This is a genomic window from Cyanobium sp. Cruz-8D1 (assembly GCF_024345975.1).
GTDB lineage: Bacteria > Cyanobacteriota > Cyanobacteriia > PCC-6307 > Cyanobiaceae > Cyanobium.
On sequence record NZ_JAGQCD010000015.1, the window covers coordinates 1 to 56,323 of the forward strand.

At 68.0% G+C, this 56,323-nt stretch carries 49 protein-coding genes, 1 tRNA gene and 2 pseudogenes (1 of these 52 cut by a window edge); 31 read left to right on the forward strand and 21 right to left on the reverse strand.

Annotated elements, in window-relative coordinates:
* The first annotated feature begins 246 nt into the window (after positions 1-246).
* The gene (locus KBZ33_RS10600; protein ID WP_254952950.1) at positions 247-735 is read left to right on the forward strand and encodes a Crp/Fnr family transcriptional regulator; all 489 of its coding nucleotides are present in this window, start codon (positions 247-249) and stop codon (positions 733-735) included.
* A gap of 176 nt (positions 736-911) precedes the next feature.
* On the opposite strand, the gene KBZ33_RS10605 is transcribed toward KBZ33_RS10600, so the two are convergent.
* Positions 912-1,310: a DUF2207 domain-containing protein gene (locus tag KBZ33_RS10605; protein ID WP_254952951.1), complete on the reverse strand. Its 399-nt coding sequence runs from the start codon at positions 1,308-1,310 to the stop codon at positions 912-914.
* Positions 1,311-1,413: 103 nt separating this feature from the next.
* On the opposite strand from KBZ33_RS10605, the gene mtnA reads away from it, so the two are divergent.
* Positions 1,414-2,514 (forward strand): S-methyl-5-thioribose-1-phosphate isomerase, encoded by a 1,101-nt coding sequence (mtnA, locus tag KBZ33_RS10610; RefSeq protein WP_254952952.1) that lies wholly within the window; start codon positions 1,414-1,416, stop codon positions 2,512-2,514.
* Between the two features lie 188 nt (positions 2,515-2,702).
* Here mtnA and KBZ33_RS10615 read toward each other — a convergent pair whose 3' ends face one another.
* Complete coding sequence (locus KBZ33_RS10615; protein WP_254952953.1) at positions 2,703-10,430, reverse strand: ELWxxDGT repeat protein; 7,728 nt, start codon at positions 10,428-10,430, stop codon at positions 2,703-2,705.
* A gap of 315 nt (positions 10,431-10,745) precedes the next feature.
* Between KBZ33_RS10615 and KBZ33_RS10620 the strand changes: the two genes are divergently transcribed.
* From KBZ33_RS10620 to KBZ33_RS10630, 3 genes are all read left to right on the forward strand, one after another.
* A complete protein-coding gene (locus KBZ33_RS10620) occupies positions 10,746-10,901 on the forward strand; it encodes a DUF6444 domain-containing protein (protein ID WP_254952954.1) in 156 nt (51 codons plus the stop codon).
* A gap of 439 nt (positions 10,902-11,340) precedes the next feature.
* A complete protein-coding gene (locus KBZ33_RS10625) occupies positions 11,341-11,610 on the forward strand; it encodes a hypothetical protein (RefSeq protein ID WP_254952956.1) in 270 nt (89 codons plus the stop codon).
* The gene (locus KBZ33_RS10630; protein ID WP_315859189.1) at positions 11,607-12,056 is read left to right on the forward strand and encodes a TA system VapC family ribonuclease toxin; all 450 of its coding nucleotides are present in this window, start codon (positions 11,607-11,609) and stop codon (positions 12,054-12,056) included. Before KBZ33_RS10625 ends, KBZ33_RS10630 begins: the two co-directional genes overlap by 4 nt.
* Before the next feature lie 4 nt (positions 12,057-12,060).
* Here the strand turns inward: KBZ33_RS10630 and KBZ33_RS10635 are convergent, their stop codons facing one another.
* Positions 12,061-12,270 carry a hypothetical protein gene (locus KBZ33_RS10635; RefSeq protein ID WP_254952958.1) on the reverse strand — a complete coding sequence of 70 codons (210 nt, stop codon included), beginning with the start codon at positions 12,268-12,270 and terminating at the stop codon, positions 12,061-12,063.
* Positions 12,271-12,396: 126 nt separating this feature from the next.
* Here KBZ33_RS10635 and KBZ33_RS10640 point away from each other — a divergent pair, with 126 nt between their 5' ends.
* The 7 genes and pseudogenes from KBZ33_RS10640 to KBZ33_RS10665 all read left to right on the forward strand — a co-directional run bounded on the left by KBZ33_RS10640 (position 12,397) and on the right by KBZ33_RS10665 (position 16,717).
* Positions 12,397-13,443 (forward strand): sulfurtransferase, encoded by a 1,047-nt coding sequence (locus tag KBZ33_RS10640; protein WP_254952959.1) that lies wholly within the window; start codon positions 12,397-12,399, stop codon positions 13,441-13,443.
* Between the two features lie 28 nt (positions 13,444-13,471).
* A complete protein-coding gene (locus KBZ33_RS10645; protein WP_254952960.1) occupies positions 13,472-13,609 on the forward strand; it encodes a hypothetical protein in 138 nt (45 codons plus the stop codon).
* A gap of 50 nt (positions 13,610-13,659) precedes the next feature.
* Positions 13,660-14,334: pseudogene (locus tag KBZ33_RS10650) on the forward strand (YeeE/YedE thiosulfate transporter family protein); the annotation flags it as partial.
* Positions 14,335-14,362: 28 nt separating this feature from the next.
* Positions 14,363-14,638 (forward strand): YeeE/YedE thiosulfate transporter family protein, encoded by a 276-nt coding sequence (locus tag KBZ33_RS21830; protein WP_396108365.1) that lies wholly within the window; start codon positions 14,363-14,365, stop codon positions 14,636-14,638.
* A 154-nt stretch (positions 14,639-14,792) separates the two neighbouring features.
* Entirely contained in the window at positions 14,793-15,143 is a 351-nt protein-coding gene (locus KBZ33_RS10655) for a hypothetical protein (RefSeq protein WP_254952962.1), read from the forward strand.
* Complete coding sequence (locus tag KBZ33_RS10660; RefSeq protein ID WP_254952963.1) at positions 15,136-15,687, forward strand: hypothetical protein; 552 nt, start codon at positions 15,136-15,138, stop codon at positions 15,685-15,687. The genes KBZ33_RS10655 and KBZ33_RS10660 overlap by 8 nt, the downstream gene beginning before the upstream one ends.
* Before the next feature lie 96 nt (positions 15,688-15,783).
* A pseudogene (locus KBZ33_RS10665) lies at positions 15,784-16,717 on the forward strand (class I SAM-dependent methyltransferase).
* Between the two features lie 32 nt (positions 16,718-16,749).
* Here the strand turns inward: KBZ33_RS10665 and KBZ33_RS10670 are convergent.
* Together KBZ33_RS10670 and KBZ33_RS10675 are read right to left on the reverse strand one after the other, a co-directional pair.
* Positions 16,750-17,751, reverse strand: coding sequence for a zinc-binding alcohol dehydrogenase family protein (locus KBZ33_RS10670; RefSeq protein ID WP_254952964.1), 1,002 nt, complete (start codon positions 17,749-17,751; stop codon positions 16,750-16,752).
* A gap of 10 nt (positions 17,752-17,761) precedes the next feature.
* Entirely contained in the window at positions 17,762-18,037 is a 276-nt protein-coding gene (locus tag KBZ33_RS10675; protein ID WP_254952965.1) for a hypothetical protein, read from the reverse strand.
* Positions 18,038-18,094: 57 nt separating this feature from the next.
* On the opposite strand from KBZ33_RS10675, the gene KBZ33_RS10680 reads away from it, so the two are divergent.
* On the forward strand, positions 18,095-20,206 hold the full coding sequence (locus tag KBZ33_RS10680; protein ID WP_254952966.1) for a bifunctional aldolase/short-chain dehydrogenase: 2,112 nt from the start codon (positions 18,095-18,097) through the stop codon (positions 20,204-20,206).
* Between the two features lie 41 nt (positions 20,207-20,247).
* On the opposite strand, the gene KBZ33_RS10685 is transcribed toward KBZ33_RS10680, so the two are convergent.
* From KBZ33_RS10685 to KBZ33_RS10695, 3 genes are all read right to left on the reverse strand, one after another.
* Positions 20,248-22,335, reverse strand: coding sequence for an acyltransferase family protein (locus KBZ33_RS10685; RefSeq protein ID WP_254952967.1), 2,088 nt, complete (start codon positions 22,333-22,335; stop codon positions 20,248-20,250).
* 76 nt (positions 22,336-22,411) lie between these two features.
* Positions 22,412-23,836: a sodium/glutamate symporter gene (locus KBZ33_RS10690; RefSeq protein WP_254952968.1), complete on the reverse strand. Its 1,425-nt coding sequence runs from the start codon at positions 23,834-23,836 to the stop codon at positions 22,412-22,414.
* Positions 23,833-25,728: a prolyl oligopeptidase family serine peptidase gene (locus KBZ33_RS10695; RefSeq protein ID WP_254952969.1), complete on the reverse strand. Its 1,896-nt coding sequence runs from the start codon at positions 25,726-25,728 to the stop codon at positions 23,833-23,835. The genes KBZ33_RS10690 and KBZ33_RS10695 overlap by 4 nt, the downstream gene beginning before the upstream one ends.
* Before the next feature lie 53 nt (positions 25,729-25,781).
* Between KBZ33_RS10695 and def the strand changes: the two genes are divergently transcribed.
* The 5 genes from def (at position 25,782) to KBZ33_RS10720 (ending at position 27,893) form a co-directional block, all read left to right on the forward strand.
* Positions 25,782-26,387, forward strand: a complete 606-nt coding sequence (gene def, locus KBZ33_RS10700) for a peptide deformylase (protein WP_254952970.1) — start codon at positions 25,782-25,784, stop codon at positions 26,385-26,387.
* 5 nt (positions 26,388-26,392) lie between these two features.
* On the forward strand, positions 26,393-26,590 hold the full coding sequence (locus KBZ33_RS10705) for a hypothetical protein (protein ID WP_254952971.1): 198 nt from the start codon (positions 26,393-26,395) through the stop codon (positions 26,588-26,590).
* A gap of 100 nt (positions 26,591-26,690) precedes the next feature.
* Positions 26,691-27,383, forward strand: a complete 693-nt coding sequence (locus tag KBZ33_RS10710; RefSeq protein WP_254952972.1) for a DUF3747 domain-containing protein — start codon at positions 26,691-26,693, stop codon at positions 27,381-27,383.
* Positions 27,384-27,441: 58 nt separating this feature from the next.
* Positions 27,442-27,612, forward strand: coding sequence for a 30S ribosomal protein S21 (gene rpsU, locus KBZ33_RS10715; protein WP_006172073.1), 171 nt, complete (start codon positions 27,442-27,444; stop codon positions 27,610-27,612).
* Positions 27,613-27,704: 92 nt separating this feature from the next.
* A complete protein-coding gene (locus KBZ33_RS10720) occupies positions 27,705-27,893 on the forward strand; it encodes a hypothetical protein (RefSeq protein WP_254952973.1) in 189 nt (62 codons plus the stop codon).
* Between the two features lie 38 nt (positions 27,894-27,931).
* Here the strand turns inward: KBZ33_RS10720 and KBZ33_RS10725 are convergent, their stop codons facing one another.
* Positions 27,932-29,473: a YifB family Mg chelatase-like AAA ATPase gene (locus KBZ33_RS10725; protein ID WP_254952974.1), complete on the reverse strand. Its 1,542-nt coding sequence runs from the start codon at positions 29,471-29,473 to the stop codon at positions 27,932-27,934.
* Positions 29,474-29,529: 56 nt separating this feature from the next.
* Here KBZ33_RS10725 and KBZ33_RS10730 point away from each other — a divergent pair, with 56 nt between their 5' ends.
* From KBZ33_RS10730 to KBZ33_RS10740, 3 genes are all read left to right on the forward strand, one after another.
* The gene (locus tag KBZ33_RS10730) at positions 29,530-29,874 is read left to right on the forward strand and encodes a histidine triad nucleotide-binding protein (RefSeq protein WP_254952975.1); all 345 of its coding nucleotides are present in this window, start codon (positions 29,530-29,532) and stop codon (positions 29,872-29,874) included.
* Positions 29,875-29,944: 70 nt separating this feature from the next.
* On the forward strand, positions 29,945-31,966 hold the full coding sequence (locus KBZ33_RS10735; protein ID WP_254952977.1) for an ABC transporter ATP-binding protein/permease: 2,022 nt from the start codon (positions 29,945-29,947) through the stop codon (positions 31,964-31,966).
* Positions 31,967-31,970: 4 nt separating this feature from the next.
* Positions 31,971-32,171, forward strand: coding sequence for a chlorophyll a/b-binding protein (locus KBZ33_RS10740; protein WP_254952978.1), 201 nt, complete (start codon positions 31,971-31,973; stop codon positions 32,169-32,171).
* On the opposite strand, the gene KBZ33_RS10745 is transcribed toward KBZ33_RS10740, so the two are convergent.
* From KBZ33_RS10745 to psbX, 4 genes are all read right to left on the reverse strand, one after another.
* Entirely contained in the window at positions 32,172-32,684 is a 513-nt protein-coding gene (locus KBZ33_RS10745) for a hypothetical protein (protein WP_254952979.1), read from the reverse strand. It abuts the gene before it with no gap.
* On the reverse strand, positions 32,681-33,196 hold the full coding sequence (locus tag KBZ33_RS10750; RefSeq protein WP_254952980.1) for a Tol biopolymer transporter periplasmic protein: 516 nt from the start codon (positions 33,194-33,196) through the stop codon (positions 32,681-32,683). The genes KBZ33_RS10745 and KBZ33_RS10750 overlap by 4 nt, the downstream gene beginning before the upstream one ends.
* Before the next feature lie 61 nt (positions 33,197-33,257).
* On the reverse strand, positions 33,258-34,229 hold the full coding sequence (locus KBZ33_RS10755; protein WP_254952981.1) for a Ycf66 family protein: 972 nt from the start codon (positions 34,227-34,229) through the stop codon (positions 33,258-33,260).
* Positions 34,230-34,290: 61 nt separating this feature from the next.
* On the reverse strand, positions 34,291-34,413 hold the full coding sequence (gene psbX, locus KBZ33_RS10760) for a photosystem II reaction center X protein (protein WP_216909263.1): 123 nt from the start codon (positions 34,411-34,413) through the stop codon (positions 34,291-34,293).
* Positions 34,414-34,498: 85 nt separating this feature from the next.
* On the opposite strand from psbX, the gene KBZ33_RS10765 reads away from it, so the two are divergent.
* A complete protein-coding gene (locus tag KBZ33_RS10765; protein ID WP_254952982.1) occupies positions 34,499-34,813 on the forward strand; it encodes a YggT family protein in 315 nt (104 codons plus the stop codon).
* 19 nt (positions 34,814-34,832) lie between these two features.
* On the opposite strand, the gene accC is transcribed toward KBZ33_RS10765, so the two are convergent.
* Positions 34,833-36,182 (reverse strand): acetyl-CoA carboxylase biotin carboxylase subunit, encoded by a 1,350-nt coding sequence (accC, locus tag KBZ33_RS10770; protein WP_254952984.1) that lies wholly within the window; start codon positions 36,180-36,182, stop codon positions 34,833-34,835.
* Between the two features lie 161 nt (positions 36,183-36,343).
* Between accC and KBZ33_RS10775 the strand changes: the two genes are divergently transcribed.
* From KBZ33_RS10775 to msrB, 3 genes are all read left to right on the forward strand, one after another.
* Positions 36,344-36,425: transfer RNA gene (locus KBZ33_RS10775), tRNA-Leu, on the forward strand.
* 90 nt (positions 36,426-36,515) lie between these two features.
* Positions 36,516-37,766 carry a glycosyl transferase gene (locus tag KBZ33_RS10780; RefSeq protein WP_396108352.1) on the forward strand — a complete coding sequence of 417 codons (1,251 nt, stop codon included), beginning with the start codon at positions 36,516-36,518 and terminating at the stop codon, positions 37,764-37,766.
* Between the two features lie 39 nt (positions 37,767-37,805).
* Positions 37,806-38,216 carry a peptide-methionine (R)-S-oxide reductase MsrB gene (gene msrB / locus KBZ33_RS10785; protein WP_254952986.1) on the forward strand — a complete coding sequence of 137 codons (411 nt, stop codon included), beginning with the start codon at positions 37,806-37,808 and terminating at the stop codon, positions 38,214-38,216.
* An 18-nt stretch (positions 38,217-38,234) separates the two neighbouring features.
* Here msrB and KBZ33_RS10790 read toward each other — a convergent pair whose 3' ends face one another.
* Together KBZ33_RS10790 and smc are read right to left on the reverse strand one after the other, a co-directional pair.
* Positions 38,235-39,389, reverse strand: coding sequence for a PRC-barrel domain-containing protein (locus KBZ33_RS10790; RefSeq protein ID WP_254952987.1), 1,155 nt, complete (start codon positions 39,387-39,389; stop codon positions 38,235-38,237).
* A gap of 92 nt (positions 39,390-39,481) precedes the next feature.
* Entirely contained in the window at positions 39,482-43,102 is a 3,621-nt protein-coding gene (gene smc / locus KBZ33_RS10795; RefSeq protein WP_254953032.1) for a chromosome segregation protein SMC, read from the reverse strand.
* A 100-nt stretch (positions 43,103-43,202) separates the two neighbouring features.
* On the opposite strand from smc, the gene KBZ33_RS10800 reads away from it, so the two are divergent.
* Both KBZ33_RS10800 and KBZ33_RS10805 read left to right on the forward strand, forming a co-directional pair.
* Positions 43,203-43,679 carry a glycine zipper domain-containing protein gene (locus KBZ33_RS10800; RefSeq protein WP_254952989.1) on the forward strand — a complete coding sequence of 159 codons (477 nt, stop codon included), beginning with the start codon at positions 43,203-43,205 and terminating at the stop codon, positions 43,677-43,679.
* A complete protein-coding gene (locus KBZ33_RS10805; protein ID WP_254952990.1) occupies positions 43,676-44,041 on the forward strand; it encodes a phage holin family protein in 366 nt (121 codons plus the stop codon). The genes KBZ33_RS10800 and KBZ33_RS10805 overlap by 4 nt, the downstream gene beginning before the upstream one ends.
* 12 nt (positions 44,042-44,053) lie before the next feature.
* Here KBZ33_RS10805 and KBZ33_RS10810 read toward each other — a convergent pair whose 3' ends face one another.
* Complete coding sequence (locus tag KBZ33_RS10810; RefSeq protein WP_254952991.1) at positions 44,054-46,042, reverse strand: S8 family serine peptidase; 1,989 nt, start codon at positions 46,040-46,042, stop codon at positions 44,054-44,056.
* 346 nt (positions 46,043-46,388) lie between these two features.
* Here KBZ33_RS10810 and KBZ33_RS10815 point away from each other — a divergent pair, with 346 nt between their 5' ends.
* The 3 genes from KBZ33_RS10815 to KBZ33_RS10825 all read left to right on the forward strand — a co-directional run bounded on the left by KBZ33_RS10815 (position 46,389) and on the right by KBZ33_RS10825 (position 50,475).
* A complete protein-coding gene (locus tag KBZ33_RS10815) occupies positions 46,389-46,880 on the forward strand; it encodes a hypothetical protein (protein ID WP_255011755.1) in 492 nt (163 codons plus the stop codon).
* Positions 46,881-47,050: 170 nt separating this feature from the next.
* Complete coding sequence (locus KBZ33_RS10820; protein WP_254952993.1) at positions 47,051-49,711, forward strand: DEAD/DEAH box helicase; 2,661 nt, start codon at positions 47,051-47,053, stop codon at positions 49,709-49,711.
* On the forward strand, positions 49,708-50,475 hold the full coding sequence (locus KBZ33_RS10825) for an SWIM zinc finger family protein (protein WP_254952994.1): 768 nt from the start codon (positions 49,708-49,710) through the stop codon (positions 50,473-50,475). Before KBZ33_RS10820 ends, KBZ33_RS10825 begins: the two co-directional genes overlap by 4 nt.
* A gap of 11 nt (positions 50,476-50,486) precedes the next feature.
* On the opposite strand, the gene KBZ33_RS10830 is transcribed toward KBZ33_RS10825, so the two are convergent.
* The 4 genes from KBZ33_RS10830 to KBZ33_RS10845 all read right to left on the reverse strand — a co-directional run bounded on the left by KBZ33_RS10830 (position 50,487) and on the right by KBZ33_RS10845 (position 55,780).
* Complete coding sequence (locus KBZ33_RS10830) at positions 50,487-52,133, reverse strand: alpha-amylase (RefSeq protein WP_254952995.1); 1,647 nt, start codon at positions 52,131-52,133, stop codon at positions 50,487-50,489.
* A gap of 68 nt (positions 52,134-52,201) precedes the next feature.
* On the reverse strand, positions 52,202-53,377 hold the full coding sequence (locus KBZ33_RS10835) for a class I SAM-dependent RNA methyltransferase (protein WP_254952996.1): 1,176 nt from the start codon (positions 53,375-53,377) through the stop codon (positions 52,202-52,204).
* A 61-nt stretch (positions 53,378-53,438) separates the two neighbouring features.
* A complete protein-coding gene (locus KBZ33_RS10840; protein ID WP_255011757.1) occupies positions 53,439-54,437 on the reverse strand; it encodes a hypothetical protein in 999 nt (332 codons plus the stop codon).
* Complete coding sequence (locus KBZ33_RS10845) at positions 54,437-55,780, reverse strand: hypothetical protein (RefSeq protein ID WP_254952998.1); 1,344 nt, start codon at positions 55,778-55,780, stop codon at positions 54,437-54,439. The genes KBZ33_RS10840 and KBZ33_RS10845 overlap by 1 nt, the downstream gene beginning before the upstream one ends.
* 321 nt (positions 55,781-56,101) lie before the next feature.
* Here KBZ33_RS10845 and KBZ33_RS10850 point away from each other — a divergent pair, with 321 nt between their 5' ends.
* On the forward strand, positions 56,102-56,323 hold the beginning of the coding sequence (locus KBZ33_RS10850) for an SDR family oxidoreductase (protein WP_254952999.1). 573 nt of this gene lie beyond the right edge of the window; the window shows 222 of its 795 coding nt (coding positions 1-222); its start codon is at positions 56,102-56,104; its stop codon lies beyond the right edge, outside the window.

The following is a 56,323-nucleotide window of genomic DNA, read 5'->3' on the forward strand; positions in this document are numbered from 1 at the left end:
GGTGCGCGTGCGAGAGATCAACCCAGCGCCAGCTTGAATCCATCAACACGCGCAAGCAAATAAGCCGTAGTGAGTAGCACCTGCAGACAATGATGGCCCGTTCGCAACCAGAACTGGCCTGCTGGGCTGTCTGCGTGCCTAAACTGGAGAGTGCAACAGCTCAACCGGTTCGTGCTGCCGTCTGTAGGACATTTCACCTAGGGCAGAAGCCAAAGAAAACCTGAAAAATGGCCTGATTCTTCTGCAGTGGGCCCAGGGCCTCAACGTTGCAGGCTTGTTCAACTGCGGATAAGATCGTGGCTGCGCACGATCTATCCATATTCGTTCCTGGCCACCAGCGATTTCTTCCGCCGCAGCGACGCCGACACCCTCGATGCCCTCGCCACCCAGGCCGACGTGCGCACGTTTGCCAAGGGCGACCTGATCACCGAGACGGGCGACACCTGCCGCGAACTGCTGCTGCTGATCGAGGGCCGGGCTCGGGTTCTGCATCGGGACGGCGAGCGCACCTGGGAGGAGGATCTCCAGCCCGGTCGGGTGCTTGATGAGCTGCAGGTGCTCACCCACAGTGCCTCGGAGAGCACGATCGTGGCCGAGGCCGACGGCACCCGCCTGCTGGCTGTGCCGGTGGATTCCTTCGATGCGGTTCTGGAGCGGGATCCCGACTTCGCCCGCCGGGTGCTGGAGCTGGAGAGTGGCCAGCTGCAGCGGCTGATGCGCGCCGGCAACGTCTGAAACCGGCCGGGGGAGCCTGGCTTAGGTTCCCGGCACCGCCATGCCATCACCCTGGAGGTGGCCTTGGGGTTCACCGCTCCAGCCTCCCAGCTTCGCTTCGACTCCCCTGAACGGCGGCCCTACTCCAAGGGGCGACTGTTCCGCTGGGAAGGCCGGGCGGGCGCGCACCTCGGACCTCACTGGTGCGCGTTCTCGATCGCCTTGTCGCGCTGCTCCTGGGCGGCATTGATCTGATCAACAGCCTGCCTGGCCTTGTTCATTGGAGCCAGCAGCGGTGATTCCGCCGGGGCAGGCGCCACGACCTTCGCTGGTGGAGCGGACCCGCAGGCGCTCAGCAGGCCGACCAGAACATTGATGCCAGCAAGGGCAGGCCGTGAAGTCACCTCGGACGGCCAAGGGTGTGGGGAAAGAAAATCTATCCCCCTTGACTGGGCCCATGCCCGGCGTAGGAACTCCTGGAAGCCGAGGGTCTGGCGCAGCACCTCCACTCCCCTGGGCGTCCGGTTGGGCATGATCCAGACGAAAACGGCAAGCAGCACGAGGGTGGCGAGCAGGACCTGCAGCAGCAGGGCCATCGCTCCTTCGGTGGGTTTGGATGGAGCCCAGGAACGGGCTTCTGGAGTCTTGATCCCTGCCGCCAGGGATGATCGGAGCCTCTCTCCCCTTCCTTCCACCGCCATGAACATCGACGGCAGGCCCTGGCGCACCATCTGGCTGGAGGAGGGCGGCCGCTCGGTCGGCGTGATCGACCAGACCCTGCTGCCGCATCGGTTCGTGACCCGCTCGCTCACCAGCGTCGAGGAGGCGGCCGAGGCGATCGTCACCATGGTGGTGCGGGGGGCTCCCCTGATCGGCGTCACCGGGGCCTACGGCCTGATGCTGGCCCTGCAGGCCGACCCCTCCGACGCCTCCCTGGCCGCGGCCTTCGAGCGCCTCGATGCCACCCGGCCCACCGCCATCAACCTGCGCTGGGCCCTGGAGCGGGTGCGGGCCGCCGTGCTGCCCCTGGCAGCGGAGCAGCGCGCCGAGGCGGCGAAGGCCGAGGCGGCCGCCATCGCCGAGGAGGACGTGGCCATGTGCGAGGCGATCGGCGACCACGGCCTGCGCCTCTTCCAGGAGATCGCCGCCCGGCGCCCCGAGGAGCGCCGCGGCCAGCCCCTGAACGTGCTCACCCACTGCAATGCCGGCTGGCTGGCGACGGTGGACTGGGGCACGGCCCTGGCGCCGATCTACAAGGCGCACCGCTCCGGCCTGCCGATCCACGTGTGGGTCGACGAGACCCGCCCCTGCAACCAGGGGGCCAGCCTGACGGCCTTCGAGCTGGGGCGGGAGGGGGTGCCCCACACCGTGATCGTCGACAACGCCGGCGGGCACCTGATGCAGCACGGCCAGGTGGATGCGGTGATCGTCGGCACCGACCGCACCACCCGCACGGGCGATGTCTGCAACAAGATCGGCACCTACCTCAAGGCCCTGGCCGCCCACGACAACGGCGTGCCCTTCTACGTGGCCCTGCCCGCCTCCACCATTGATTGGTCGATCGGCGACGGGGTGAGGGAGATCCCGATCGAGGCCCGCTCCCCCCTGGAGGTGACCCGCATCGCCGGCAAGCCCGCGGCCGGGGAGCCCACCAGCGTGCAGCTGGTGCCCGACGGCAGCGACGGCTTCAACCCCGCCTTCGATGTCACCCCCGCCCGGCTGGTGACGGCCCTGATCACCGAGCGGGGGGTGGCGCCGGCCAGCGAGGAAGGACTGAAGGGGCTATACGCGGCGTCCTGAAACAATGCCGCTCCCGTGGTGACGCCGGTGCCTACCCTGATCAGCCTCGCCGTTCTTCTGACGCTGCCGATCACTCTGGCATTCGCATCGCCGATATCGTATGACAATACAGGCGCCTAACCAGAAGGGCTCAGGCAGCTGATTTGACATGCCAAGCTCTAACAGGCAGGCAGGACACAGGCGAAAGACTACAAGATGGTTACAGGATTGAGGGCTCCTATCGTGTAGCCAGAAAGATGCAGAATTGCATCGGTCGTGCTACGGAAGCCAGCAGTGGCGTTGTTCAAGGCAATGAAGGTGCCGCTTTGGCCGGTCACGGTAAAGGCTCTGGCAGAATCGGCTGGGAAAGCAGCGGAGGTAAGCACCGCAGCGATGGCAGAATTGCTCAGGCTTGTGGCATTGCCGCTGGAATTGGTGAGTGTTGCCGCAATCGCTCCAGGAGCATCGATCAGATCCGCGCTGGAATAGTCTGTGATCACATCAAAGGCAGTCAGCAATGAGTGACCAAGAGAGTTAAGTGCGAACGTATCAGCCCCAGCGTTTCCGGTGAGGATGTCCTTGCGGGCAGAGGCTGTGAAGCGATTAGCCTCACTGTTCCCAGTCAGGACACCGGCTCCTGCAAAACCGGAGAGATTCACATCCTCAAACCCCGTGAAAATCGGAGTGGTGGAAAATGCAGGTCCATTGGTCAGGCTGACAAACTGATTGGCTTGGTTAAGGTCGATTGTCAGGGTCTGAGTTGACGATCCACCAGATAAGGTCAGTTGGTCAACATCGGCACCACCATCAAAGCTGTCGCCGCTGTTGAGGGCGCCAGTAGCCACAAAGAATCCATCGTTGCCACCTAGCCCCTGAAGGGTATCCACCGACGTGGTAGCGGTAAAGAAGTCAGTGCCGCTGGTGGGGGCTTCATTGACATTGCTCACTGAGATCGTAAACACCTTGGCGAAGGTGCGGTTGCCCTGATCGCGGGTCTGCACCCGGATGCTGTAGGAGGACTTGAGCTCGAAATCAGGGGAGTTGCGCAGCCGCAGCTCATTTTCCTGAATCTCGAAGGCGGCGTTATCGGTGGAGCCGGTGCCGGCGACCAAGCGGTAGCTGAAACTCTGGGGTGTGAGCGGGGCATCGGGATCGGTGCTGCTGAGGGTGCCCACCAAGGTGCCGGCCGCCACGTTTTCGGCGACGCTGCTGGCACTGAGGCTGATGTTGGTGGGCGACTCATTGACATTGAGAATCGAGATCGGCAGCACTTTCTCCACAAAGGCACCGCTTTGGTCGGTGCTGCGCACCCGGATGCTGTAGCTGCTCTTGGCCTCGAAATTGGGACTAGCGGTGATGCGCAGCTGATTGTTCAGGATGTTGAAGGCGCCGTTGTCGGTGGCGCCAGTGCCGGCCACCAGGCTGTAGGTGAAGGTGTTGCCAGCATCCTGGTCAGTGCTGCTGAAGCTGCCGATCACGCTGTTGGCCGCCACGTTCTCATTGACGCTGCTGGCACTCAAGCCCAGATCGGTGGGGGCATCGTTGAGGTTGTTGACGGCAATCGTGAGCACTTTTTCGGTGAACAGCCCGCCCTGATCGGTGCTGCGCAGGCGCAGGCTGTAGCTGCCCTTGGTCTCGAAGTCGGCGGGGGCGTTGAGCAGCAGCTGGTTGCCGACCACCGAGAAGGCAGCGTTGTCGGTATCGCCCGTGCCGCTCACCAGGCTGTAGCTGAAGCTCTGGGCTGTGGTGGGGCTGTCGGGATCGATGCTGCTGAGGCTGCCGAGCACCAGGGCCGGGCCAGCGTTTTCGTTCACTGTGCCGCTGCCGCTCAGGGCGAGATCGGTGGGCGCCTCGTTGACATTGTTCACCGTGACCGTAAGGGCCTTCTCGAAGCTCAAACCGCCTTGGTCGGTGCTGCGCACCCGGATGCTGTAGCTGCTCTTAGTTTCGAAATCGGGGCTGGCGTTGATCTGCAGCTGGTTGCCGACGATCGTGAAGGCGCTGTTGTCGGTGGCTCCGCTGCCGGCCACCAGGCTGTAGGTGAAGGTATTACCTGCGTCCTGGTCGGTGCTGCTCAAGCTCCCCACCACGGTGCCAGCGGCCACGTTTTCATTCAGACTGCTGGCGCTGAGATTGAGATCGGTGGGGGCCTCGGCCTGGTTGGTCACCGTGATCGTGAACACCTTGGCAAAGGTGCGGTTGCCCTGATCGCGGGTCTGCACACGGATGCTGTAGGACGACTTGAGCTCAAAATCGGGAACGGAGCGCAGGCGCAGCTCGTTTTCCTGGATCTCGAAGGCGGCGTTGTCGGTGGCACCGGTGCCGGCGACGAGGCGATAGCTGAAGCTTTGGGGTGTAAGGGGATGGTCGGGATCGGTGCTGCCAAGAGTGCCCACCAGGCTGCCGGCAGCCACATTTTCAATCACGCTGCTGGCACTGAGGCTGATGTTGGTGGGCGTTTCATTGACGTTGAGAATGGAGATCGGCAGCACCTTCTCCACAAAGGCACCGCTTTGATCGGTGCTGCGCACCCGGATGCTGTAGCTGCTCTTGGCCTCGAAATTGGGACTAGCGGTGATGCGCAGCTGAGTGCCCAGGATGTTGAAGGCGCCGTTGTCGGTAGCGCCGGTTCCGGCCACCAGGCTGTAGGTGAAGGTGTTGCCGGCATCCTGGTCAGTGCTGCTGAAGCTGCCGATCACGCTGTTGGCAGCCACGTTCTCATTGACGCTGCTGGCACTCAAGCCCAGATCAGTGGGGGCGTCGTTGAGGTTGTTGACGGCAATCGTGAGCACCTTCTCGGTGAACAAACCGCCCTGATCGGTGCTGCGCAGGCGCAGGCTATAGCTGCTCTTGGTTTCGAAATCAGCGGAGGCCTTGAGCACCAGCTGGTTGCCGATCACCGAGAAGGCGGTGTTGTCGCCGTCACCGCTGCCGCTCACCAGGCTGTAGGCGAAGCTCTGGGGAGTGGTGGGGCTGTCGGGATCGATCGTGCTCAGGCTGCCGAGCACCTGGGCGGGGGCGGCGTTTTCATTCACCGTGCCGCTGCCGCCGAAAACCAGATCGGTGGGGGCCTCATTGACGTTGTTCACCGTGACCGTAAGGGCCTTCTCGAAGCTCAACCCGCCCTGATCAGTGGTGCGAACGCGAATGTTGTAGCTGTTCTTGGTTTCAAAATCGGGGCTGGCGTTGATCTGCAGCTGGTTGCCCACGATCGTGAAGGCGCTGTTGTCGGTGGCGCCGCTGCCAGCCACCAGGCTGTAGGTGAAGGTGTTGCCGGCATCCTGGTCGGTGCTGGAGAAGGTGCCGACTACGGAGTTTGCCGCGACGTTTTCATCGATACTGCTGGCGCTGAGGGCCAGATCGGTGGGTGCCTCAGGCTGGTTGGTCACCGAGATCGTGAACACCTTGGCGAAGGTGCGGTTGCCCTGGTCGCGGGTCTGCACCCGGATGCTGTAAGAGGACTTGAGCTCGAAATCAGGGGAGTTGCGCAGGCGCAACTCGTTTTCCTGAATCTCGAAGGCGGCGTTATCGGTGGAGCCGGTGCCTGTGATCAAGCGGTAACTGAAGCTCTGCGGTGTGAGCGGGGCATCGGGATCAGTGCTGCTGAGGGTGCCCACCAAGGTGCCGGCCGCCACGTTTTCGGCGACGCTGCTGGCACTGAGGCTGATGTTGGTGGGCGATTCATTGACATTGAGAATGGAGATCGGCAGCACTTTCTCCACAAAGGCACCGCTTTGGTCGGTGCTGCGCACCCGGATGCTGTAGCTGTTCTTGGCCTCGAAGTTAGGGCTGGCGGTGATGCGCAGCTGATTGCCGAGGATGTTGAAGGCGCCGTTGTTGGTGCTGCCGGTGCCCGCCACCAGGCTGTAGGTGAAGGTGTCGCCGGCATCCTGATCAACGCTGTTGAAGCTGCCGACCACGGTGTTGGCAGCCACGTTTTCGTTGATGCTGCTGGCGCTCAAGCCCAGATCGGTGGGGGCGTCATTGACGTTGTTGACGGCGATGGTGAGCACCTTGTCGGTGAACAGACCGCCCTGATCGGTGCTGCGCAGGCGCAGGCTGTAGCTGCTCTTGGTTTCAAAGTCGGCGGGGGCGTTGAGCACCAGCTGGTTGCCGATCACCGAGAAGGCGGAATTATCGGAGTCACCGGTGCCGGCGACCAGGCTGTAGGCAAAGGTCTGGGGAGTGGTGGGGCTGTCGGGATCGATCGTGCTCAGGCTGCCGAGCACCAGGGCGGGGCCGGCATTTTCATCCACTGTGCCGCTGCCGCCGAAAACCAGATCGGTGGGCGCCTCATTAACGTTGTTCACCGTGACCGTAAGGGCCTTCTCGAAGCTCAACCCGCCCTGATCAGTGGTGCGAACGCGAATGTTGTAGCTGTTCTTGGTTTCAAAATCGGGGCTGGCGTTGATCTGCAGCTGGTTGCCCACGATCGTGAAGGCGCTGTTGTCGGTGGCGCCGCTGCCAGCCACCAGGCTGTAGTTGAAGGTATTGGCCGTGTCTGGATCGGTGCTGCTGAAGGTGCCCACCACGGTGTTGGCGGCCACGTTTTCGTTGATAGTGCCGGCGCTGAGGGCGATATCAGTGGGGGCATTGTTGATATCAATACTGAATAGCTCGTTGTTGCCGTAACCCTCGCCGCCGCTTTGCCAGTCGCTGGCGGTGAAGAACAGTTTGTTGCGACTGGCGTCGTAGATCAGGTTGCTGGGGTTGGCGTTGCCCAGGCCAGAGCCCAGTGGGGCCTGGGGATTGAGATCGGTGACCCGGAAGGTGCCTTCGGCTGTGCCATCGCTGCGCCATAATTCACGGCCATTGGTGGCATCAAAGGCAGCAAAATAGAGCACACCATTCACGTTGGTGAGATCCGAGAGCGCCGCACTGTCGGCCAGGCTCGCCCAGGGTGCACCACTCATCATGGTGGTGCCAGCGGTGGTGCCATCTGTCCTCCAGAGTTCAGTGCCACTATTGTTGGTAAAAAACAGGGTGTTGTTCACCGCTGTGAGCTGGGCCATCGGGCCAGAGGCATTAAAGTTTGTAACCTTAACTGTGCCGGCGGTGCTGCCATCTGTTTTCCAGAGCTGCCAGCCCGTGTCGTCTACTGCCGTGAAATAGAGACTGCCCTGAAAAACCGCGAAATTCTGAGGATTGGATCCGCCAGCACCAGGGCTGATGTTTTTCACTCGGCTGGTCGTGGTGCCGTCGGTTTTCCAGAGTTCGCGGCCGTAGGTGGGATCGGAGGCGGCAAAGTAGAGTGCCCCATTAAAAACAATTAATCCGTCGGGATTGGAATCCCCAGCGCCTGGGTTGATGTTGCGCACCAGGCTGGTGCCGGCGGTGGTGCCGTCCGTTTTCCAGAGTTCCCGGCCATTGGTGGGATCGAAGGCCGTGAAGAAGAAGGTATTACCGAGAACGGCATTTCTCACGAGCACTGGGTCGGAGTCGGCGGCACCAGGATTGATGTTTCTCAGCAGAGCTGTGCCGGCGGCAGTGCCATTGCTGCTCCACAGCTCCCATCCAGCAGTGGCGCTGTAATTATTGAAATAGATGCGATTGCCTGCACTGATGATAGGACTATTGAAAAAAGCCCATGGATCAACGGTTCTAACAAGAGTGGTGCCGGCGCCAGTACCATTGCTCTTCCAGAGGCCATACAAATTGATGTCATCGTAGGCGAAGAAATAGAGATTGCCTCCCATCTCCGTGAGCGCGCTGATGTCGCTGCCAGCCTCACCCGAGCGAACATCCTTCACCAGCTGGGTGCCGGCGGCGGTACCATCGCTGGTCCACAGCTCTTTGCCGAGCACGCCATCGTTGGCAGCGAAGTAGAGCTTGCCGTTGAACAGCAGGGGAGTGGAGATGTCGGACCCTACTGTGCGGGGATCCAGCTCCAGCGAGACCGTACCTGCGGCGGTGCCATCGCTGCTCCAGAGCTCCTCCGTTGTGAATACATTCTCGCTGGCGGCAGCAAAGTAAAGCTTGTTATTGAAGGCCGTAAGTTGGCTTGGGTTGGAGCCTGCGGTACCAGGCACCACATCGCGCACCAGCATGGTGCCGGCGGCGGTGCCATCGCTCTTCCAGAGCTCGCGGCCGGTGCTGGCGTCACCATCACCCAGGTTGAAGTAGAGAATGCCCCCTACATTGGTGAATCCAGAAATAAAACTAAAATAGCTGGGCAGATCCGCCACCTTGGTCACCGTGGTGCCATCGCTTTTCCAGAGTTCGGTGGTGGTGGCACCCTGCTGGGAGAAGTAGAGGGTGCCGTTGATGTTGGTGAGATTGAAGCTTTCGTTTGACCAAAAATCGGCATTGAAGAAGCTGGTACTGACGCGCACCGTGCCAGCACTGGTGCCATCACTCTTCCAGAGCTGGTAGCCGCTGCCGCTGTTGGCAAAGAAATAGAGCGTGCTGCCCAGGATCGTGAGATTGAGCGGATCACTGCCCGTTCCGGCCGTGGTGTTGATGTTGCGCACGGTCACGGTGCCGGCAGTGGTGCCGTCGCTCTTCCAGAGTTCGCGGCCGCTGGCACCGTCGTTGGCGGTGAAGTAAAGGGTGCCGTTGAGGTTGAGCAGCTCCCGTGGGTCGGAACTGGGCGCACCGCTGGCGATCGCTCGCACCAACACCGTGGTGGCCGCCGTGCCACCGCTCTTGTAGAGCTCGCGGCCGCCGGTGCTGGTGGTGGCTGTGAAGTAAAGGGTGCCGTTGACGTCGGTGAGGTTGTCGGGCTCGCTCCAGCCGCTCCCCGCTTCGATGTTGCTGATGCGCTGGGTGCCGGCGGTGGTGCCATCGCTCACCCAGAGTTCAAGCCCGTTGGTGTCGTCGTAGCCGCGGAAGAAGAACTTACCGCTGCTGGCCGCCACAGTGGTGGCAGAGTTGTAGTCCCTAGTAATGGAGCTCAACCCACCACGCACCAGGGTGGTGCCGGCAGTGGTGCCGTCGCTCTTCCAGACGCCATAGCCATTGGTGTCGTCGAAGGCGAGGAAGAAGAGGTTGCTGCCCACCACCGTGAGCCCCCGAACTCCGGATCCCGCAGGGCCTGGGTACACATCCCGCACCAGGCTGCTGGCGCCTGATGCGTCAATGCGCAGCAGCTCGTCGCCGCTGACACCGTTATCAGCCACCACGTACAGGGCGCCATTGAACACCCGCAGCTGGGAAGGGTTGGAGCCAATCCGCAACGTGTTGATGTCCTTTACCAGGGCCGGGGCTGGACTGGAGGGATTGGGCAGCGTGGAGATGCGAATCGCCGAGCCGCTGGACACGGGGAAGGTGCTGGGCACCAGCTGGTCGAAGGCGTTGTATTGCTGCCCATCCACACTCACCAGCAGCGGAGTGTTCACCGTGCCTGATTGGCCGGAGCGGATGCCGATGGTGGCGCTGCCGCCGTTGTTGAAGTTGCCGTCGCCGCTGTCGCCATCGACGGCCAGATCCACGTAGTTGAACACGATGTCGCCATTGCTGGCGCCCGTGTTCAGCGACAGGATTACCTGGAAGGTGGCTCCATCGCTCTCGGGGACGTTATTATTGTAGACATTGTTCCATTCGATCACCAGCTGATCGGTCGTTCCATCACTGTTGAGATCACGGAACTGATAGAGCACCAGATCATTGACGCTGGTGTTGCGATTGGTGACCCAGTCGTCCCAGAGCGGAGCGATGCGATAGGCCTCATAGCCAAACAAATTGTTGTTGTCCGGGCTCGGCTCAGCCCCACCGAAGCTGATCAGGCCGTTTTCGCTGACGTATAGCTGGTTGTTGCCGCTGAAGCTGGCGCCATAGAAGCGGAAGACGTTGCTGCCTAGGTCAATCGCCACCGAGCCATTGGCCACGCTGCTCAGGCCGCTGATGGTGACCACACCGGCGGCGCCGGGCACCAGGTCGATCGCCTGGTAGGCGGTGCTCTCGGCCCGGTAGCGCGAAAGAGGATCAAATATAGCCATAATGAACTGTCCTGTTTCGAAATATCAGACGCACACCCTAGCCAACAAGCCAGAGCCATCTCAATGCCCTGCGCCAAATTTGCAATTATTTACATGCTTTTGTGTTTGAGAATACTTACTAGTTGAGTGTACGTTGGGCGACCGGGAATGCTCGTGGCGACCATTGCCCTGCCAAGCCTTTGGCTGCGGTTTATATCCCTGTTGCATCTCAGGCAGTGACCGCCTGTGATGAGGACATCCCAGGCCGGGATTTCAGAGGCGAACTGGCCGCTCATGCCTGCCAGCAACAGAACGCTCATCCTTGCTCTGCGGCAGATGATTCAGTCACTCACGCAGCAGAACGAGGAGCTGCGCGTCCAGTTCACTGCCCTGGCCGCTGAACTGGCCAGCCTGCGGGACCGGATTGGCTGCAGCTCTCGCCACTCCTCCAAGCCTCCCTCCAGCGACGGCATTGGGTTCGAGCCGTCCTAACGGCCCAAGGTTTGTAGCCGCAAGCGGGGTGGCCAGCCGGGCCAGGCCGGATCCGGCCAGAGCCGCTGCCGATCGAGCGGGTGGACCAGGTGGTGGAGCACCACCCCAACGCATGCCTCCGCTGCGGCAGATTGCAGCAGGGTGAGGATCCAGCGCCCTGCTGGCACAAGGTGATCGACATTGCGCCGATCACGCCGCTGGTGATCAAGCACCTGCTGCCCCTGTTGGTGTGTCCCTGCTGCTCCAGGCGCACCTGTCCGACGTTGCCGGCGGGTATGGAGGCCAGCCGTTACCACCCCCGGCTCAGTGATCTGGTGGGTTTGCTGGGACATGGTGCTTTCCCCCAGGTTGTTCATGCCTGCAGCTGGGTGAGCCGCTGCTGGGGGCGGAGAGCGCCTGAGAGAGGCCATGGAAGGGGGCATGGCGAATGCGCATTAAAATGCGCATCTTCGCCTGCCTGGCCGTGCGCACCACCCTGGAGCTGCCCGATCCCCTGTTCGCACGCCTCAAGGCCAGGGCGGCGCTGGAGGGCACCACGCTGAAGCAGCTGCTGCGCTCCTTCGTGGAACAGGGGCTGGTGGACCCGGGCCACGGCCGCGACACCCGGGCCCGCCGGGCCGCCGACCTCCCCCGGATCGAGGCCGACCTGCCCCTGACGCCGGATCAGCTGTCCAACGCCGGCCTGTTCGCCCTGCTGGAGGAGGAATGACTCCCCTGCAGGCGCCGGCGGATCTCCCCGATCTGAACATCTGGCTGGCGCTGGCCTGGCGTGGCCATAGTCACCACGACGCCGCTTGTCGCTACTGGGAGGGGGCGGCGGCTGACACCGTGCTGTTCACCACCGTGACCGCCCTGGGTCTGGTGCGCCTGCTCAGCCAGCCGCGCGTGATGGGAGAGGCGGCCCTCAGCCTTCGCCAGGCCAGCGACGTTCAGGCGGCGTTCCTGCAGCAGCCGGGGGTGAGGCTGGTGGACGAGGCCGCCGCCAGCTGGCCCGTGTTCCGCCATCTGCTCAGCCAGGATGCATGGCCGCCCCGGCTCTGCACCAACGTGCATCTGGCCGCCCTGGCCATCGACGGAGGCTGGCGGCTGGTGAGCTTCGATCAGGACTTCGGCCGGTTCAAAGGCCTGTCGTGGCTATCACTGCCGGGCCCTTGACCCCTCAGAGCCCTTCGAAGCGGACGTTGAGGTTGAGCTGGTTGGGGCCGATGGCGGTGGCCTGCAGCGCCAGGGCGGCCGGCTTGGGCAGCGGCAGTGACAGGCCCTTGAGCAGGGATCCGGCCGGGGTGGCCAGGGCGGCTCCGCCGACCAGGGCGCCGGCTCCCACCAGCAGGGAGGTGGAGAGGGCCAGCAGACGGGAACGCCAATCCATGGCTTGTTCGCGGGGTTGCCGGGACGTTACCCCGATTCGCCGGGACACACCTCGACGTGGTTGAACACACAGGGACCCAGCGGGGCCATCATTTAAACATCGGTATATCGGTCGCCTTTGCGTTTAATGTTCCCGCAGACCTCCCGCCCCACCCGGCGCCTGCTGCTCTCGGTCGCGGCCGGAGTCGCCACCGCCATCGCCACCGCCGTCGCCCTCGGCAACGCGCCGATCACCCGGGCCCTTGCCGCCGCTCCCTCCCAGCCCAGCGCCGGTGTGACCACCCTGGCGCCGGGGGGCACCAGCTTCCAGGTGTTCGCTCCCGAGGAGGCCGCCGCCGCCGCCAGCTCGGGCCGCTGGAAGGTGCTTGATGTGCGCCCGGTGCCGCCGCTCTCCTACATCGGCGGCCACGTACCCGGCGCGGTGCATCTCTCCGAGCAGGCCTTCCGTGGTCCCAACGGCCGCCTGCCCTTCCAGATCTGGAGTTCCGACAAACTCGCCAGCCTGCTGAGCCAGGCGGGCATCTCCAACCGGGATTCGGTGCTCGTCTATTCCGACGGCAACGACGTTCTCGGCACCGCCCTGGTCTCCTACATCCTTGAGAAGAGCGGCGTGCGTCAGGTCGCGATCGTCGATGGCGGCCTCAGCGGCTTCAAGGCGGCCGGCCAGAGCACCACCAAGGCGTTCCCCACCTTCCAGGCCGGCAGCTTCCGGCCCACCACGGTCAAGGGCCTGGCCATCACCCTCAATGAGTTGCAGCCCCTGATCGGCCGCAGCAAGGTGGTGATCATCGACCCGCGTCCCAAGGCCCAGTTCGAGGGCACCGACCAGACCTTCATCCGCAACGGCCATATCCCAGGAGCGAAGAACATCCCCTGGCAGGCGTTCACCGAAGCCAACAACGCTGACGAGGCGAAGAAGAATGCCCACAAGCTGAAGTCCCTCGACGAGATCCGGGCGCTCCTGGTGAGCCGCGGCATCACTCCCGACAAGGAGGTGATCGTCTCCTGCAGCACCGGCAGGGAAGCCAGCCTCCAGTTCCTCACCTTGAAGCATCTGCTCAAGTACCCCAAGGTGCGGATCTATGAAGGCTCCTGGACCGAATACAGCGCCTCCAAGCTGCCGATTTCCGTGGGGCCCGAAGGCAGCCCGGCCCAGCAGGTGAGCAGCCGCTGAGCCCCCCTTTCCCTCTCCCTCCCCCGCCATGGCCATGACCATCTTCCGCGTCCGCTTCTGGGCGCTGGCCAGCCTGCTGCTGCTGTTGCTCGCCCCGGCCGCCGCCCTGGCCTGCGACACCGGCGGCGACAGCTCGGCCCCCGCCGCCAAGGCAAAGAAGCGTTGAAGCAGCCCCTTTACCCAGTGCTGGCGGTGGCCCCGGCCGTCGCCATCGGGGTGGCCCTGGGGGGCCGGCAGCCCGCCTCGGCCCTGGTCTGGGGGCTGGGCTGCGGCCTTGGCCATGCCCTGGTCCGCTCCGGCTTCGGGTTCGCCTCCGGCTATCGCCGGCTGATCGAGCGGCGGGATCCCCAGCCGGTCTTCGCCCAGCTGCTGCTGGTGGCGCTGCTCGTGATCGCCATGGCTCTGGTGCTCGCCCTTGAGCCCCTCACCGGCCTGCGGCCGAAGCTGCTGGCCACCCCCCTCTCCCTGCCCTTCCTGGCCGGGGCCTTCCTGTTCGGCATCGGCATGGAGCGGGCCCGGGCCTGCGGCTGCGGGACCCTGGCGGCCACCTCCCGCGGCGGGGGCGGCGTGCTGGCCGCCCTCATCGGCCTGATCGTGGGCGCCTTCCTCGGCACCCTCCATGCTCCGCAGCTGGCGGCTCTGCCCCTGCCGCGCCTGCCCTCCCCGGTCGGCCTTGAGCTGTTCGGCATCCCTGGCGCCCTGACCCTGCAGCTCGCCTTCATCGCCCTGATCACCGTGCTGCTGGCGCGCTGGAGCGGCCAGCTCCCCTGGCGCTCCCCCAGCCGCCGGCTCTACGGCGGTGCCATCGCCGTCGCCCTGCTGGCCACGGGCCTGCTGCTGGTGACGGCCGAGCCCTGGAGGGTGCTCTGGGGTCTGGCCCTCAGTGGCGCCCACGCCGCCCTGGCTGTTCAACGAGGCCGTGCTCGTCGATCTGGGCCTGCTCTATGGCGCCGTCGCCACCGCCATCGGCCAGGGCCGCTTCCGCTGGCGGGGAGTGGGGCCCCAGCCCATGCCGGAACTGGCCAGGCGCGGCTTCGGCGGCCTGCTGATGGGCTACGGCGGGCTGTTGGCGTCGGGGTGCAACGTCAACGCCTTCCTGGGCGGGGTGATGAGCTTCAGCCTGCACGGCTGGATCTGGCTGGCGGTGGCCTTGGCGGGCTTCGCCGCCTCGCTGTGGCTGCGCCCGGCCGCCTGAGGTGAGGATCGCCTCAGGCGTTGCCGACCAGGGGCAGACATCTGCTGGCAAGCGCCTGGCGATGCAGAGCAGGTCCATTTCACCCCCTTGCGGGGTAGAGTGACTCAATATGTGAGTTGGGAAACACCCTTCTGGGGTCGTTGAGGCTTCGGCGATGAACCCTGTCCTTGAGGCGATCTTTGGCAATCGGACGGCGGCCTGCGTGCTGCTGTTCCTGCAGTGCTATGGAGAAGGCCATGCCTTACGCATGGCCAAAACCTTTGGCTTTGGGCTGAACATGACCCAGCGACAATTGAAGCGACTGGAGGAAGACGGTGTACTGGTCAGTCGGTTGGTGGGAAACATCAGACTATTTTCCTTCAGTGAGCGCAACCCATCTGTTCGCAATCTCAGGCAGTTCCTGGAAGCAGAGCTCAAGCTTCTGCCTGATGATCAAGTGCAGCAATTCTTTCGCCAGCGGCAACGTCCCAGGCTGACTGGCAAGCTCTTGGTCAGTCATGGCTGAGATTGATCAGGCGACGACCCTTGAGGAGTTGGCGGTGATCATCAGTTCGGCTCTTGAGGCGGCTGGGATCATTGCAACCTTGTCGGGAGGAAGTGCGGTTTCGATTTACAGCGAGAATCACTATGTGAGCCATGATCTGGACTTCGTGACGTCAGCCGATGCCGGGATGCTTCGAGGGGTCATGTCTCCGCTCGGTTTCGTCCAGAGTGCATCCAGGCGGCTCTTTGAGCATCCCCGCACCGAGTGGCTCGTGGAGTTTCTAGCTGGGCCGCTTGGTTTTGGCTCCAGAGTGATGGATCACCGTGCGATTCCCATGCTGGAGACACCGTTTGGATCCCTGCGAATCATCACCCCAAGCCTTTGCGTGATCGACAGGTTGGCTGCCTATCTGCACTGGAATGATCGCCAGTGCTGGGATCAGGCGGTTCTGGTGTGCCGCAGCCATCCTGTGGACTGGGACGACATGGCCACCTGGGCCAGGAACGAGGGGCTGGATGTACACGTCATTGATCGCTTGCGGGCGGTAGCAAGTTCTCCTCCTTAGCCATCTGATTGGCCCCATTCGGGGGCCCATCGCGGGCCGACAACCCATCATCTGAGGCGAGAATGCAGTCCCTAGCGCCGCCACCGCTCCGCCGCCATGGTCCAGGCCCAGCCAGCCGCCCAGGCCCAGCCAGCCGCGCCGCCGCCCAACTGGGTGGCCTCGCGCCATCCCCTCGGCTGGCTGATCGACCGGCTGCTGGCCATTGAGCCGCTGCGGCAGCTGCTGTTCCTGCAGGCCCGGCAGCTGATCATCCGCACCGCCGAGCGCCGCGGCATCGCCTGGCGGGACCGGCGTGAGGAGCTGCTGCGCCAGGCCGAGCCGCTGCTGGCCAGCAGCACCGACGCGGCCACCCGAACGCCTCCCTACTACCAGGCCCGGTTCCACGCCTACCAGGAAGGCAACCTCTGCTGGCAGGCGGCGGGTGAGGCGGAGCAGGCCACTGATGCCATGGCGCTGCGGGTGTGGCCAGAGGAAACCCTGGAGCCGCAGCAGGCCCAGGAGCGCTTGCGGGCGGCGATCTTCGCGGCGATCGAACCGAGCCTCAGCGGTCCGATGCACAGCGCCCTCGACATCGGCTGCTCGGTGGGCGTCGGCACCCTGGCCCTCAAGGACTGGCTGGAGCGGCGCGAGGGCCAGGGCGTGGCCGTTGATGGCCTCGACCTCTCCCCCCAGATGCTGGCGGTGGCCAGGGTCCGGGATTCCGAGGGCCGCATCCGCCGCTGGCACCACGCCGCCGCCGAGGCCACCGGCCTGCCGGCGGCCAGCGTCGATCTGATCACGCTCCAGTTCGTCTGCCATGAGCTGCCCGCAGGCGCCACCCGGGCGGTGCTGCGCGAGGCGGCCCGGCTGCTGCGGCCCGGCGGGGTGGTGGCCCTGGTGGATCAGGACCCCGATTCGGACGTGATCCGCGCCCTACCTGGAGGACTACTTCGGCCTTGATCTGCCCAGGACCCTGGAGCAGGCTGGTTTCCGCGAGGTGCGTCGGGAGGCCTGCGATCCCCGCCACCGGGTGCTGGTGGCCGTGCGCTGAGGCCCCCCGAGTGCGCCGGGCGCCCCTTGCGCTCAGCCCCAGCCGGCCAGGGTGATCTTGCCGATGGTGCTCCCGGAGGCCAGCTGGGCGTGGGCGATCGCCAGGTTCGCGGCGTTGATGGGGCTGAGGGTGCGGCCCAGGGTGGGGCGCAGCTCGCCGGCCTCCAGCAGCTGGGCGAGCCGGTCGAGGATCTCCCCCTGCCGCCCCATGTCGGCGGTCTGGAACTGGGAGCGGCTGAACATGAACTCCCAGGCGAACGTCACGCTCTTGGCCTTGAGCAGGTTGAGGTCGAGGGGGCGGCGGTTGCCCACGATCGCCACGATCGACCCAAGCGGCGCAATGAGCGCGGCCATCACCTCCCAGTAGGCGTCGGTGTCGCTGAAGTTGGCGATCCGGTCGACCGCCTCAAAACCCAGGGCGGCCAGCTGGGGGGCCAGGGGCCGGTGGTGGTCGACGACGTGGTCGGCCCCCAGCTGCCGCACCCAGGCGGCGCTCTCGGGGCGCGAGGCGCTGGCGATCACCACGGCCCCGGCCCGCCGGGCCAGCTGGATGGCGATCGAGCCCACCCCGCCGGCGCCGCCGAGGATCAGCAGGCTGGGGCCCATGCCGCTCCCAGCCGCACCAGCGTCAGGATCGAGCCCGAGCCGCTCGAACAGGCACTCCCAGGCCGTCAGCCCCGTCAGCGGCACGCTGGCCGCCTCGGCCCAGGAGAGCCGCGCCGGTTTGCGGCCCACCAGCCGCTCGTCCACCAGCACGGCTTCGGCGTTGCAGCCGGCCCTTCCCGCATCGCCGGCGAACATCACCGCATCCCCCACCCGGAAGCGGCCCACCCGCTCCCCGGCCGCCACCACCACCCCGGCGGCGTCCCAGCCCAGCTGCCTCGGAGCCGCGCCGGCGCCCACGGCGGCCCGCAGCTTGGTGTCGATCGGGTTCACTGCCACCGCTTCGATCCGCACCAGCAGGTCGCCGGGGCCGGGGGTGGGCTCCGGCAGCTCTGTGTCGACCAGGGCCGGGGTGGCAAGAATGGCTCTCATGGGGGCGGGTTCAGTAGCGGCAGTCGCCCACCTCCCCCTTCAGGGGCGGTTTGCAGGGGAAGCGCAGCGGCACGAAGATCCGGTTGCCGCTGGTGTCCCTGCCCTTGCCGGACACCTCCCGGTAGGTCATGGACTGGCCGTCCTTCCAGCCGTCGCGGGGGATCTGGGGCGGGACCATCTGGGCCCGGGCGGGGGCCGCCAGCCCGACCCCCACTCCCAGCAGCAGGGGCAGCAACGCGCCGCCGGCCCACGGCTTCAAGACCTCGCGGCGGCAGCGGATGGACACGGTCAGCCCCTGGAGGATCGCTCCCCGTAGTCTCCCCCCAGAGTCCCGTTTCGCCCCATGGCCGTGCAACATCGCTGGTCGGATGCCGCCGCCCGCGAGGCGATCGCCCGCTACGGCGCACAGGGCATCGGCGAAGACCTGGCCCTGCGCACCTACTCGGCCCGGCTGCTGGGGGCCGACCCCGAGCTGGTGCTCCACGGCGGCGGCAACACCTCGGTGAAGACCACCGTGCACGGGCTGCTGGGGGAAGCGATCCGGGTGCTGTGCGTCAAGGGTTCGGGCTGGGACCTGGGCACGATCGAGCCGCCCGGCCATCCGGCGGTGCGGCTGGAGCCCCTGCAGGCATTGCGGGTCCTGGAGTCCCTCAGTGACGAGGCGATGGTGGCGGCCCAGCGCCAGAACCTGATCGATCCGGCCGCCCCCAACCCCTCGGTGGAGGCGCTGCTGCATGCCTTCCTGCCCCACACCTTCGTCGACCACACCCACTCGATCGCCCTGCTGGCCCTGGCCGACCAGCCCGATGCGGCCGAGGTGTGCCGCGAGGTCTACGGCGATCGGGTGGCCCTGGTGCCCTACGTGATGCCCGGTTTCGCCCTGGCCAAGGCGGCGGCCCTGGCCTATGAGGCCGCGGCGGCCGGCGGTCGCGAACCGGAGGGCATGGTGCTGCTGCAGCACGGCCTGTTCTCCTTCGGTGCGAGCGCCGAGCAGAGCTACGACCGGATGATCGACCTGGTGCGGCGGGCCGAGGAGCGCCTGGCCCGCGGTGAGCGCTCGCTCCATGCCGTGGCCGTGCCGGAGCGCCCGGCCCCTGCGGCGGCGGTGCTGCCGGTGCTGCGGGGCGCCCTGGGCCGGGCCGCCGTCGCCGCCGGCGTCCGTCCCCACTGGATCCTGGCGCTGCGCGATACCCCCCTGGCCCGCGCCATCAGCGACGACGCCCGATTGGGCGACTGGGCCGGCCGCGGCGTCGCCACCCCCGACCACGTCATCCGCACCAAGGCCCGGCCCCTGGTGCTGCCGCCCCTGCCGACCGGCGGCGACGGCCCGGCCCTGGCCGCCTGGGGCCGCTCCCTTGAGCAGGCCCTCGACGCCTACGCCGCCGAGTACCGCGCCTACGTCCAGCGCCAGAACGCCGCCGCGGGGGGCGTCAAAAAGGCGCTTGATCCCCTGCCGCGGGTGGCGGCGATCCCGGGCCTGGGGCTGGTGGGGTTCGGCAAGTCGGCCGCCGAGGCGGCCACCGTGGCCGACATCGCAGGCGCCTGGGCCCAGACCCTGCTGGCGGCGGAAGCCATCGGCCGCTTCGCGCCGGTGGGCGAGGCCGACACCTTCGCCATGGAGTACTGGAGCCTGGAGCAGGCCAAGCTCGGCAAGGCGGCCGAGAAGCCCCTGGCCCGCCAGGTGGTGCTGGTCACCGGCGGCGCCGGCGCCATCGGGGCGGCGATCGCCCGGGCCTTCGCCGCCGCCGGAGCCGATGTGGCCGTGCTCGATCTCCACCAGGACGCCGCCGAAGCGGTAGCCGCCGCCTGCGGCAAGCGGGCCCTCGGCACCGCCTGCGATGTCACCGACCCTGCGGCGGTGCAGGCCGCCGTCGCGGCGGTGGCGGCCCATTTCGGCGGCCTCGACATCGTGGTGAGTAACGCTGGCGCCGCCTGGACCGGCCCGATGGCCACCCTGGCCGACGCCGACCTGCGGGCCAGCTTCGAGCTCAACTTCTTCGCCCATCAGAGCGTGGCCCAGGCGGCCCTGGCGGTGTTCCGCGCCCAGGACCGTCCCCAGGACGGCGGTCGCCCGGTGCTGGGCGGCCAGCTGCTGTTCAACGTCAGCAAGCAGGCCCTCAACCCCGGCCCCAACTTCGGCGCCTACGGCATCAGCAAGGCGGCCCTGCTGGCCCTGGTGCGCCAGTACGCGCTGGAGGAAGGCGAAGCGGGCGTGCGGGTCAATGCCATCAACGCCGACCGCATCCGCTCCGGCCTGCTCGACGACACGATGATCAAGGAGCGCTCCGCCGCCCGCGGCCTCAGCGAAGAGCTCTACATGGCCGGCAACCTGCTGGGCGCCGAGGTGCGTGCCAGCGATGTGGCCGACGCCTTCGTGGCCCTGGCCCTGATGCAGCGCACCACCGGCGCCGTACTCACCGTCGATGGCGGCAACGTGGCGGCGATGGTGCGATGAGCGTCCTTATTCGGGTGGGGGGTCTTCCTACCCCCCTGGGATCAGGGTCGCGCTGGAGTGGCTGGAAGGAGCGCCTTGGCCTGCAGGAACCGCCGGAGATCCACCAGCAGGTGAAGTGCCCCCAGCTTGCTCAAGTGATTGGAGTCCAGATAGAGCGATTGATCACCAAGAAAGACCTGACAAGTCTTTCCATCCCGGCATAACCAGGGCAGCGGATCATAGACGTAGACGTTGTCTTGACGACTGCTGACAGACTTCAGGGCATCGGCAATGGATCCTGTTCGCTCCAAGATGGCGCTTTTGTCCGTGCCTAATTGATCACCCTGGCATTGCGTGCCTTCAAAGGGTGTGAACCACTGGCGGTTGCATCGTGCAGAGACGGCTTCGCGTCTGGAGGCATAGTATTCATGGTCCGGTTTTGGGCCGATGATCACGAGCTTGCCATTCACCGTCCTGAGGCTGGTGGCCAGTTGGTCCAGCGCTTTTTCGTAATCGGCGAGATTCATTTCCACGCTCCGGCGATCCCCTGAGGGGTGGGCCTGGAACTGATGGCGCATGTGGCCCTCGTATCCGAAGTGCCCCTGCAGGAAGGAATCGACAATCACAACGCCGCCGCCATGCTTGCGAATGGTATCGATCAGGAAGGCTGCAGTTTCCTTCGTCTGTCCGTAGCAGCCTTGATTCGCCTCGCCCTGGCCTGGGAAGACACAACCCAACCGCGCCATGAAGAAGACACTGCGGCCTTCCTTGGCGAGGGCGTCGGCAATGGGAAACCCGGCTTCGGCATGGCTGTCCCCGACCAGTGCGATCAGGGGACCGGGTTGGTCGGCGTTGGCCAGGCAGAACCTCCGGTAGATGTCGAGCAACGTCTGCTTGGAAACGAGTTGGGTGGAAAAGATGCAATTGCCTCGGCGACTTTTCTCGGCAGACGTGAGTGGTGTCAGTGCCGGCTTCAGATAGCGTGCGATGCGATCCTCCCCGGCATCCTTTGTGCCTGTGAACAGAAATCGATTCCATTGCCAGCGACTCAGTGGCATCAGCAGAAGCGCTGCCCCAAGGACAGCACTGAGGCCATAGGGGACGGTGCGTTGTTCTGTCCTGGACCATGCCTTGTGCCGAAAGGGTGTCTCCACCCAGCGATAGGACGCCGCGGCCAGCAGCACCATGATCCCGGCCTGGAAAGGGAACGACCACCAGTGAATGCCAATCGTCTGGCGACTGATCACCAGCACGGCCCAGTGCCAAAGATAGAGAGAGTACGAAATCAGGCCGATCCAGACCAGCTTTGGCTGGGAGAAGCCCCGTCTGGTGGACGAATCCGTACGCAACTGCATGATCCAGGCCGCAGTCAGCAGCACCATCAGAATCGTCGCCGCCCGTCCGTTGGCCAACGGCAGGAACAGGGTTCCGATGAGAGCTGCGGTGACCAGGATCGGTGCCACTCGAGGCGTTGGATACTCTTTTTCAAGCGGCGACTGGCACAGAAAAATCAGACATCCGGCGCCGATTTCCCAGAATCGTGGCGGCATCAGGAAGTAAGCCGCAGCCTGTTGACGGGTGTAGAGCTCGATGAAGGAAACCAGGGAAAGGGCACTGAGAACGGCCATCCCTACGATCAGATTCCTGCGGCCAGAGGGTGATTTCCTGGTCCAGCCAGTCAGCCAGCCGATCCCGGGGAAGATCAGATAAAACTGTTCTTCGACGCCAAGAGACCAGGTATGGGTAAAGGCATTGAGCTTGGTGGCCGCCCCAAAGTAGTCGGTGGCCTGAAGCCACAGATAGAGATTCGAAAGGCCGAACAATGAGGCGATGCCCGTGTTGAGAGACAGGGCTGGATAGGGATCGAATAGGCAGACGAAAAGGCTGGTGACCAGAACGAAAATCACCAGAACGGGAATCAGTCGTTTGATGCGGCGACTGTAAAAATCCCGAAGGAGGTCTGCCAGCCCCGTGCTGGTGCGGTTGTTTAACGAGGCGGTGATGACATAGCCGGAAATGACAAAAAAGATATCGACACCTAGATAGCCGCTTGGCATCAAGCTGCCATTGAAGTGATTGATGATCACCGCGATGACGGCAAGGGCGCGCAGGCCGTCGATCTCCGAGCGGTAGGACGGTGAACGCAACATCTTTGCTTTGGGCTGCTCAAGGTGGATATCCGCAGCGAATCATCTCAGTGATTGAGGGATGGCAGCACCTCGATGTTCAGGTTGCTCCCTTCGCCCGCGCCGCCAGCCATAGCCCCAGCCCGCTCCACAGCACCACCAGGCCCAGGCAGAGGCCGGTCCAGGCCGGCAGGCCCCAGCCATCCACCACCAGGGGGGCCACCACGGTGATCACCCCCCCGGCCAGCAGGGGCTGGAGCAGCAGCTGCTTGATGGAGAATGCCGTCACCGCCTGGCTGCGGTCGCCCGGGTCGGCCATGCGCAGCAGCAGCAGGCCGCTGGCCGCCACCCCCGTGGCCTGGCCGAACTCGATGATCGCCCGCTCGAACCAGTCGGCCGGCAGGATCCGCGGGGCCAGGAGCAGGATCACCCCCAGGTTCCACAGCAGACCCGCCAGCGCCAGCACCGTCAGGGGGATCCAGTCGTGGGCCAGCAGGCTCAGGTCCAGGCAGGCGGTGGCGGCGGTGATCAGCAGATCGGCCGAGATGGTGCCGGTCTGGCCCTGGATGGCGGTCGAGACCCACTGGGTCTGGCCGCTCTTCTCCAGGATCAGGCGCACCAGCAGCGAGCCCACCAGGGCCAGGGGGAACACGGGCAAGGCGTCGATCACCAGGGCGAACACTCCGCCGCTGGCGTCGGCGACGAAGCGCAGCGCCGCCAGTGCCCCGCAGCCGAACAGCACCGCCACCCCCGCCAAGGCCAGGTTCACGGCCCAGTCGGCGAGCTGCCGCCACAGGGCCGGCACCTCCACGGTGCCTACCTCCAGGGGCAGGTCCAGCGGCACCTCCTGCAGGGGCGGGGTCTGCTCCTCCAGGATCGCCACCGCCTCCTCGATCAGCAGGGCCTCGGGGAACTTCAGCCAGCTCCGAGCCCGCCCCAGCACCACCAGCAGTCCGCCCACCACCGTCGACACCAGCAGCCCCACGGTGGCCATCGCCAGCCCCAGGGCCTGGGCCCCCTCCAGCCCCAGCCGCTCGTAGGTGGGCCCCATGGCCGCGGCTGAGCCGTGGCCGCCCTCGAAGGCCACCTCGATCAGGCAGGCCATCACCGGACTCACCCCCAGCCAGGGCTGCAGCACCAACAGCACCGCCAGTCCCCCCACCAGGAACTGGCCGAAGGCCAGGGTGAGCGCCAGCAGCACCTGGGCCGAGAGGGGACGCCACAGGCCCCCCAGCTTCGGCAGCGGCTTGCCCAGCAGCAGGGTGGCGAACACCAGGGTCAGCAGCGGCAGGGGCAGCTGGTCCCAGAGGTCGATCACCCGCTGGGGCAGCAGGGGCACCAGCCCGGCCGGGGCCACCACCAGCCCCAGACCACCGGCCAGCAGGGCCTCCGGCAGTCCCCAGCGCTTCATGCCCAGCAGGCCGCCGACGCTGGTGCCGATCAGCAACAGCACGGTCAGGGCGGCCAGGGCCAGGGCCAGCCATTCGACGCCTTCCACCACCCCCGGCACCCGCGCGGCGATCACAGGCGGAACTGGCGGCGGAAGAAGGCTTCGGTGGCTTCGAGCACCGCGGTGCGCACGCCGCTGTCGCGGAAGCCGTGGCCCTCGGCTTCAAACAAGTGCAGTTCCGTTTCCAGTCCGCCTCGGCGCAGGGCTTCCACCATCTGCTCACTTTGACGCGCCGGCACCACCCGGTCGTCCAGCCCATGGAAGAAGATCACCGGCACCGTGATTCGCCCCGCGTGCCGCAGCGGTGAACGGGCTTCGTAGAGGGCCCGGGCCCCGGGCCAGGGGCCGATCAGGGTTTCGGTGTAACTGGCCTCGAAGCGGTGATCCACTCCGAGCAGGGCCTCGGGATCGGCCACGGGGTAGCGGCAGGCGCCGGCTTGGAACACGTCGGTGAAGCACAGGGCCGCCAGCACGGTGAAACCGCCGGCGCTGCCGCCCTCGAAGGCCACCCGGTCCGGGTCGGCCTTGCCCGCCGCCACCAGGGCCCGGGCGGCGCCGGCGCAGTCGGCCACATCCACCACGCCCCACTGGCCGTCGAGGCGCTGCCGGTAGGCCCGCCCGAAGCCGGTGGAGCCGCCGTAGTTCACATCCACGACGCCCCAGCCGCGGCTGGTCCAGAACTGGATGGCCAGGTTGAGCCCCGTGCCGGCCATGGCGGTGGGGCCGCTGTGGCCCTTGACCAGCAGGGGGGCCTCGGCGCGGCTGCCCCCCCGGGGCGGGTAGTACCAGGCGTGGGTGGCCGCCCCGCCATGGCCGTCGAACCAGAGCGGCTCCGGCCGGCTGATCGCCTCGGCCGCCAGGGGCGCCGGGGCGGCCGGGGTGTGCTGCCAGCGGCCGCTGGCCGTGTCCAGCTCCAGCAGCCCCTGGCCGATCCCCGGCGCCCCGGCCACCGCCACCAGCCGGCCCGCTTCCGCCGTCAGGGCGGCCAGCTCATCGAAGGGCAGGGGGATCGGCTCAACGCTGCCGCCTTCGGCCCCCAGCCGGCCCAGCTGCCAGCGTCCCTGGCGGCAGATCGCCACCAGCAGCTGCGTGCCGTCCCAGGCCAGGGTGCGCAGGCCGTAGACCCACTGCGGGGTGGCGAATTCCGCCTCCAGGGGACACAGCGGCTGCCATGGCGGCGGGGTGTTTGTCCCCAGGGCAGCCACGTCCGCCAGCCGCTCCAGATTCCACCAGCCGCTGCGGTCGTTGGCCACCACCAGGGAACCGTCATCGAGCCAGAGCGGCTGGAACACCGAGATCCCCTGGAGATCCCCCGGCCCAGAGCCGGCGATGGGGCGGGCCTGCTGCAGCTGCCCCGCCGCGTCGATGGCGGCGAGCCAGAGCTGGCTGCGCTCCCAGGGCATGAAGGGCTGCTGCCAGGCCACCCAGGCCAGGTGGCCGCCGCCTGGGGCCAGCACGGCGTAGCCGCAGAAGTCCGCCGGCTGGTGCAGCAGCTCCGGTTCGCCCCCCGCCAGGGGCACGGCCACCAGCCGGTCGAGGCCGTCCTGCTCCATGACGCCGATCCAGCGCTGGCGCGGCCGGTCGATCAGGCCATCGGCGAAGGCTCGCGGCCGCTCCGGGTCGGGCGGGGCGGTGAGCCGCCGGGGTTCCCCGCCGCTGGCCAGGTCGAGCTGCCAGAGGCAGCGGTCGCCGTCATCGACGAACACCAGCTGGTCGCCTGCCACCGCATAGGCGCCGCCCCCGTACTCATGCACGCGGGTGCGCAGGTTCCAGGGCCCTGGGGTCAGGTCCACGGCCGCTTCGCCGGCCCCGCCTCGCCCCATCAAGGTGATGCGCCCCCGCTCACTGGGGCGCTGCTCCAGCCAGAAAAGGCGCCCCTCGTTCAGCCGCGGCTCGGCGACGCTGGTGGCCCTGCCCACCGCCACCTCGGCGGGCAGGGGGTCCGCTTCCTGCCACGACGCCCCCACCCGAGCCCTCCGCAGGCTGCTTCTAGAATCGACCCATCGTTTCAGGTGACGTCTTGGCCCGCAGCTTCGCCCAGATGGCACGCTCCGCCGAGCAGGGTGGTCATTCCGTGTTGGTGCCGAAGGAGCCGGTGGAACGGCCCCCCCTTGAGATCCACAAGCTGGGGTCGAAGGAGCTGCGGGCCGCGGCCCGGCGCATCAGCAAGGTGGATGCCTCCATCCGCGACCTGGCCCGCGACATGCTTCGCAGCATGTACACCGCCAAGGGAATCGGCCTGGCGGCCCCCCAGGTGGGCGTGCATCGTCAGTTGCTGGTGATCGATCTGGATCTGGAAGAGGCCGCCACCCCGCCGCTGGTGCTGATCAACCCCGAGATCACCGCCGCCGGCGCCTCCTTCAACACCTACGAGGAAGGCTGTCTCAGCATCCCCGGTGTCTATCTCGATGTGGTGCGTCCGTCGGTGGTGGAGGTGACCTACCGCGACGAGACGGGGCGCCCCCGCCGCCTCAAGGCCGATGGCCTGCTGGCCCGCTGCATTCAGCACGAGCTGGACCATCTCAACGGCGTGCTGTTCGTCGATCGGGTCACCGACGAGCTCAGCCTCAACGACGGCCTGCAGCAGCAGGGCTTCCACCGCTCCGACGTCCAGTCGATCCGCTGATCCCCATGCCGATGAAACCCCTGGCCGGCGTCTTCCTGGGCCTGGCCTGCCTGCTTGGCATCGCGGCCACCGGATCGATCTTCGAGCTCTCCTACGGCGACCCTGACCTCGGTGTCCAGGCCACCCGCTGGATCCTGGCCGGCAGCCTGCCGGGCACGGTGCTGGCGTTGCTGGTGGCGATCCGCATCAACAAGCCCGCCTGATCCGGTGCTGCCTGCCTGGCCGGCCCGACAACCGGCCGGCTGATTGGGACATCTGGGCTGGTTTCCGGCGGTTGCCGTTCATACGATTCAGGCCGCTTCGATGACTGCCGTGACCCTTCCCCTGCTCCGCCGCGCAGGCCTGGCGGCGCTGACGCTGCTGGCGACCAGCCTGGCCATCGCCTCGCCTGTCCCGGTCCGCGCCGCCGCCCTGTTCGCCGCCGCCGAGGTGGACCAGCAGAAATTTCTGCTGGTGGCCGCCCCCATCGGCAGCAAGGGCGAGAAGGCCCAGCTGAACATCTACGAGCAGCTCAAGCCCGTCCGGCCCTGCTTTGAGGTGGGGGAGGGCACGCCGGCTCCGGTGAACCCCCTGCTGGCCACCTTCGACTTCACCGGCATCTGCAACCGGTACATCGATGCCAACGGCTATTCGGTGCGGGTGGGGGGGCAGGATCTGGCCACCTCCTACCGGCTGATGGTGACCCGCAGCGGCGGCGACATGCTGCTGCTGGCCTTCCCCACCAAGGCCGGAGCCGGCCCGGAGATGGTGGTGGCCCGCACCCGGGGCAGCGCCCCGGGCTTCCTCAAGTTCCAGCTGGAGCCTGGTTGGCGGCTGATGCGGCGCCAGTTCGGCGGCCGCAACCTTGGCCATCTCTATGTCTATGCCGACAGCTGGCCGGGGACGGCGGCGACCGCCGCCCAGCCCCAGACGACCACGGTGGAGCCCTCCCAGCCCCAGCCCGCCCAGCAGCCCCTGGCCCCGCCGGCGCTCCTCCTCCCGGCCAACAAGCTCTGAGGGAGGGGCGAACCCCGCTTGCTAGGGTGCAACGCTGCGCACGTCTCAGCAGTACTTCATGACCCAGGTCACCGTCGGCGAAAATGAAGGCATTGAATCGGCCCTGCGCCGCTTCAAGCGCCAGGTGTCCAAGGCGGGCATCTTTGCCGATCTGAAGCGGCTGCGCCACCACGAAACCCCCACCGAGAAGTACAAGCGCAAGGCCCAGCAGCGCCGCCGTCGCCGCTGAGCCCCCCGGGGGCTTCGCCTTTTCGGGTGCTTCTACCTGTTGCCTGGCCCCCCGTCCTTGATCAGGCTGGGGGAGTCATTGCTTCAGGTTCCATGGGCCATCCGGTCGCCTCAACGGCAGACCAGCCAAGGTCTGCCTCCATTCTTCAAAGAATCAGCCGCTGGCTGGCGGAGACCATCAATCACGCCTGGGGCAACCCGGCCGAAGAAGCCCAGCACCGGCCCCCGGCGATCGGTGTGCAGCCCTACAGCGGCGAGACCGTCCGCGGCCGCCGCCGCTGACTCCAGCCTCCCCAGCCCGCTCCAAGCCGCACACCGTCTCAGTCGACCCGGTCAAAGGAGCGGTAAGTGAGGGCCTCGGCGATGGCGGCGTTCGACACCCGGGTCTCGCCGGCCAGATCGGCAATCGTGCGGGCCACCCGCAGCACCCGCTCCGCCCCCCTGGCGGACAGGCGCCGCTGGCCGATGGCCCGTTCCCACAGGGCCAGCGCCTCCGGCATCGGGTTCACGATCGCGGCCAGGGCCGGACCCTCCAGTTGGCCATTGGCCGCCCCTGCCGGATTGCGCTGGCCCATCCGCCGCCGGGCCGCCGCCACCCGCTCGGCCACCACGGCGCTCGATTCGCCGGCAGCGGGGCGTTCCTTTGTTCCCTCCCGATAGGCCCCGCCCAGGTCGCGGGCCTCGGGGCGCCGCATCACCACCTGCAGGTCGATCCGGTCCAGCAGCGGTCCTGAGAGCCGTCCCCAGTGGCGCCGCCGCTGGGCTTCGCCGCAGCGGCAGCTCTGGCTGGGATCGCCATACCAGCCGCAGGGGCAGGGATTGGTGGCGGCCACCAGGAGCACCCGGCAAGGGAAGCGACAGCGCTGCTGGGCCCGACTGATCCACAGTTCCCCCTCCTCCAGGGGCTGGCGCAACTGGTCGAGCACCTCACGGCGGAACTCCGCCAGCTCATCGAGGAACAGCACGCCGTGGTGGGCCAGGCTCAGTTCCCCAGGCCTGGGCAGGGCCCCGCCACCCACCAATGCGGCGGCGGAGCAGCCGTGGTGGGGGCTGCGGAAGGGGCGCTGCCGCCGCAGGCCGGCCCCCTCCCCCAGAAGCCCGGCCAGGGAATGGAGCTGGGTGACCTCCAGGGCCTCCTGGTGAGCCAGGGGCGGCAGCAGAGGCGGCAGCCGCCGGGCCAGCATCGTCTTGCCGCTGCCGGGCGCCCCCACCAGCAGCAGGTGGTGGCCCCCGGCAGCGGCGATCTCCAGGGCCCGCCGGCCATGGGCCTGGCCGCGCACCTCAGCCAGGTCGGGGCCGGCGGCCGGCGGTGGGGGCGGGGCCGCGGCGACGGGTGCCGCCCGGACTTGCCCCGGATCCCGCAGCAGGGTCACCACCTCCACCAGATGCTCGGCCCCCCAGACGCTGAGCCCCTCCACCAGGGCGGCTTCCGTGGCATTGGCCGCCGGCACCACCAGGGCCCGGGCCCCGTGCCGCCGCGCCGCCAGGGCCAGGGCCAGCACTCCCCGGATCGGCCGCAGCCGGCCGTCGAGGCCCAGCTCCCCGGCGCTCCAGATCCCCTCCACTTCGGCGCCGGCCAGCTGCTGGCTGGCCACCAGCAGCCCCAGGGCGATGGGCAGATCGAAGCCGGGGCCGGCCTTGGGCAGGTCGGCGGGGGCCAGGTTGACCACCACCCGGGTCAGGGGCACCCGCAGGCCGCCGTTGCGCAGCGCCCCCCGCACCCGCTCCCGCGACTCCTGGGCCGCCGCATCCGCCAGACCCACCACCCGCAGCCCCGGCAGCCCCGGGGCGATGTCCACCTCCACCGTCACCGGCAGGGCCTCCAGGCCCCGCAGGGCCCCGCTGCTGCACCGTGCCAACATCCCCTTGGAGCTCACTGCCTGTTCAGTTCCACCTCCCGACCACTCCCCGGCGTCCCATGGCCAGCAGCGACACCATCTTCGGCCGCATCCTGCGCGGCGAGATCCCCTGCCAGGAGGTGTACGCCGACGACCTCTGCCTGGCCTTCCGGGATGTGACTCCCCAGGCGCCGGTGCACGTGCTGGTGATTCCCCGCGAGCCGATCGCCCAGCTGGGCGAGGCCACGGACGCGCACCAGGCCCTGCTGGGCCACCTGCTGCTGGTGGCCGCCAAGGTGGCCCGGCTGGAGGGGCTCGACAGCTGGCGCACCGTGATCAACAGCGGCGCCGACGCCGGCCAGACCGTGTTCCACCTGCACCTGCACGTGATCGGCGGCCGTCCGCTGGCCTGGCCGCCGGGCTGATCACCGGCTGCACACCGCGGCCCCGGCCGGGTCGGGCCGGCGGGGAGAATGGCGCGATCCGCCCGCTGCCATGACCCCCCTGAAGGCCCTTCGCGAGCAGCTGGGCAAGCTGCAGCGCCTGGCCCAGCCCTACTTCCTGCCCCTCGACGAGGGCGGCGGTGGCAGCGGCCAGTTCCTGCTCCTGGTGGTGGCCCTGCTGGCGGTGGTGGTGGGCTTCACCCTGCTGCTGCTCACCGGGGTGGTGGCCGCGGCCGGTGCCTGGATCCCCGAGCTGCGCAGCCGCTTCCTGCCCGGGGTGCCCGAGCAGGTGGCCGCGGTCTGGAGCGGACCGATCGGCCTTGTGGTCATGGTGCTGTTCGCCGCCGGCCTGGGCGCCTTCATCAGCCTGAGGGCCAAGCTGCGCCAGGGGCGCTGGCTGCCCTGGTTGCTGCTCGGCATCATCGCCCTGCTGATCCTGGTGATCAACGGCATCAACGTGGGCATCAGCTTCATCGCCCGGAACATCGAGAACGCCCTGGTCGCCTACAAGGCGGAGGAGTTCTGGAAGATCGTCGCGATCTATGCCTTCTGCCTGGTGCTGGCCCTGCCGATCCGAGCCATTCAGAGCTACCTGATTCCCAAGCTGGGTCTGCTGTGGCGGGAGTGGCTCAGCGGCCGCATGTTGGGCCGCTACCTCACCAACCGGGCCTACTACGTTCTCAATCCCAACGATGAAAGCGTTGAGGAGATCGACAACCCGGACCAACGGATCTCCCAGGACGCGGCCAGCTTCACGGCCACCAGTCTGAGCGTGACGGTGGAGATCATCTCCGCCCTGCTGACCTTCTTCAGCTTCATCATCGTTCTCTGGAGCATCAACCAAACCCTGGCCCTGTGGCTGCTGGGCTATTCGGTGGTGGGCACGGCCCTGATCGTGTTCGCCAGCCGCAAGCTGGTGAATCTGAACTACCAGCAGCTCAAGCTGGAGGCCGATTTCCGCTACGGCCTGGTTCACATCCGCGACAATGCCGAATCGATTGCCTTTTATCGGGGCGAGCGCCAGGAGCAGAAGGAAGGGGAACGCCGCCTTGACGGCGTGATCGTCAACTACAATCGGCTGATCATCTGGGAGGCGCTGATCAGCGTCATCCAGCGCTCCTACGACTATTTCTCCCGCTTCCTGCCCTGGTTGGTGATCGCGCCGATCTACTTCGCCAAGGAGGTCGATTTCGGTGTCTTCGGCCAGGCCAGCATCGCCTTCTCCCAGGTGTTGTTCTCGGTCAGCTACATCGTCAACAACATCGACCGGCTGGCCGCCTTCTCCGCCTCCATCAGCCGCCTCGAGGGCTTCCAGGGCAAGGTGGAGTCGATCAGCGCCGAGATGGCCGAGTTCGTGGCCGCCGAGCAGGCCACAGCTGTGGGCGCCATGGGCGCCGGTGCCTGTGCCGTGCGCCCGGAATCGATCCTGGTCAGCCATGTGGATCTGGTGCCGCCCCGCACCAGCCGTCTGCTGGTGAGCGACCTCAGCCTGGAGGTGACCGCCAGCCAGCGGCTGCTGGTGGTAGGGCCCTCGGGCTGCGGCAAGACCTCCTTCCTGCGCCTGGTGAGTGGCCTCTGGCCGCCCGCTGCCGGCAGCGTGCAGCGGCCGCCGGTGGGCGAGTTGATGTTCATTCCCCAGAAGCCCTACATGCTGCTGGGCAGCCTGCGGGAGCAGCTCTGCTACCCCCAGCCCCCCGATCGCTTCAGCGACGAGCAGCTGCGCCATGTGCTCGAGGAGGTGCGCCTGCCCGAACTGGTGCACCGCTACCCCGACCTGGACATCAAGCAGGACTGGCCCCGGCTGCTCTCCCTCGGCGAGCAGCAGCGCCTGGCCTTCGCCCGGCTGCTGCTCAACTCGCCCCGGTTCGTGGTGCTCGACGAGGCCACCAGCGCCCTTGACATCACCACCGAGAAGGCCCTCTACGAACTGCTGGTGCAGCGGGAGATGGCCTTCGTGAGCGTGGGCCACCGGCCTACCCTCACCGCTTACCACGACACGGTGCTGGAGCTCGATGGCAACGCCGGCTGGCGCCTGCTTCCGGCGGCCGGCTATACCTTTGGCCGCGAGGACTGATCCGATGAGCGACCCTTCCGCCACCCCATCCGGCGACACCCCGCCCGCCACCAGCGCCACCACCTCGGAGGTGCCGGCCTTCGGCTGGAGCGGCTACGCCGAGCGGGTCAACGGCCGTTTCGCCATGCTCGGCTTCGTCGCCGTGCTGCTGGTCGAGGCCCTCAGCCACGACACCTTCCTGCACTGGGCGGGCCTGGTGCCCTGATCAGGGCAGCGCGATCAGATCCACCTGCCACTGGCCCTGGCGGCTCACCTCCACCGCCAGTTCGCGGCCATCGCCCCGCAGGGACACCCGGCGCGGCACGCCAGGGGGCTGCAGCGGCACCGGCTGCAGGGCCATCAGGTTGCGGCGGTAAAGCACCAGCTCGGTGCGGCCCTCCAGCTGGCGCACCAGGGCCAGCCGCTCACCGCGGCCATCCACCGCCACGCTCAGGGGCTGGGCATCGGGCCGCTCCAGCCCCGGCAGGGGCACCGGTTGCTGGCGCTGCAGATCCACCAGCTGCACCCGGTCGCGGCCGCCCTGGCTGACGATCAGGGCCAGCCAGTCGCCGGAGAGGGCGGGGGCCCGGGCGGGGCCGGCGGCCTCAAGGCGTTGATTGAGGCCCACCAGGGGCTGGGGCAGGGGCGCCAGGCAGCCCGCCAGCAGCAGCGGCAGGCCGCCCGCCACCGCGACGGCCACTGTCGCCGCCCGAACCAGGCTGCCGGAGCGCCGCGTCATGGGGTGGCGGCCGGCGCCCCCCGCACCGGCAGGCCGGCGGGCAGGTCGGGCTCCAGCAGGGCGGTGAGGTCGTACAGCTGCACCCGGGAGCGGCCGTCGCCCTCGCTGGCGATGGCGAGGCGCCGGCCATCGGCGGCCAGGCTGAGGCTTTCGGCCACCAGGCCGCCGGGCAGGGGCAGGCGGTGCAGGCGCCCCGTGGCCCGGTCCTCGATCAGCACCCGGCGTTCCGGTCCCTGCTGCACCAGCAGGGCCAGATAGCGGCCGTTCCAGCTCAGGGAGGGGGAGCGGTGCGGCTGCAGCCGGCCGAAATGGCGCAGGGGCAGCACCGTACCGGAGGGCTGTTCCTGCAGCAGCACCGTGTCGCGGCCGTCGCGGCGCACCACGCTGGCCAGCACCCGGCCGTTGCCGCTGAGGGCCGGATCCTGGCGGTCGGCGCCGCCCCAGCCCACCGGACCGGCGCTGCGGCGCCCCCAGCTCCAGCTGCCGCAACCCGAAACCAGCAGGGCCAGCATCCCGAACACAAGCCAAGAGAGGCCTGGGCTTGATCGTCGACGGTGCTGGGTGATCAGCGGATCAGTCGTCGAAGCGGGAGCTGTTGTCCCGGCTGGACGCGGGCGGGCCGGCGGGGGGCTCGTTCGCCGCTGGCCGGGGGCGGCCACTGGCCAGCGGCGAGAAGTCGGCATCACTGACGTCGTCGGCAGCAGCGCCGCGGGCGGTGCTGGAGCGGATCGGTGTGCCCATGGGCGTTCCCTGGGGTGCGCCCAGGCCAGGGTCACGGGACGAGGGGCCGGCAGGACCCGGCGGTGTGGAACCACGGCGGCCGGTACGGGGACCGCTGTCGGCAGCGGCCACCGGACGGGAGCCGCGGCGGGGTTCGGGGGCACTGTCCCGATCCCGGCGGCGGGCGCCGAAATCGCTGGGTTGGCTGCGGGCAGGGCCACCGGCGCTGTAGCGGCCGGCGGTCCGATCGGGGCGCTCGTCGATGGGATCCCGTTCCGGGCGGCTGGAGGGGCGCTCAGCGCGGGGGGTGTCCCAGGTGTCGGGCGCCTCCCGGCGGCTGGCGGCGCGCTCGGGGATCGCGGCTCTACTGGGCCGGCGCGGCCGGTAGAAGTCCTCCTCGGGTTCGTCGCGGGAGGGGATACGACGGCGCAGGGGTTCCGGCTCATCAAAGCGGTCCGGTTCGTCGTCATAGCTGCGGCCGCCGCCGAGGCCACCGCGCGGCCGGAACGGGGCGGCGGGTTCCTCGTCGTCGAAGTAGGAGGAACGCCGTGCCTGTTCGGTGGTCACCCCACGCAGGCGGACACTCTCATAGGCGAAGAAAACCGTGGTGCCCGCCAGCAGGAACTGGCCGAACTGCAGGATCGGGTCAAGGCGCCAGCCTTGAAAGAAGAGGATGCCGCCGCAGAGCAGGCCGATGGCGGCGAAGAAAACGTCGTAGTCCCGGGCCAGGGCCGGTTTGAAGCTCCTCATGAAGTAGAGGAAGGCTCCGCCGACCGCCAGGACGATGCCGACGATGCTGGCCCAGTTGAGGCTGGCGTTGACCACGGCTGTTGACCCGGGCGATGGCCACCACTCTAAGGACCGTAGCCGCGCTGTCAGCGGAAGCTCAGAGCCGCCGGTCGAGCTGGTCGTTCTGGCTGATCAGCACCAGGGCGATGGCGATGGGGATCACCACGATGACCGCGCCCCAGCCAAGGCTGCTGAGGAAGTTGGCGAGGGAAGGGGTCATGGCAGGCGTTCGCTCTGGACAGCTGGGCGGATCCTAGGCAGTGGCGGTGAGTTCCTACGATCAGTCCATCCATGCTTAGAGCTTTGTGACGGCCCTGGCGCCCCTACCCCTGCTGCACCTGGCCCTGGGGCTGGCCCTGGCGGGCTGGACCCTGTTGTTCCTGTTCCGGATCGTCCTCACCTGGTACCCGAGGGTCGACCTCAGCCAAGGGGTGATGCGCCTGGTGGGGGCACCCACCGAGCCCCTGCTGAGCCTCACCCGTCGCCTGATCCAGCCCATTGGTGGGGTGGATGTGACGCCGGTGGTGTGGGTTGGGCTGATCAGCCTGCTGCGGGAACTGCTGGTGGGTCAGCAGGGTCTGCTGACCCTGGCCCTGCTGCGCAGCCAGGCCATCGGCTGAACCGGCAGCCCTGGGGGCTTCAGCGGTTCAGCATTTCCTCTTCAACAAACTTGGTCCAGACCTCGCCGCGCTGGAACTCCTGGCGATCCAGCAGGGCCAGGTGAAACTCGATCGTGGTGGGAATGCCCGTGACGGCACATTCCGACAGGGCCCGGCGCATGCGCCGGATGGCATGGTCGCGGTCGACCCCCCAGACGATCAGCTTGCCGATCAGGGAGTCGTAAAAGGGCGGAATCTCATAGCCCGTGTAGACGTGGCTGTCGATGCGCACCCCCGGCCCACCGGGGGGGAGCCAGCCAGTGATCTTGCCTGGGGCCGGCCGGAAGTTGTGGCTGGGATCCTCGGCGTTGATGCGGCACTCGATGGCATGGCCATGGACGTGAATCTGGTCCTGGCGCACGGAGATCGGTTCGCCGCCGGCGATGCGCAGTTGCTCGGCGATCAGATCGATGCCCGTCACCATCTCAGTGACGGGATGCTCCACCTGGATGCGGGTGTTCATCTCCATGAAGTAGAAGGCGCCGCTCTTGTCCACCAGGAACTCCACCGTGCCGGCGCCCTCGTAGTCGATGCTGCGTGCCGCCGCCACCGCCGCTTCGCCCATGCGGCGTCGCAGCTCCGGATCCAGCCCCGGGCTGGGTGCCTCCTCCAGGAGCTTCTGGTGGCGGCGCTGGATCGAGCAGTCCCTTTCGCCCAGGTGCACCACGTTGCCGTGGCGGTCGGCCAGCACCTGCACCTCCACGTGCCGCGGCCGGTCGATGAATTTCTCCATGTAGAGGCCCGGGTTTCCGAAGGCGGCCTCCGCTTCCCCCTGGGCGGCCCGGAACAGGCTTTCCAGCTGATCGGCGGCCGTCACCAGCCGCATGCCCCGACCGCCACCGCCAGCGGTGGCCTTGATCATCACGGGATAGCCCATGGCCTCGGCGAGGTCGGCCGCTTCGGCGGGATCCTGCAGCAGTCCCTCGCTGCCGGGGATCGTGGGCACACCCACCTGTTGCATGGTGATCTTGGCCGTGGACTTGTCGCCCATGGCCAGGATCGCGGCCGGCGAGGGCCCCACGAAGATCAGGCCATGATCAAGGCACTTCTCGGCGAAATCGGCGTTCTCGGCCAGAAAGCCGTAACCGGGATGGATGGCATCGGCGCCGCGGGAGGTGGCGGCCGCCAGGATGTTGGGAACGTTGAGGTAGCTGCGGCTGCTGGGGGCTTCCCCCACGCAGACGGCCTCATCGGCCAGCTGCACATGCAGGGCGTTTTTATCGACGGTGCTGTAAACGGCCACCGTGGCGATGCCGAGCTCCCGGCAGCTGCGCAGGATGCGGAGGGCGATTTCGCCTCGGTTGGCGATCAGCAGTTTGCCGATGGGCATCCGTGCAGGTCCAGGCGGTGTGGGCTGGCGAGGGTGCGGCCATGCCGGGGCGGACTGTATCAGTGCTCACCGGCGTGGCTTGGCGCTGACGGCCTTCGGGGGTGGGGAAGCCCATGGGTATATTGCTCGTTCGGTGAGGGGCTTCGGCCCGCGCCAGCCACGCGGATGTGGTGGAATTGGTAGACACGCACGTTTGAGGGGCGTGTGGCTTCGGCCTTGCGAGTTCAAGTCTCGCCATCCGCATTTTTCTTTTCCCGCTCCCGTCCCCCGGAACCTGCGGCTCTTTTGATCCAGCCGTCGCCGGTCTCCGCTCCAGCCGCAGGCAGCGCGATCGTGCTGGTCAGCAACGGCCCGGGCGAACTGAGCACCTGGGTGCGGCCGCTGGCGGAGCAGCTCCATGGTCTGGAGCCCCTGCGGCCCCGCGACCCCGCCGCCAGCTGCAGCCTGCGGCTGGTGCTGGTCCCCTGCCCCAACGCCACCGGAACCGAGCATCGGGTGGCCGAGGCCTGGGGCCTGTTCGATCGGGTGCTGCCGGCCACCCGCTTCTGGTGGCTGCTGCTGCGGCCCCGCCGCCACGGCCCCTGGCCCGAGCGGGGGGTGGTGGTCTTCCTCGGTGGTGACCAGTTCTGGACCGTGTTGCTTTCGGCCCGGCTGGGCTACCGCCACCTCACCTATGCCGAGTGGGTGGCCCGCTGGCCCCGCTGGAACGACCGCATCGCCGTGATGGGACCCGCCGCCGCCGGCCGCCTGGCGCCCCGCTGGCGGGCGCGGGCCACGGTGGTGGGGGACCTGATGGCGGACCTTTCGGCCCTGGCGCGCCAGGACGATCCCCTGCCCGCCGGTGACTGGGTCGCCCTGCTGCCCGGCTCAAAGCGGGCCAAGTTGCTGGTGGGGGTGCCGTTCCTGCTCGAGACCGCCGACCGGCTGGCGGCCCTGCGGCCCGGCTGCCGCTTCCTGCTGCCGGTGGCTCCCACCACGTCGGTGCGGGAACTGCTGGCCTACGGCGGGCCGTCCAATCCGCTGAACCGACGCCAGGGGGCCGGCGAGCCCCATCGCCAGGGCGATGAGCTGGTCACGGCGGCCGGCACCCGCATCCTGCTGCTGGTGCAGCATCCCGCCCACGCCGCCCTGAGCCAGTGCGCCCTGGCGCTCACCACGGTGGGGGCCAACACCGCCGAGCTGGGGGCCCTGGCGGTGCCGATGATCGTGTTGGTGCCCACCCAGCACCTCGCGGTGATGCAGGCCTGGGATGGCTGGCTGGGGCTGGTGGCCCGGTTGCCGCTGCTGCGGCGTCTGGTGGGGGTGGCCCTCACCGCCTGGCGCATGCGTCACCGGGGCTTTCTGGCCTGGCCCAACATCTCCGCCGGCCGTGCCGTGGTGCCGGAGCGGGTCGGGCCGATCGAACCGGCCCAGATCGCCGCCGAGGCGGCCGACTGGCTGGAGCATCCCGAACGGCTCGCGGCCATGGCCGACGACCTGCGCACTCTGCGAGGGGCGCCGGGTGCCGTGGCGGCGGTGGCGGCCATGGTGCGGGGCCTGCTGCCGCCGCCGGAGCCGGCTGGGCGGACGGTTCGATCTGGATAGGATTTCTCCAGCCATCGCCCCTCCGCGGGGCCTGCCTCCATGCCGACGAGCGATTCCAGCCCCCTCCAGAGCCTCGACACGGCCGACTGGCGGGCCCAGCTGACCCCCGAGCAGTACCGGGTGGCCCGCGAGGGGGGCACCGAACGGGCCTTCAGCGGTGCCTACTGGAACAACAAGGCCACGGGGATGTACCACTGCGTCTGCTGCGGCAGCGAGCTGTTCAGTTCCGCCACCAAGTTCGATTCCGGCACTGGCTGGCCCAGCTTCTGGGCGGGCGTGGGCGCTGGGGCGATCACCACCCACACCGACTCCACCCACGGCATGGAGCGCACCGAGATCCGCTGCGCGCGCTGTGACGCCCACCTCGGCCATGTCTTCAACGACGGACCGGCCCCCAGCGGCCAGCGTTACTGCGTCAATTCGGCGTCGCTGCGCTTTGCGGAGGGCTGAGGCCGCCCTCCGGCGGCTTCACCAGGGATCGTCGAGGATTTCCGGCTCCACATCCACCGGCTCCTTCGGCCGGGGGGCCGGTGCCTGGGGACGCTCCGCCCGCAGCGGCTCCCGTCCGCGCGGGGGCTCTTCGAAGTCCGGCGCAGGGATAGGGGTGGGGGCGGCGTCGGGCTCCGGCTCGAAACCGCGCTCCTCCCGACCGCGCTCCTGGTCGTAGCGCTCGCCTTCGTAGCGATCTGCCTCGTAACGGTTGTCGTACCGGGCAGGATTGCGCTCACCCTCGCGGCCGTAGGTGTCGGAGGCGTACGACTCGCGGCCGTAGGGGTCGGCCGGTGCCGAGCGGGGCTCGGGGCGCTGGCGCGGTTCGGGCAGGTCGTCGTCGAGGTAGCGGCGCTGGCGCAGGGGCTCCCGTTCGCGCCGCTCCTCCAGTTCGACGTATTCCAGCTCCTCGGCGGGTTGGAAGCTGCGGCTGGTGGCCGGCTGGATGCGGCGTTGCTCCTGGACGGTGGGCTGGCCTGCGGGCAGCTGGTTCTCGGCGGGCACGGCACCGGAGCGGAAGCGATCCCGCTCCTCCTGCTCCCAGCTGGCGCCACCGATGCCGAGCTTCTCCAGCAGGCCGGTGCCGAGTTGTTTGAGCTTCTCTTCGGCTCCCTCGTAGACGATGATCCGGTCCGGGCCGCTGCTGACCACCTCCCCCACCGGCATCTCCCAGGTGCTGAGCACCCCTTCCCCCAGCAGGGGAACGCCGAGGGCCCCGATCACCAGGGTGGTGAGCTCACCGGTTTCGATGTCGAAGCTGAAGCCCAGCACGCGGCCGAGCTGTTCGCCCGATTCCGTGATCACCTGGCAGTTGATGACCTTGCTGTAACGCTCGGGATTGAAGCCCTCGGCCAGGGAATCGACGGAATCCACCAGGATCACGTCCCCCACCTGGCGGATGCGGTCCAGCGGCATCCAGCGGGGCAGGCCCGGCAGGAAACGGGTCAGGGGGTTGTCGCGCAGGCCCAGGGCCACCACCTCGCGCCGGTCGATGTCGACCACCACCTCACCGACGACGCCCAGCCGCCGGCCGGTGTCCCGGGTGATCACCTGGGTGCCCATCAGTTCGGAGCGCAACCAGAGGCGGTCGCTGCTGGCGGCGGGCTCGGTGGAGGGGGGAATCGGGGAGGTCAAATCCGGAGATCGGGGCTGGACGGCAGGGGGGACGGGAGCGACTTCACGGCCTGGAACAGCCTGGTCGGCCCATTGTGGCCCACGCGGTCGGCTCAGGCCGCCGGCGGCAAACCGACCACCTGGGTGTGGGAGCCGCGGGCCTGGGTGACGCCGATGGTGCGTGTGGCCGCGGCGATCATCGGCCGGCGGTGACTGACCACCATGAACTGGGCCTGGTCGGCCTGGGCGGCGATCAGGGCGGCCAGGCGCTCCACGTTCACCCCATCGAGGAAGCTGTCGACCTCATCGAGGGCATAGAAGGGCGAGGGGCGGAAGCGCTGCAGGGCAAACAGGAAGCTCAGGGCGGTCAGGGATTTCTCACCTCCCGACATCGAGGCCAGCCGCCGCACCGCCTTGCCCTTCGGGTGGGCCACCAGCGTCAGGCCGCCCTCAAGGGGCTGGTCGGGGTTCTCCAGCTGCAGGTGTCCCTCGCCATCGGAGAGGCCGGCGAAGATCGTCTGGAAATGGCCATCCACGGCTTTGAAGGCCTCCATGAAGGCCTCCTGGCGCAGGGTGGCCACCGTTTCGATCCGCAGCAGCAGTTCCTCCCGCTCCTTGCTGAGCACCTCCAGGCGGTCGTCCAGGTCGGCCAGCCGCTGCTCCAGCTGCTCGAGCTCCTCAAGGGCGAGCATGTTGACCGGCTCGAGGGCCTCCATGCGCTGCTGCAGCTGGCGCAGGCTCTGCTGCAGCGCCTCCAGGCCGCCCTCGCGGATGTCCTGGGGCAGCTCGGGCCGGGGCTCGGGTAACTCCCGTTCCATCTGGGCCAGCCGCAGGCCGTGGCTGCGCTGCTCCTCGGCCAGGGCCAGCCGCTCCTCCTGGCGCCGCTGCAGCTCCCACTGACGCTGCTGCAGGGCCTGGCGCTGGCCGGCCAGGTGGGCTTCGGCCCCGTCACGGGCCCGTCGCCGTTCGCCGAAGCGGGTCTGCAGCTCGCTCTGCTGTTGCTCCAGCAGAGTGCGGCGCTCCTGCTCGGTCTGCTGCCGTTCCTTCCAGAGCTGGCGTTCGCCCACCAGGGCCTGCACCGCCTCCACCAGCCGCCGTTCCTCCCCGGCGAGGGCCTCCAGCTGGCTGCCCAGCCGTTCCGCCCCCAGGGCCCGCTCCCGCCGGCCTGCCTCCAGGCCATCCCGCTGGCGGCGGGCCTCCACCAGGGCCTGGTCGGCCCGCTCCAGCTCGCTCTGCAGCCCCTGCCAGCGGGCGCTGTCGTGGTTGCCGCTGGCGACGCGCTCGGCCTCCTCCAGTTCCGCCAGGGCCTGGCGCAGGGGGGGCAGGGTCTGCTCAAGGAGCTGCATCCGGCGGCCATCGGCCTGATGGGCCCCCTGCAGTTGCTGCAACCGGCTGCTCACCTGGTCGCGGCGCTGCTGCCGCGGCGCCAGGGTGCGCTCGGCGGCGCTGCGTTCGGCCTGCAGGGCGGCCTGGCGCTGCTGCAGCTCCAGCAGGACCGGCCGGGCCTCCTCCAGGCCCCGGCCCAGCTCGGCTTCGCGGCGACGGCAGGCCAGCAGGCTCTCCCCCAGCTCCAGCAGCCGCTGCCGCAGCGGCTCAGCCTCATCGCCCTCGCTGCTGCGGCCGAAGCCCAGCTGGCCGGAGCGCTGCTGCAGGCTGCCGCCGGTCATGGCGCCGCTCTTTTCGAGCAGTTCGCCCTCCAGCGTCACGGCGCGGCAGCGGCCCAGTTCGCGGCGGGCGTCGGAGAGGCTGGCGAACACCAGGGTGTCGCCGAAGACGTAGCGGAAGACATCGGCGTAGACGGGCTCGTGGCGGATCAGCTCCACCGCCCGCCCCACCAGCCCGCCGGCCCCGGCCGCAGCGCCCGGGTGGCCCCGTTGCAGGGCGGCCCCCCCCGAGCCACCGCTGCCGCCCCCACTGCCGCCCCGGATGCGGTTGAGGGGCAGGAAGGTCAGGCGTCCGGCGCGGCGGCTCTTGAGCAGCTCGATCGCCCGGGCGGCGATGCGGTCGTCCTCCACCACCACCTGGGCCAGCCGCCCGCCCGCCGCCACCTCCAGGGCCACCCGCAGCCGCTCCTCCACCTCGCCCAGCTGGGCCACCGAGCCGTGGATCCCCTCCAGCCCCGCCTCCAGCAGCAGGCGCAGGGCGCCGGTGCCGCGGCTCTCCTGCAGGGTTTCGCGGCGGCTGTCGAGGCGGGCGATCTCCCGCTCCAGGCTGGTCTGCTCCTGCTCCAGCCGCGCTCGGGTGCGCTGTTGCAGCGCCAGGGCTTCGGCCAGCTCCTGGGCCTGCCGTTGACGATCGTCCAGGCCGGCCAGCAAGGCGCGCTCCTGCTCCACCAGGGCCGCGACTGAGGCGGCGCCCTCCGCCTGGGCCGCGTCCTCCTGCTGCTCCTCGCCGCCGAGTTCCTGCAGCCGATCGCCGGCCTGCCGCAGCCGTTCCTCCAGCTGCTGGCGTTCGGCCAGCAGGGGGGCGAGCTGCTCCTGCAGCTCCTGGCGCCGGCGGCTGCGGCCCTGCTGCTCCTCCAGCCAGCTGCCGGAGCGCCCGGCCACCTCCCCGAGCCGCCGGCGGGACAGTTCCACCGCCGCCTCGGCCTCGCGGCAGAGGGCCTCGGCGCGGGCGATGGCGCCGTCGTCGGCCTGGCCGTCGAGGGCCTGGCGCTGCTGGCGCAACGCGGCCTGGTTGTGCTGCAGCTCCTGGCGACGGCGCTGCAGTTCCTCGGCCTGGTGGCCGTGGCGTTCCGCCTGGCGGGCCAGCTCGCGGCCGCTGGTCTCCAGGCCGGCCAGTTCGGCCTGCACCGCCAGCAGCTGGTCTTCGCCCAGGGTCTTCACTTCCGCCTGCAGCCGCTCGAGGGCGGCGGCCGCGGTGACCACCTCGGCTTCGGCGGCGACGATCGCTTCGCGCTCCTGCTCCTGCTGGCGGTCGATGTTGTCCAGGCGGCCGGCCAGGGCCAGGCCGTGGACGCGGGCCTGCTCCCAGGCCAGCACCTGCTCCTGCAGGCGTCCGTGGTGCAGCCGTTCGCGCAGCTCCTGGTAGGTGCGGGCCTTGGCGCAGTCGCGTTCAAGCTTCTGGCGCGTCGCCAGCAGTTCCTGCTCAACGATGCGGCAGCGCTCCTGCCGTTCGACCACCTCGTCGAGCTTGCCCCGGCTCTGCTCGATGCGGGAGTCGAACAGGGCCACGCCGGCCAGCTCGTCGATGATGCCGCGCCGGTCGCGGGCGCTCATCGACACGATGCGGGTCACATCGCCCTGCATGACGACGTTGCTGCCCTCGGGGTCGACCCGCAGCCGCCGCAGCTGGGTCTGCAGTTGCTGCAGGTTGCAGGGCACCCCATCGGCGCTGAAGCTGCTGCTGTAGGTGCCGCCGGGGGCCACCCGCAGCCGCCGGGTGACGCTCCACTCCGTCTGGCCCCGCTGCAGCCAGGGGCCCTGTTCGGGAACGTCCAGCCCCTCCTCGGCGCTGTCCGGCTGCCAGTCACCGAGGTCGAAGCGCACGGTGACGCTGGTTTCGGCCGCCTTCCCCTCCCGCAGCATGGCGCTGTTGATCAGATCGGGAAGCCGCTCGGCCCGCATGCCCCGGCTGGTGGCCAGGCCCAGGCAGAACAGCACCGCATCGAGGATGTTGCTCTTGCCGGAGCCGTTCGGGCCCGTGACCACGGTGAAGCCTTCCTGCAGCGGGATGGTCATCGACCCGCCGAAGGACTTGAAGTGGGTGAGCTCGACCTGATTGATGTGAACCAACAGGCCCGCGCGCTGCGCCATCGGAATTTAACTGAGGTGCTGACGATCACAAGCCCTTCTTCCTACGGTGATGCCGTGCAGCTGTCGCACGGAGCGCCCCATGGACACGGACACCACCCATCCCGCACCGGAAGCGGCCCCGGCGCCGGCACCGGAACCCGCCGCTTCCGGTGCCGCCCAGCAGGCGCAGAACCAGTTCCGGGACCGCTTCGAGAGCCTGTTGCCCAGTATCCAGAAGGAATGGCCCGAGGTGGCCCGCCACACCCTGGAGGCCACCCGGGGCAGCTTTGACCATGTGGTGGAGGTGATCAGCCGCCAGAGCGGCGTCACCACCGCCGGTGTCAAGCAGCAACTGCTCGATCTGGTCAACGTCACCGGCGAGCAGGCAGGCCACGTGGTGGATGCGCTGCGGCCGCTCGAGGAGCAGCTGGAGCACCTGCTCGATGACCTCAACAGCACCCTGCGGCCCCGGATCGAGAAGCCGGTGCGGGACCGGCCCCTGATGGCCCTCGGCATCGCCGCCGGCGTGGGGCTGGTGGTGGGGCTGCTGCTGTCGTCGGGTCGGCGTTCGGCATGAACGGCCAGAACTTCGCCCGTGTCACGGCGCTGATCAGCTCGGTGATGGACCTGCATGTGCGCATCGCCCTGCAGGAGGCTGACAAGGAAAAGCGACGCCTGGTGGGCGGCGGGGTGATGCTCGGCATGGGCCTCACCCTGATGACCCTGGCGCTGGTGGCGGCGGAGCTGGTGCTGTTGCTGTGGATCCAGGGGGCCTTCGCTTTGAGCTGGCTGCAGGCCGCGGCGGCCGTGGCCGCCATCGACCTGGTGCTGGCCGGCCTCAGCCTGCGCATCGGCGGCCAGATGCTCAAGGGCCCCTACCTGCCGGAAACCACCGCCGGGTTGCTCCGCACCACCCGGGCGCTGACGGGCAAGTTCTGAGGTCCTCCAGGTTCAGAAGCTCAGCTCCAGCCGCAGGCTGCGCAGGGTGCCCCGATCGGCCCTGGCCGTGTCGGACACCTCCAGGGTCCAGGTGCCGCTGGGATCGGTGCCCTTCAAAGCGGCCAGGGCGGGGGCGTTTACTGCGTCGTAGGTGACCTTGAGGTTGTCGGTGCCGCCGCCGGCCCGGTTGTGCAGCAGCACAGGCGCGGCCCCCAGGGCGGCGGGCGGCAGCAGCCGCACCACCAGATCGCCGATGAAGGTGTGGTCGAGATCCACCGCCACCTTGATCGACTGCAGTGGGCCCGGGGCTGCCACCGGCAGGGTCAGGGTGGCGGTCTGGAAGTCGTTGATGGGCACGTCCTGCACCGCCTGGAACACCAGGGCCGCCGCCGGCTGGGGCGGGCGGGCCAGCTCCACCGCCTTGCGGGCGCTGACCCGCCCGTAGCCGTAGAAGGGGCTGCGCCCGCTGGCGTCGTAGTTGCCGCCGGCGCTGTCGATTCGCACGCAGGCCTGCCGCAGGATCTCCCGCACCTGATCCCAGCGCAGGTCAGGATTTCGCGCGACCACCAGGGCCGCCACCCCGGCCACACCGGGGCAGGCGCTGGAGGTGCCGCCAAAGGAATTGGTGTAGTGGCCCGCAGGGTCGCCTTTCTGGGGGCTGCCCTGGTTGTAGCCCAGCCCGCCGGAGCGGTCGGTGGTCCAGATGCCGGGGGTGAGGGAGGGCCGGCCGTCGCTGCTGGGAAAGCTGCACCACACGGCCTTGCCGAAGTCGCTGTAGGCGCTGCGTTTGGAGAGGTCGTTGCAGGCCGCCACTGCGATCACCCGGGCGTAGCTGGCATAGCCGTCGTTATCGACACTTTCGTTGCCGTTGCCTGCCGCGAACAGCACCACACAGCCCTTGCCGCTGCGGCCCTGGGTGGTGGCGAAGTCGATCGCCAGCCGGGTGGAATCGGGCAGCGGCACCACCTGGCGGTGGGCGGGGTCGTTCGGGTCCCACCAGGCCCCGTCCGGCGGACCCCAGCTGCAGGAGATCACATCGGCGCCGTTGCGGGCCGCCCAGACGAAGGCGTCCGCTTCCGCCTGGGAGCCCAGGCCGGAGGCCAGCCGGATGGGGATCAGCCGGGCGCCGGGGGCGACGCCTGTGGCGCCGAACTGGCCGTTGGCGCAGGCCACCCCCGCACAGGCCGTGCCGTGATCGTCACCGCGGCCGGGCCGGGGATCGCCGCTCTGGCGGGTCACATCCCGCGGGGCGACGACCTTGCCGGAGGAGCGGAATTCCTCATGGTCGATGTCGACGCCGTCATCCACCACGGCGATGATCGCCCCGGTGCCGTCGCTGAGGGCCCAGGCTGCCTCCACCTCGGCGTGGGCATCGACGAGCCGGCCGTTGACGGAAGTGGTCTTGAGATGCCACTCGCCCGCGAAAGCCTGGCGGCGCTGCCGGCTCAGGCTCACCAGTTCCGGGTGGCAGAGCGCCACGTTCTTTTCGCCCAGCAGGGTGTCGGCGATAGCGAACACCGTGAGCCCACTGTTGTCGGGAGCCGCCACGAAATAGGCGTTGCGCGCATAGGTGAGGGACCGCTTGACGCTGAGGCCGTGGCGTTGCAGGAGTGCCTCACAGGCCTCGGCCTCCGCGTCATCCTCGAACTTGACGAACAGATTCTCCGTGTAGACCACGGGCCGGCCGTTGGCATCCACCAGAACACGGCCGGCAAAGTCAATCGCCGCTTCCGCCTTGAGCAGGCTGCGGGCCGTGTCGCGCAGGGAACCATCGGCCTGGGGGGTTCTGGTGCTCAACAGCTCCACCCCGGCCTCGCGGAAGCGGCTGAGGGTTTCGAACTTGTCGAGAATCCGGTGGGTCTCGGCGCTGACGGGCGACACCTCGAACGGCCGCGCCGGCATCACCGCCTGGCGACTCAGGGTGCGGACGACGAGGTGATTGTCGCTGATGGCCAGTTGATGAGACTCACCATTCCTGCCACCGTATCGAACCTGAACCATGGGAAACTCTCCTGGGGGCTATCAGCTGGAATGCCGGTTGGAGGTCGATCGCAGGGTGGCGATGGCGGCCATTCTCCATCGATTCGCTCGTGAGATTCACGCCGGCTTGAAGGGTCTTGATCTGACGTAACGAGCCCAGGAAAACTTCATGCTTCTTCGGGTGATGTCTTGCCGTCGGGGCTGGCATTGAGCGTCCTAGATTTAGCTGCCAACGCTTGGGCCTGTCTGCGCGTGAGCCTGTGCATGAAGCGATGGCCCAGTCATGCGGACCCCTCCAGCCGCGCCGGGTGTGCCGCGTTGTTTGCCGGCGTTTTGCCTGGTCTGCCTGTTGCTGGCAGCCATTGACATGAGCCGGGCCGACGGGCTGTTCGCTGGATACCCCCAACGGATTGCGGCGGGAGCAGCGAATGCCGTGGTGTATGAGCAGAAGCCTGGCTATTTCGCTCGGCATGGGGAGCCTCTGGGTGAGGAGGAGGCTGAAGTGGTGTTCGAGCCTGAGCAGATCACCATCGTCCGGGGGGCTCCTGCCACGCCCCTTGCCCCTGGTCAGGCGCTCAGTCCGGTCTACGCACCGCTGGGGGGAGACTCCCTGGCGGTGCCAACGGGTCAGGTCTTTCTACGCTTTCGGGCAGGAGAAACGGTGGCAGCACACCGTGAGGCCCTGCAGCAGGCTGGCTTCACCATCACCCGGGAGCTTGATGTCGCGCCCCAGGGCGGCTGGGTCTGCGCCAGCTCCGGCAGCATCGCCGAGGCCCTGAGTGGTCTCTCGGCGCTGAGGTCGATCGATGGGGTGGAGAGCGTGGAGCCGCAACTGCTGATGCAGAGAGCCTGGCGGTAGCGGCATGGCCATGTCGGCTTCGCCGTTGCAGCCGAGGCCATCGCCCTTAGGGTCAGGGTCAAGGTGATCGCCCATCGAGCCGGTCCATGTCCCTTCGGCCTTGTCCCTCCAGACGCTTGGGCGCGGAGTCTGAGCCGGGCGAAGCACGGAAGCCCGAGGTCCCCCCAGCTTTGTCGCTCGCGGCCCCGCCGACCTGCCTCCAGCTGGCCACCTACTTCGTCGACAGCGGCCGGGTGGTGCCGGGTCTGCGGGTGGATCCCGATGGACGCCTGCGGGCCCAGTGGTGGCCGCTGCCCGCCGCCGGCGATCGCGAGCTGCTGGCGGCCCATCTGACAGGCGACAGCCTGGAGGAGCAGCACCAGTTGGCCGAATCCCTGGCCGATGCCGTGGATCGGCTCGTGCGCCAGCGTCTCGACGGCTCTGCAGCCCAGGCTCTGCCCGCTGCCAGCCGTCGGCGCCGCGGCCAGCCGGACCTGGCCCAGGCCTGGCTGGCGGCCCTGGAGGGCCCCGATCCCCACCTGGCGGCGACGGCCGATCTCGCCGCTGAGGCCGCCCTCGTCACCGGGCTGCACCAGTGGGTGCGGGAGGGGGCCGGTGGAAGCGGCTCGCTGCAGCTGTGCCTGCGACTGCACGAACCCACCAGCCCCCGCCTGCGTCGCTGGCCGGTGGAGCTGTTGCTGCGCTCCGTGATCGACCCCAGCCTGATGGTGCCCCTGGCGGCGTTCTGGGCAGGGGAGAGTCCTTTCCCGGTGGACGGCTTCGAGGAGGTGCTGGCCCAGCTTGGGCTGCTGACGCGGCTGGCACCGGAGCTGGGGGGACTGCTCGAGCAGCAGGCGCCCGCCAGCTTGGACCTGGAGGAAGGGGCCCTGCTGGCCCTGTTGCGGCAGCGGGTGAGTGTGCTGGATGAGGCGGGCTTCGGGCTGCTGCTGCCCAGCTGGTGGCGCCATGGCCAGCGCCTGGGCCTGCGCGCCAACACCAACCGGCGCTCGTCCACCAACACCCCCGCCGGCGAAGGGGGCGGCCTGAACCTCAACGCCCTGGTGTCCTTCCAGTGGCAGGCGGTGCTGGGCGCTCGGCCCCTGGGCAAGGCCGAGCTGGCCAGCCTGCAGAAGGCCGCCGCGGCCAAGCGCAGCCTGGTGCGCTTGCGCGGTGAATGGACGCTGATCGAGCCCAACGCCATCGCTTCCCTGTTGCGTCACGCTGGCCTGGAGGGGGACGCCAGCGGCACGGAGTTGTTGCACGCCAACCTTGGCCTTTCCCGCCTCGGTCTGCCGGACGACCTGCCCCTGGTGGGGGTGGAGGCCAGCGGCCCCCTCGGAGAGCTGCTCGGCGGCGAGCTCCACAGCCGTGCCACGCCGATTTCCACGCCGGCCGACTTCAACGGAGAGTTACGGCCCTACCAGGAACGGGGTCTGGGCTGGCTGGTGTTCCTCGGCCGGCTGGGTCTGGGCGCCTGCCTGGCTGATGACATGGGCCTCGGCAAGACGGCCCAGCTGATCGCCACCCTGCTGGCCGATCCGCTTGAGGCCCCCACGCTGGTGGTGGCACCGGTGTCGCTGTTGGGTAACTGGAGCCGGGAACTGCAGCGCTTTGCGCCGCAGCTGCCGGTGCTGATCCACCACGGCCCCGGCCGCTTCCGCGGCACCGCCGCCGCCTTCGCGCGCCAGCTGGCCAGCGCAGGCGGCGAGGGCAAGCCGGCGCCGGTGCTGCTCACCACCTACGGCATGGTGAGCCGGGACCTGCCCCTGCTGGCGGGGATGGGCTTCGGCAGGCTGGTGTTCGATGAGGCCCAGCAGCTCAAGAATCCCTATACGGCCCAGAGCCAGGCGGCGGCGGCGCTGCGGGGGGAACGCCGCATCGCCCTCACCGGCACGCCGGTGGAGAACAGGCTCAGCGAGCTGTGGGCCCTGATGCAGCTGCTCAATCCGGGACTGCTCGGCAGCCTCAGGCAGTTCCGCGACCAGTTCGCCCTCCCGATCGAGAGGGACCACGATGCGGAGGTGGCTGCCCGGCTGCAGCGGCTCACGGCCCCCTTCCTGTTGCGCCGCCTCAAGAGCGACCGCGGCATCCTGCCCGACCTGCCAGAGAAGATCGAGCAGAGCGAACCGTGCACGCTCAGCAACGAGCAGGCCAGCCTGTATCAGGCCGTGGTGGAGGAACTGCTGGCAGCGGCCGAGAGCAGCGACGGCATCGAACGGCGCGGCCTGGTGCTGGCCGGTCTCACCCGGCTCAAGCAGGTGTGCAACCACCCGGCCCACTACCTGGCCGACGGCTCGGCACTGCCGCGGCGCTCCGGCAAGCTCGATCGCGTCGAGGAACTGCTCGATGCGATCCTCGACGCGGGCGAGAAGGTGTTGATCTTCAGCCAGTTCGCGGCCTGGGGGGAGCGGCTGCGGGCCCATCTGCAGGGTCGTTACGGCGGCGAACCGCTGTGGCTGCATGGCGGGCTGACGCGGCGGGTGCGGGACGCGATGGTGCAGCGCTTCGCCGAGGTCGCTGGTCCGTCGATCTTCCTGCTCTCGCTCAAGGCGGGCGGCACCGGCCTCAACCTCACCGCCGCCGCCCATGTGATTCATTTCGATCGCTGGTGGAATCCGGCCGTGGAGGATCAGGCCACCGACCGGGCCCATCGCATCGGCCAGCGGCGCAGCGTGCATGTGCACAAGCTGGTGTGCAGCGGCACGATCGAGGAACGCATCGACGCCATGATCCAGAACAAGCGCGACCTTGCCGAGCGGGTGGTGGGAACCGGGGAGCAGTGGCTCACCGAGCTCTCCACCGCCGAACTGCGGGAGGTGATCAGCCTGCGTCGGGAGGCGCTCACCCCATGAGCCCACGTCAGCCGCCCCCGGCCAGGCGCTGGTGGTCGCAGCGGTTCATCGACGTGCTCGAGGGCTATGGGCTGGGCGGCCGGATGGAGCGGGGCCGGCGCTACGCCAGACGTGGCCAGGTGCTGAGCCTGGAGGTGGGCCCGGGGCGGCTGCTGGCCCGGGTGCAGGGTTCGCGGCGCACCCCCTACAAGGTCACGGTGGCAACGGAGCTGCCCGATGCAGAGGAGTGGGAGTCGATCGAGGCGGTGTTCCGCCAGCGGTTGGGCTGGGCGGCGAAGCTGCTGGCCGGCGAGGTGCCCGAGGATCTCGAAGCAGGCTTTCGGCAGGCGGGGGTGGATCTGTTCCCCGCACGCTGGGGCGACCTGGAGGCCGAGTGCAGTTGCCCGGACTGGGAGGTGCCCTGCAAGCACATCGCCGCCAGCCTCCATGTGTTCGCCCAGCGGCTCGATGACGACCCCTGGCAACTGCTGGCCTGGCGCGGGCGCCAGCGGGATGAGCTCATGCGACGGCTGCGGCCGACCGCGAAGGCCACAGCAGCCGATGGGCCTGAGGAGACCCTGCCCCCGTGGTGGCCCCAGGGGCTGGTGGCCCGGCCTGGTGAGCGCCTGGTGATCCCCGCTCCCCTGCCGCCGGATCCACCCGCTCGGGTGCTGGAGCGCCTGGGGCCGATCCCGGTGCCGGAGGCCTTGGCGCAGGGGCTGGTGGCGCTTTACGGCGCGATCACCACCCCGCCGGCGGAGCCGGACGCCGAGGCGGAGGGCTGAAGGCTCCGCCCTCAGAGCGTCACCCCCATCGCCGCCAGGGACGCCTCCTCCACCCACACCGACAGTGAGCCCCCCGGGCAGTGCCAGTCTGCCCAGCCGTCGCCGTTGGTGGTGATCGGGGCCTGGATGTGCCCGGTCAGGTCGCGGAAGCTGGTGTGGCGCTTGCCCACCTCCATCCACTTGTGGCCGGCCGCTCCGTCGCTCATCAGCACCGCCAGGGCGCCTGGGTGGCCCGGGGTGCCCAGGCGCGTCCAGCCGATCGTGTTGACGTGGTCGAGGTAGTCGTATTGGGGGCCATAGGCGCAATGGCTGCGGGCCAGCAGGAAACGGTCGATCAGGAAGCGGTGGCTGGGCAGCACGATCCGGTGCTCCTGGCCGTCCTTTCTGTCGGTGTACTCGGCGCCGTAGTAATCGGCACCGAAGATGCAGGGATAGCCCTGGTCACGCAGCAGGATCACGGCGTAGGCGAGGGGTTTGAACCAGGCTTCCACCACCGACTCCAGGGCCTGTAGCGGTTGGGTGTCATGGTTCTCCACCAGGGTCACCGCCAGCAGCGGCAGCTGCTGCATCAGGGTGCCGTCGAGCAGCCGGCGCATGTCGTACTGGCCGCCGCTGCGGCTGGCCTGGTGGAAGTTCAGGTGCAGCGGCGCATCGAACAGGCTCATGTGGCCGCCGGTGTTGGCCGCATACCAGTGCAGGCTTTCGATGTTGTAGGTCCAGTACTCCCCCACCACGAACAGATCGCGCTGGGCATGCTCCTCCAGGCTGCTGATCCAGTCGAGGAAGAAATCACTGGCGATGTGTTTGATCGCATCGAGCCGGAAGCCGTCGGCGCCCACGTGGTCGAGGGTCCACAGGCCCCAGTGCTTGAGCTCACCGCGCACCTCGGGATGGTTCACGTTGAGATCACTGCCCATCAGGTAGTCGTAGTTGCCCTTCTCCAGATCGACGTTGCTCTCGAAGCCGGCCCCGTGGGTGCGCCAGACGGCCTTGAAGCCCGGATCGAGGCTGTTGTGGTCGACGGCGTCGAAGTGATACCAGTGCCACTGCATCGACGAGTAACGATCGCCGCGGCCATCGAAGCGGAACCGGGTCCAGGCGCTGATCGTGCGTTCCTCCCCCAGGGGCCGGTTGCGGTCGTAGGGGTCGTAGGGGGTGGCCAGGTACTGCTCCTGGTCGTCGGCATTCATCTTGTGGTTGAAGACCACATCGGCGTACACCTGGATCCCCACCGCGTGGCAGGCCTGGATGGCCTCGAGATACTCCTGCTTGGTGCCGTACTTGGTGCGCACCGTGCCCTTCTGGTCGAACTCGCCCAGATCGAACTGGTCGTAGGTGCCGTAGCCCACATCCCACACACTGCCGCCCTTGCCCGCCGGCGGCAGCCACAGGGCGGTGATGCCGGCCTGGGCCAGGGCCGGCGCCTCCTGGCGCAGCCGCCGCCAGTGGCCGCCATCGCCATCGCTGTACCAGTGGAACCACTGCATCAAGGTGCCGTTGAACTCCGTGGGTGCCGCCAGCTTGCGGGCGCTGATCTCGGCTTCGTGGCTGGCCAGCCACTCCTGCAGCAGGGCCACCGTCGCCGTGCCGGTGTCGAGGGCCGGATCCCTCTCGACGGCGAGGACGTCCTGCTTGAGCGTTTCGAAGAGCGAGGCCATGGGGGCTGGCGGCGGCGGCGGCACGACCCACCGCTAGCAGCGCTGGAGAGGAGATGCTGTAGCGGAGCTCAGCGGATGTCGTAGCGGAGCCAGCGGCAGTCGATGCCTCCATTGCTCACCGGCACCCGGCGGCTGGCCTTCATGCGCAGGGCCCCCGTGAGCGCCGGGTTGCCGCTCAGCAGCCATAGGGTCCAGCCGCTGCAGCGTTCCTTCAGCATCCGTCCCAGATCCCCGTAGAGCGCCTCAAGGTCGTCATCGGCACCGAGACGCTCGCCGTAGGGCGGGTTGCACACCAGCACCCCGGGGGTTTCCGGGGGGCGGAAATCGCGGCAGTCCCCCTCCTGCAGGTCGACCCAGTCGGCCACGCCGGCCGCCGCCGCGTTGCTGCGGGCCATGGTCAGCACGGCCGGATCCCGCTCCAGGCCCACAACCGGGGCCAGGGGTTCGCCGCCTGGGAGGTTGGTGCGCGCCAGGGCGATGGCAGCGGCCCGCTCCCGCTGCCACAGGGCGGCATCGAAATCGGGCCAGCGTTCCAGGCTGAACGGGCGCTCCAGGCCCGGGGCGCGGCCGAGGGCCCGGCAGGCGGCCTCGATCAACAGGGTGCCGGAACCGCAGAAGGGATCGGCCAACGGCACACTCCCGTCCCAGCCGGTGTGGGCGATCAAACCGGCGGCCAGATTCTCCTTCAGGGGAGCCAGGCCCATGGCGGCCCGGTAACCGCGCCTGTGCAGGCTGGCGCCGCCGCCATCGAGGCTGAGCACCGCCTCGGGGCCGCTGCCGCCCGGGCGGCCGGGACTGAGGTGCAGGTGCAGCACCAGGTCGGGATCATCCAGGTCCACGGAGGAGCGGGACCCCCACACCTGGCGCTGCCGGTCCACCAGGGCGTTTTTCACCTGCAGGGCGCTGTAGTGGCTGTGGTTGAGCCCGGGCACGCTGCCGCTGGCTTCCACCCGGAAGCTGAGCTGGGGCGGCAGCCAACGCTCCCAGTCGGCGGCCCGCTGCACGCCGTCGTAGAGCTCCTCGCGGCCGCGGCAGGGGAAGCGGGCCAGCTGGCGCAGGAAGCGGAACGGCAGCCGGGCCTGCAGGTGCAACCGGTAGAAGGTGGCCGCATCGGCCCGCAGGCCGACGGCGCGCCGCAGGGGGCGTACCTCAAGGGCGCCGAGGGCTGACAGTTCTGCCGCCGCCGGCTCCTCCAGCCCCGGTGGGACCACGGCGATGACGTCGAAGCAGGAGGGGGTGGCCATCCCCCCATGCTGCTTGCCGGCGGGCGGCCCGGAGATGGCACGATGCCCGTCTTCGGACAAACTAGGGGGTTGGGTAGGTCAGTGGTGAATTGCGGAGTTGTTGTTCTGTCTCAGCCATTCGCGCTGACACATGGTCGCCTGGCTTGAGCTGCTGGGAGGGTGTTTTTAGTTCGATGCTGAATCCACACGCTGATGTCTTGAGCTGATGCTCGCTCTGGACGTCTGGCCGCGGCCTGTTGGCCATGCAGACGTGCTCAAGAAGGCCATTGATCCAGATTTCAACCCGTGCTGGAGCATCGGCGTGCCCAACAAAAGCCCAGCCCTTGATCTGATCTTTTTGTACTTCTTCAAGTCGGCCCTGCCAGCCCTGTTGCTGGCGAACTTCGCGGCGATAGAGATCGGGTGATACTTGGATACTGGCTCTGCAGGCGGCCTTGCTGGCGGCATCCAGATTGAGCCTCAGGAAGTGATCCAATTGATCAACAAGCAAATCGGGATCCAAAAGGGCCTTTTCATAGGAGACCAGCAGACAGGGCCGATCGATTTGATCCAGGAATCTCACCAGGCGGCGGTATTCTCTAAGGCTCTGCGTGAGTTGACTTTGTAAGCTTTCGCCCTTGGAGACCTGGCGCCGGCCCGCGATGGCAAGAATGTCGCGAAAGATCACCACAAGGTAGGGACGTCTTAGCAGCCTGAGCAGCGATGGCTCTAGAACCTGACGGGATGGAAGCTTGAAGCCCCACAGGTTGTGATCCTGATTGCGTTGTTCAATCAATAGCAGCAATTCCCTGCGCTGTCGTGGCTGCATGAGTGCTGCGAGCTGTTGATCTTCGTGGGTGCCTGTAGCTGTTTTCTCACCCATGAAAACATCTGCCGCTTTGAGCACGGCCGCCAGCATGGAGGTACCGGAACGTCCCAACCCTGCCACTACAACAGTGCCTGCTGAGTCTTGATCTTTGGCATTGGCATTGAGAAGCCAGAATCCAGAGTTCCGATGGCTTTCTGCGCCGCCACCCAGCATGCTGATGGCTTCAGATTTTGGGCGAAACTGCTTGAACATCATGAATGGATGATCGGCAAGAAGGCGGCCAGGTGCTGCAGGCTGAGGGCGAGGCGTGAGGGTGGACTGGCCTGCAGCGCCATCAATTGCTCAACAGCCTGTTCAGGAGTGATGAACCAGCCGCAGCGCTGGTTCACATAGCTGGGATAGGCCATCAGGGCCCCAAAGACCAATTCGTCCAATGTAAGTTGGCGTCCGCGACGCTCGCAGTGCAGTTGATCCTTGGTGAGACCCCAGCCAGCATAAAAGGGCAGTCCATGGCAGACCACGGGGACCTGTCTGAGCAGGGCCTCAAAGCCTGTGCCGGAAGTGAGAACATGGACGCGATCCACCTGGTTCAGCAGCGTATCGATCGCGATGTGTGGCAGAACGGCATCCACAACACTTGGAATGGTGCTCTCACCTTCACCCGCTGGCCTTCGCCCATTGGCGACGAAAGGGTGAGGTTTATAGATCAAGTAAGCGTCGGGCTCTAATCTGCGGGCAGCTGTGGCAAGGGCCAGGTTGGTGCGAATGCCCGGGGCCCCGTAGCGGATGGAGGCATCTTGTTCAACCTGCCCCACCACCAGCACCACAGGCTTGTGGTGATAGGGGCGTTTCCAGTTCTGGCCTTTCAGATTGTATTTGCTAAGGGAAGCCGATAGGATCACGGAACGCAGTCGTTGGGCTCGCAAGTATTCATCGACATGGAAGCAGTGCTCTTGAAGGAATATCTCCAGGGCGCTGGGGCAAGTGGCATCAAAGTAAATTCCAACCGCATCAACCGCCAGGGAGAGCGGCAGCTGGAGATGGGCACCCCGTCCGCTGGATCGCAGAAATCCGTCCTCCAGTTGAATCAGTGGTTTTTTCACATCAAGCTGGAGCGCGCGCTTGTTTGCCGCTCTGCCAAGGACAGCTGAGGCCAGAGCCTTGCGACTGGGCCTGGCGTGGGTTTGGCGAAAGCGCAGTTGGCTTCCTGCCAGGTAGTAGCGCAATGTTCGGTGATGAAACGGGTGGATCCCGAACGCCTCAATTCGCTCTGGAAAGCGACGTCGTTGCTGCAGTTGCAAGCCGACCAGTTCGATGATCTGCTCCGGCTCACAGGCCTGGTGGCGGGTTGGATCCCAATACGTGCTCTTCTCGATCAGCCATCGGTGCAGCAGTGCGAGTTGCCATTGGCGGCTGGACGGCAGGTGCGGAAGCCCATGCACCGGAAGTTTCCAGATCAGCGCTTCCAGGCCCCAGCGCCAATCATTGGTGATCACTGCAGAAGCTGCTGCCAGAAGTTGCGCCGGGTGCTGACGTTGGTGTCCAAGATCAAGGACGCTGTCGTTTGGATACAGTTGGTAGGCGAGCCTTTCCATGCGCTGGCCTTGCCGCCGGTTGGTCAGCAGTACGAAGGGCTGCTCCGGTGGAGTGGCCAAGTGGCGCGGATTCCAGCCACTGATTCCCGAGTGCCGCCAGCAACTGAGTAGCCTCTCGATGCGCTTCTCCTGGCTGGGAAGGAGTGGGGAGAGTCCCGGGGATGGTGTGTTCCAGTCACACCGGCTCAAAGGCTGCCATCCCCCCAGCCTGTGGAACCACGTAGGCTGCTCAAGTCCGAACAGGGGAGCCAGGGAGTTACCCATCGGGGTGGGCCAGGTCATGCAAAGTTAGGCGTTGGTGCGGCAGGGGGCTTCAGGTTGATGGCCCAGAGGGTGGTGATTTCGGGAGCAAGCCGAGGCCTTGGTGCCGCCTTGGCCGAGGCCATGGCCGAGCCAGGGGTTGCGCTCTTGCTGTTGGCCCGGCATGGGGAGAACTTGCGCCAGGTTGCAGAGCGTTGTGTTCAGAAAGGAGCGGAGGTCTATTGGAGGGCCCTTGATGTGCGCCATCGCGAGGCTGTGGCGGATGCCGTAGAAGCGTTCGCG

Coding starts and splice junctions, on each gene's coding strand:
- KBZ33_RS10605 (WP_254952951.1), bottom strand. CDS start 1,310: ATGGCCCTGCTGCTGCAGGTCCTGCTCGCCACCCTCGTGCTGCTTGCC.
- mtnA (WP_254952952.1), top strand. CDS start 1,414: ATGAACATCGACGGCAGGCCCTGGCGCACCATCTGGCTGGAGGAGGGC.
- KBZ33_RS10615 (WP_254952953.1), bottom strand. CDS start 10,430: ATGGCTATATTTGATCCTCTTTCGCGCTACCGGGCCGAGAGCACCGCC.
- KBZ33_RS10620 (WP_254952954.1), top strand. CDS start 10,746: ATGATTCAGTCACTCACGCAGCAGAACGAGGAGCTGCGCGTCCAGTTC.
- KBZ33_RS10625 (WP_254952956.1), top strand. CDS start 11,341: ATGCGCATCTTCGCCTGCCTGGCCGTGCGCACCACCCTGGAGCTGCCC.
- KBZ33_RS10630 (WP_315859189.1), top strand. CDS start 11,607: ATGACTCCCCTGCAGGCGCCGGCGGATCTCCCCGATCTGAACATCTGG.
- KBZ33_RS10635 (WP_254952958.1), bottom strand. CDS start 12,270: ATGGATTGGCGTTCCCGTCTGCTGGCCCTCTCCACCTCCCTGCTGGTG.
- KBZ33_RS10640 (WP_254952959.1), top strand. CDS start 12,397: ATGTTCCCGCAGACCTCCCGCCCCACCCGGCGCCTGCTGCTCTCGGTC.
- KBZ33_RS10645 (WP_254952960.1), top strand. CDS start 13,472: ATGGCCATGACCATCTTCCGCGTCCGCTTCTGGGCGCTGGCCAGCCTG.
- KBZ33_RS10655 (WP_254952962.1), top strand. CDS start 14,793: ATGAACCCTGTCCTTGAGGCGATCTTTGGCAATCGGACGGCGGCCTGC.
- KBZ33_RS10660 (WP_254952963.1), top strand. CDS start 15,136: ATGGCTGAGATTGATCAGGCGACGACCCTTGAGGAGTTGGCGGTGATC.
- KBZ33_RS10670 (WP_254952964.1), bottom strand. CDS start 17,751: ATGAGAGCCATTCTTGCCACCCCGGCCCTGGTCGACACAGAGCTGCCG.
- KBZ33_RS10680 (WP_254952966.1), top strand. CDS start 18,095: ATGGCCGTGCAACATCGCTGGTCGGATGCCGCCGCCCGCGAGGCGATC.
- KBZ33_RS10685 (WP_254952967.1), bottom strand. CDS start 22,335: ATGTTGCGTTCACCGTCCTACCGCTCGGAGATCGACGGCCTGCGCGCC.
- KBZ33_RS10705 (WP_254952971.1), top strand. CDS start 26,393: ATGCCGATGAAACCCCTGGCCGGCGTCTTCCTGGGCCTGGCCTGCCTG.
- KBZ33_RS10710 (WP_254952972.1), top strand. CDS start 26,691: ATGACTGCCGTGACCCTTCCCCTGCTCCGCCGCGCAGGCCTGGCGGCG.
- rpsU (WP_006172073.1), top strand. CDS start 27,442: ATGACCCAGGTCACCGTCGGCGAAAATGAAGGCATTGAATCGGCCCTG.
- KBZ33_RS10720 (WP_254952973.1), top strand. CDS start 27,705: ATGGGCCATCCGGTCGCCTCAACGGCAGACCAGCCAAGGTCTGCCTCC.
- KBZ33_RS10725 (WP_254952974.1), bottom strand. CDS start 29,473: ATGTTGGCACGGTGCAGCAGCGGGGCCCTGCGGGGCCTGGAGGCCCTG.
- KBZ33_RS10730 (WP_254952975.1), top strand. CDS start 29,530: ATGGCCAGCAGCGACACCATCTTCGGCCGCATCCTGCGCGGCGAGATC.
- KBZ33_RS10735 (WP_254952977.1), top strand. CDS start 29,945: ATGACCCCCCTGAAGGCCCTTCGCGAGCAGCTGGGCAAGCTGCAGCGC.
- KBZ33_RS10740 (WP_254952978.1), top strand. CDS start 31,971: ATGAGCGACCCTTCCGCCACCCCATCCGGCGACACCCCGCCCGCCACC.
- KBZ33_RS10745 (WP_254952979.1), bottom strand. CDS start 32,684: ATGACGCGGCGCTCCGGCAGCCTGGTTCGGGCGGCGACAGTGGCCGTC.
- KBZ33_RS10750 (WP_254952980.1), bottom strand. CDS start 33,196: ATGCTGGCCCTGCTGGTTTCGGGTTGCGGCAGCTGGAGCTGGGGGCGC.
- psbX (WP_216909263.1), bottom strand. CDS start 34,413: ATGACCCCTTCCCTCGCCAACTTCCTCAGCAGCCTTGGCTGGGGCGCG.
- accC (WP_254952984.1), bottom strand. CDS start 36,182: ATGCCCATCGGCAAACTGCTGATCGCCAACCGAGGCGAAATCGCCCTC.
- msrB (WP_254952986.1), top strand. CDS start 37,806: ATGCCGACGAGCGATTCCAGCCCCCTCCAGAGCCTCGACACGGCCGAC.
- KBZ33_RS10800 (WP_254952989.1), top strand. CDS start 43,203: ATGGACACGGACACCACCCATCCCGCACCGGAAGCGGCCCCGGCGCCG.
- KBZ33_RS10805 (WP_254952990.1), top strand. CDS start 43,676: ATGAACGGCCAGAACTTCGCCCGTGTCACGGCGCTGATCAGCTCGGTG.
- KBZ33_RS10810 (WP_254952991.1), bottom strand. CDS start 46,042: ATGGTTCAGGTTCGATACGGTGGCAGGAATGGTGAGTCTCATCAACTG.
- KBZ33_RS10815 (WP_255011755.1), top strand. CDS start 46,389: ATGAGCCGGGCCGACGGGCTGTTCGCTGGATACCCCCAACGGATTGCG.
- KBZ33_RS10825 (WP_254952994.1), top strand. CDS start 49,708: ATGAGCCCACGTCAGCCGCCCCCGGCCAGGCGCTGGTGGTCGCAGCGG.
- KBZ33_RS10830 (WP_254952995.1), bottom strand. CDS start 52,133: ATGGCCTCGCTCTTCGAAACGCTCAAGCAGGACGTCCTCGCCGTCGAG.
- KBZ33_RS10835 (WP_254952996.1), bottom strand. CDS start 53,377: ATGGCCACCCCCTCCTGCTTCGACGTCATCGCCGTGGTCCCACCGGGG.
- KBZ33_RS10840 (WP_255011757.1), bottom strand. CDS start 54,437: ATGTTCAAGCAGTTTCGCCCAAAATCTGAAGCCATCAGCATGCTGGGT.
- KBZ33_RS10845 (WP_254952998.1), bottom strand. CDS start 55,780: ATGGAAAGGCTCGCCTACCAACTGTATCCAAACGACAGCGTCCTTGAT.